This window comes from Chelativorans sp. M5D2P16, from assembly GCF_034427935.1.
Taxonomy (GTDB): Bacteria; Pseudomonadota; Alphaproteobacteria; order Rhizobiales; family Rhizobiaceae; genus Chelativorans.
Genome location: NZ_JAXQNM010000037.1, coordinates 1 through 54,964 on the forward strand (window position 1 = coordinate 1; position 54,964 = coordinate 54,964).

Sequence of the window (54,964 nt, forward strand, 5' to 3'; positions counted from 1 at the left end):
TCCAACGACAAGGAACAGACGGTGGGACAGACGATATTTGTTGGTCGAGAGCGGGCTGCTGGCGAGGGACGTGTTTCGGCTTCGCCGGACACGGTGAAGCGGCTTGTCGGTCTTGGCTTTTCGGTTGTGGTCGAGAAGGGTGCGGGGGTTGCCTCGCGCATTTCCGATGCCGAGTACGAGAAGGCCGGGGCGAAGGTTGGCGCGGCTTCCGATGCCGGCAAGGCCGACGTGGTCTTGAAGGTGCGGCGGCCGGAGGCGGCCGAGGTCAAGGGCTATAAAAAAGGCGCGGTGGTGATCGCCGCCATGGACCCTTACGGCCACGAGGGCGAGGTTGCGGCGCTGGCGAAGGCCGGGCTGACGGCGTTCGCCATGGAGTTCATGCCGCGCATCACGCGGGCGCAGTCGATGGACGTCTTGTCCTCGCAGGCGAACCTTGCCGGCTACCGGGCGGTGATCGATGCGGCGGCGGAATATGACCGGGCGCTGCCGATGATGATGACGGCGGCGGGCACGGTGCCGGCGGCGAAGGTGTTCGTGATGGGCGCCGGCGTGGCCGGCCTGCAGGCGATCGCCACGGCGCGGCGTCTGGGCGCGGTGGTCTCGGCGACCGACGTGCGGGCGGCGGCGGGCGAGCAGGTCGCCTCGCTCGGGGCCAAGTTCGTCATGACCGAGGCCTTGAAGGACGCCTCCGGCGAGGGCGGCTATGCGCGCGAATTGACGGACGAGGAGAAAAAGGCTCAAGGAGAGCTCGTTTCCGGGCACATCGCCAAGCAGGACATCGTGATCACCACGGCGCTGATCCCCGGCCGGCCGGCGCCGAAGCTGGTATCGGCCGAGATGGTCAAGTCCATGCGGGCTGGCTCGGTGATCGTCGATCTGGCGGTCGAGCGCGGCGGCAATGTGGAGGGCGCCAAGCCCGGCGAGGTGGTGACGACGGCGGGCGGGGTGAAGATCCTCGGCCATCTGAACGTGCCGGGCCGGGTGGCGGCCTCGGCCTCGCTTCTTTATGCGCGCAACCTCTATGCCTTCCTGGAGACGCTGGTCGACAAGGAGAAGGGGGCGCTTGCCATCGACTTCGACGACGAGCTGGTCAAGGCGACGCTTCTGACCCATGCGGGCAAGGTGGTGCATCCGAACCTTGCCGAGGCGGCCCCGGCGGCCGGCGGGGCGAAGGGCGGCGCGGCGAAGAAGCCGGCGGGCGCCCAGAGAAGCGCATCCAAGAGAGGCGCAGCCAGGACCGGCACGGCCAGGAGCACGGGCGCCAAGACCGGCACGGCCAAGACCACTACGGCCAAGTCGGGTGCCGCCAAGACGGGGGCATCCGGATCTGGCGCGGCCAAGTCGGACGCCACCAAGTCGGACGCGGCCAAGTCGGACGCGGCCAAGTCGGACGCCGCCAAGCCGAAGCAGACCGCGGCCGGCGCCGCCGCACCCGCCGGGACGGCCGGCAGCACGAACACAACGGGGGGAGAGAACTGATGGAACCCACCGCAGTCGAACGGGCGCTCGAGCAGCTCGAGCGCGCCACGGCGGGCGTGCGCGCCGCCGTCGAGAACTTCGAGGCGGCCGATGCCGCCGGCGCCCTGGCGCACGGCGCCACCGGCGGGGCGGTCGACCCCTTTGTCTTCCGCTTCGCCATCTTCGTTCTGGCGATCTTCGTCGGCTACTACGTGGTGTGGTCGGTCACGCCGGCCCTGCACACGCCTTTGATGAGCGTCACCAACGCCATCTCCTCGGTGATCGTCGTCGGCGCGCTGCTGGCCGTCGGCATCTCGGCCTCGGGGCTGGCGACCGGCTTCGGCTTCGTTGCCCTGGTGCTCGCCTCGGTCAACATCTTCGGCGGCTTCCTGGTGACCAGCCGCATGCTTTCCATGTACAAGAAGAAGGACAAGTGACGTGAACGCCGAGCTTGCTTCCTTCCTCTATCTCGTTTCCGGCATCCTGTTCATCCTGGCGCTCAGGGGCCTGTCGCACCCGACGACCAGCCGGCAGGGCAATTATTTCGGCATGGCGGGCATGGGGATCGCCATCCTGACGACGCTCGCCATCGCCACGCCGTCTGCCGGCGGGCTGGGGCTGATCGTCCTCGGGCTGGCCGCCGGCGGCGGCGCCGGCGCGGTGATCGCCCGGCGCATCCAGATGACCAAGATGCCGCAGCTCGTCGCCGCCTTCCACTCGCTCGTCGGCCTTGCCGCCGTCATGGTGGCGGCGGCCGCGCTCTATTCCCCGGAAAGCTTCGGCATCGGCACGCTGGGCGCCATCCACGCCCAGGCGCTGGTCGAGATGTCGCTCGGCGTGGCGATCGGCGCCATCACCTTCACCGGCTCCATCATCGCCTTTCTGAAGCTCGACGGGCGCATGTCGGGCAAGCCGATCCTCCTGCCGGCCCGCCATGTGGTCAATGCCGGGCTCGGCCTCGCGCTGATCGTGCTGATCGCCCTGCTGGTGACGACCCAGAGCACGACGGTGTTCTGGCTGATCGTCCTGCTGTCGCTGGCCTTGGGTGTCCTGATGATCATCCCGATCGGCGGCGCCGACATGCCGGTGGTGGTCTCGATGCTCAACTCCTATTCGGGCTGGGCGGCGGCCGGCATCGGCTTCACGCTCGGCAATCTGGCGCTGATCATCACCGGGGCGCTGGTCGGCTCGTCGGGCGCGATCCTGTCCTACATCATGTGCAAGGGCATGAACCGCTCCTTCATCTCCGTCATCCTCGGCGGCTTCGGCGGCGAGACTTCCGCCGCGGCGGACGACGGCATCGAGCGCACGGTCAAGCAGGGCTCGGCGGACGATGCGGCCTATCTGATGCAGAATGCCCAGAAGGTGATCATCGTGCCGGGCTACGGCATGGCGGTGGCCCAGGCCCAGCATGCGCTGAGAGAAATGGCCGACAAGCTGAAGGCGGCGGGCGTCGAGGTGAAATACGCCATCCATCCGGTCGCCGGCCGCATGCCCGGGCACATGAACGTGCTTCTGGCCGAGGCCCAGGTTCCTTACGACGAGGTGTTCGAGCTCGAAGACATCAACGCCGAGTTCACCCAGGCCGACATCGCCTACGTGATCGGCGCCAACGACGTCACCAACCCGGCCGCCCGCGACGACAAGGCCTCGCCCATCTACGGCATGCCGATCCTCGACGTCGACAAGGCCCGCACCTGCCTGTTCGTCAAGCGCTCCCTCGGCTCCGGCTACGCCGGCATCGACAACACCCTGTTCTACAAGGACGGAACCATGATGCTGCTCGGCGACGCAAAGAAAATGACCGAGGACATCGTCAAGGCACTCGAACAGTAGGTGCTCGTTTCAAGCAATCCGAAGCCCGGCCCTCGCGCCGGGCTTTTTCGTTGGTGGTCCCCGAGAGCCGACCGCCCTAGATATCCCGGAACGACGGACCGTGCGAACGGAGACCAGGGACATGGTTGCTCTCATCTGGCTCGGGGCACTGCTGGTCATCCTGGGCCTCATCCACATGGCCTATGTGACTCTCTGGAGCCGGCGGCTGAGCGATCCGCCGCGATCGCAGCATGGCACCGACGATACGACGCTGGAGCCTCCCAGGCAGGGGCTGCGCTTCCTCGGCTTCGGGCGCAACTGGCTGGGCGCGCTCCTGTTCGTTCTGGGCCTCCTGCTTCTGTTGTGGGGCGCGGCTTTTTAGAGCCTGTCACGCCCGGCTACAGCGTGGTGCGAAAGCAATTCCGATTTTCAGGGGGTGTCGGCGCGGGAGCCTGGGCCGCACCGTAATGCTGCTGCCCGGCACTGACATTCCCGCTTTGCTCCGGATTCCGGCCGACCTGTCTTCATCAAGCTTACGGGGCCGAGCGCAGCTGAAAGGCACTGACGCCGACGGCGATATTGAGACCTGTCTGGGCCTGCAGGCTGACCGGCTGGAGGACCAGGTTGCGGTCACCCTCGCTTACCAGGATGTTGGCGCCGCCGCCGACCCCGGCGGTCACTTCCGCGCTGGGGCCGACATAATTGCCTTCCAGCGCGCCGGGGGCGTTCGGTTCCGCCGTCGTCGGGGCCAGTACGAGCCACCGCATCACGCGTTCGCTCGTCGCTCCGATCTCGAGCCCGAAGCGGTTGACCACGCCGACATAGCTTTCCGGCGGGCGTGTGTCGTCGGCCGGCTGGAAGGTGCAGGAAAACTCCTTCGAGGAGATGACCGCCAGTTCCATCCCGCCTTCGATGATACAATCGAGGAAGCCCACTTCCGTGCGCTCCTGTGCGGCGGCGGGGAGGGCGGAGGTGGCGGCTGTAAACGCCGCGGCGGCCATGAGAACTGTGCCTTTGCGCATGATCGAGAACTCCCGTTTTTCCTGCCGGGCAAACGGAAGGAGGCGGTGTTCGTTCCAAACGGCCTTCGAGAGGCCGCGGGCCGCAGGGTGATCAGACGCTCGAGCCTTTGGTGCGCGCGAGTCCCTCGCGGGCCGGTGCGTACTCGGGGTCGAGCTGCAGCGCGCGGGCGTAGGAGCGCGCCGCACGGTCGTTCTCGCCGCGCCCTTCATAGACAAGCGCCTGGTTGGCCCAACTCTCGGCCAGGTCTTCGTTGAGGCGTATCGCGGTGTTGAAATCGCTAAAGGCGTTTTCCTCGTCGCCGATGGCGAGATAGGACAGCCCACGCCCGTTATAGGCATAAGGCTGGCTGGGCGCCAGCGAGATGGCGGAGGCGAAGTCCTCGATGGCGAACTGGTGCTGGTTGCTCGCCTGGTAAAGCAGCCCACGCCGGTAGTAGGCGCGCGGGTCGGTGGTATCGAGCTGGATCGCCTGCTCGAAATCGCTAAAGGCATCGCTCGTGCGGCCGGCCAGGCGGTAGATCTCGCCGCGGCCGATATAGGCGGCGTCGTAGCGGGGATTGAGTTCGATGGCCTTGTTGTAGTCGGCCAGCGCTTTCTGCTGGTCGCCCATATAGCGGTGGATGAGCGCCCGGTTTGCATAGGCACGGAAGGAACGCGGGTCGAGCGCGATCGCCTGATCGAAGTCCCGCAAGGCCTCGCGGTACTGGCCGGCCCGGCCGTAGGCGCTGCCACGGATGTTATAGCCTTCCGGATCGTTGGGCGTGCGCTCGATCACCGCCGTGAGCGAGGCGATGTTCTCCTCCGAGCCCTGCGCGGCATCGATCGGTGCCAGGCTGCTCAACGGTTCGGTGGTGCTGCAGGCGGCCAGCGACAGCATCGCCGTCAGGGCGAGGGCGGTTCGCCCGGCACGGAAATACCGGTTCGCGGCGGTCATCGCATCAGACATCGCAGTTCCTGTCTTTCCCTGTTGTCCCCCGCCCCCGGGCCAAAGCCGTTCAATAAAAAAGGTGGCGGCGATGAGACTCGTCGCGCCACCTTGCGCACCAAAACCGCGGAAAGAGACGAAATCTGGGCGTTCAGCGCGCCGCGGCCCGTCCGCCGATGATGCCTTCCCGCTGGGCGCGCTTGCGCGCCAGCTTGCGCGCGCGGCGGACCGCCTCGGCCTTTTCGCGGGCGCGCTTTTCGGAAGGCTTCTCGTAATGCCCGCGCATCTTCATCTCGCGGAAGATGCCTTCGCGCTGCATCTTTTTCTTGAGCGCGCGAAGCGCCTGATCAACATTGTTGTCGCGGACGAGTACCTGCACTCTCTCGTTTCCTGTCGAAGCGTTGATATCCGGTGGTCCGACCCCAGCTCGAGCGGGTTCAACACCACCATCCCGCGGCAGGATTCCACCGCAGGCTAATCGCAGATAGCAAAGTCCCGGGCTTTTGTCGAGCCCGAAAAAGGGGAACAGTACTCCGGCTTTTCGGTTAGGCCTCGCAGCGGAGAACGCGCCGAAAGGGTCTTCTTGAGGACGTCCATCTGGATAGCCATCGGCATTTTCGTCGCCGTTGCGGCATGGCTTGCAAGCGGGCTCTTGATCGACGGCCGCGGGCAGGACGAGGCGACGGAGACCCCGGCGCCGCAGCCCACCCTGGTGGCGGTCCGCCCGTCGACGGCCGAAGAAGTTCCCCAATACATCTACGCCCAGGGCGTGGCCGAGCCCTATCGCACGACGGAGGTCATCTCCACGGTCGGCGGCACGCTCGCCGCGGTGGAGGCACAGCAGGGCGACACCGTCGAGGCGGGCACGGTGCTGGCGCGGGTGCGGCTGGATGCGCGCCAGAGCCGTCTCGTCAGCACCGAGGCGCGAGTGGAAAGCCTCGAGGCGGATCTCGAGGCGCTGTTGGAACTCGAGGCGCAGGGTTTTGCAACACCGGCGCGCGTACGCGAACTGCGCTCGCAGCTCGAAGAAGCCCGCGCCGAGCTCGAGCGTGTGCGCGAGGAGATACGCGATACCACCATCGAGGCGCCGATCTCCGGCATCGTCAGCGACGTCTTCGTCAACAGCGGCGAGGCCGCGCCGGTCGGAACCTCGATCGCGCGCATCGTCGACAACGCTCCCCTGCGCGTCGCGCTCCACATTTCGCAGCGCGACATCGGCAGCGTCGATGTCGGCCGTGCGGCCGTGGTGAGCTTCGCCACCGGCGATCTCGCCAAGGGCCGGGTGTGCTTCGTGGCGCCGGCGGCCGACCCGCAGACCCGCACCTTCCGCGTCGAAATACGCGTGCCCAATGCCGAGCGACGGATCCCCTCCGTCGTCAGCACGGAGGTGCGGTTCCAGACCGGGCAGGCCGCTGCCCATTTCATCTCCCCGGCCATTCTGGCGCTGAGCGATGCGGGTGATCTCGGCGTGAAGGCGGTCAACGAAGACGGCCGGGTGCGCTTTTATCCGGTCGAGATCGTGCGCGCGCAGGGCGACGGCATCTGGGTCGGCGGCCTTCCGCAACGGCTGCGCCTGATCACCATCGGGCAAGGGTTCGTGCGTGAAGGGGAGAGCGTACGCATCCGCGAGGGGGATGGCGGGGCGGAAACCGCCGCGCGCGGGGCGGCCGGCGGCGCGCGACTGCCGACGGCCACTGTCGAATCTCCGGAATTCGAAGGCGCGGAGGCGCTCGCCGATCCACCGCCGGCGGAAGAGCTGTGCCGGGGCACGGCGGCGAATTCGATGCTAACCGGCGCAGTGCAGTCCGGTTCCCGTGGCGCGGCGGAGGTGCAGGAGGCGCAGCCGGGCTCTAGAAGCGGGAGCACGGAGGGCTTGGAACAGCCGGCGCCGAGATCGACGGCGATGCCCGATGCGGGAACTTCGCAAACGGGCATCATGCCCCGGGCGCCTTCGGTCGAGCCGAGTTCACCGGTCATACCGACGCCTTCACTGCAGCGGTCTTCGCCCCAGGGCACCGACGGTGGTCCCGAAGGTGCGAGCGGAAGCGGTGCCGCGAGCGATGCACCGCCATCTCCGTCGGGCGACACGATCGGAGGCGGCGCGCAATGAGGGCGATCATCGACGCGGCTTTCAGCCGGAACCGGGTGGTGGCCATTCTCTTCGGGCTGATCCTGGTCGCGGGTGCCTTTGCCTATACGGTCATTCCCAAGGAATCGGCGCCGGACGTTCCCATCCCCGTCATCTACGTATCGGTTGCCCAGCAGGGCATTTCGCCCGAGGACGCGGTGCGGCTTCTTTTGCGCCCGCTCGAGACGGAACTGCAGTCCATAGAAGGGCTCGACGAAATGTCTTCCGTCGCCGCCCAGGGCTACGCCGCGGTCACGCTCGAATTCATCGCCGGGTTCGACGCCGATCAGGCCGAGCAGGACGTGCGCCAGGCCGTAGACCGGGCGAGCGCGGAGCTTCCACAGGGTGCGGAAGAGCCGGTCGTGCGCGAGGTCAACGTCGCGCTGTTTCCGGTTCTCACGGTCATGCTCTCCGGCCCGATCTCGGAACGCGCGCTGATCGATCTGGCCGAAGAGTTCCAGGACCGCTTCGAAGCGCTCACCGATGTCTTGGAGGTGGATATCGGGGGTGCCCGTGACCAGGTTCTGGAAGTATTGATCGATCCGACGGCGCTCGAAAGCTACGACGTGCCCTTCGAGCAACTGCTTGCCGGTATCGAGCGCAACAATCAGCTTGTCACTGCGGGCGCCATCGACACAGGTGCGGGCAAGCTGTCGCTCAAGGTGCCCGGCGTCATCGAGAACATCGACGACGTGCGCAATATCCCGCTGAAGGTTTCCGGGGACGCGGTCGTCACGGCGGGCGATGTCGCCGTCGTGCGCCGCGGCTTCGAGGATCCGAGCGGCTTTGCCCGTATCAACGGCCAACCGGCCGTGGCACTCGAGGTCAAGAAGCGCATCGGCGCGAACATCATCGAGACGGTCGAGGCGGTGAAGGCGATCGTCGAGGACGGCCGGGACATGATCCCGCAGAGCGTGTCGGTCACCTATCTGCAGGACCAGTCGACCGAGGTGCGCGAGACGCTGAGCGATCTGCAGAACAACGTGATGGCGGCGGTCCTGCTGGTGATGATCGTCATCGTGGCCGCGCTCGGCTGGCGCAACGGGCTTCTGGTGGGACTTTCCATTCCCGGCTCCTTCCTCGCCGGCATCCTGATCATCTGGTGGATGGGGTTCACGCTCAACATCATCGTCCTTTTCAGCCTCATCCTCGTTCTCGGCATGGTGATCGATGCGGCGGTGGTCTCGACCGAACTGGCCGACCGCCGCACGGCCGGAGGTCTGGCGCCCAACGATGCATACCGGGCGGCGGCCAAGCGCATGTCCTGGCCGATTTTCGCCTCCGTGCTGACGACGCTGGTGGTGTTCTTCCCGCTTCTGTTCTGGACCGGCGTGGTCGGCGAGTTCATGAAGTTTCTCCCCATGACGGTCATCCTCGTCCTGTCCGCCTCGCTCGTCATGGGTCTGGTTTTCATCCCCGTTCTGGGTGGACTGATCGGCCGCCGCAATCCACGTGCCGCGCAGGAGGAGAAATCGCTGGCGGCCGCCGAGGAAGGCGATCTGGAGGATCTGGGCGGCTTCACCCGGGGCTATGTGGGCATCCTGCGGCGGACGTTGCGCTGGCCCGGCACCATCCTGCTTGCGACCGCGCTCCTCCTAGTTGCGGCCGTGACGGCCTACGGGTTTTTCGGCCGCGGCGTCGAGTTTTTCCCGCAGATCGAACCACGTTTCATCCAGGCGACGGTGAAGGCGCGCGACAATCTTTCCGTGCACGAGAAGGATGCGCTGGTGCGCCAGGTGGAAGATGCCGTGCTCGGCACGGAGGGGCTGGAAAATATCTATGCGCGCACGGTCGACGAAGGTGCCGGCGCCGAGAACGTCTCTGCCGATACGATCGGGATCCTGCAACTCGACCTTCTTGACTGGGACGAGCGGCCACGTGCGGCTGATATCATAGACGAGGTGCGGGCGCGCACGGCGGAGATTCCCGGGATCGATATTCTCGTGGCCGAACAGGAGGCGGGACCGGGCCAGGCCAAGCCGGTGGAACTGCGCCTTTCAGGCGGCGACGGCGAAGCCATGGAAGCGGCGGCGGAAGAGGTTCGCGCCTTGATGGAGGAATTGGGCGGCTTCACCGATGTCGCGGATGACAGGCCGGTGCCAGGTGTCGAATGGCGTCTTCTTGTCGACCGTGAGAGCGCTGCCCGTTTCGGCGCGGATGTGACGATGCTCGGGCAGGCCGTGCAGCTTCTCACCCAGGGGCTGCAGCTTGCCGAATACCGGCCGCCGGACGTGGAGGACGCGGTCGACATCCGCGTGCGCTTTCCCGCCCGCGAGCGCACGCTGGACGGTCTTTCGCGTCTGACCGTGCCCACCGAGCGCGGCCAGACGCCGATCACCAATTTCGTGACGATAGAGCCCGCGCCGCGCACGGGCATCATCCATCGCGTCGGCTCTCGGCGCGTGGTGACGGTCGAAGCCGATGTCGCGGAAGGTCTGCTTCCGGCCGAAAAGACCGCCGAGCTTCAAAGCGCTATCCAGGAGGCCGGTCTTCCGGCGGGCGTGACGGCCGAATTCGTTGGACAGCAGGAGGAAATCCGCGACGCCCAGAATTTTCTTTTGAGCGCTTTCCTCGCTGCCATCGCGCTCATGTTCCTGGTGATCGTCACCCAGCTCAACAGCATCTACCAGGCGCTGGTCGTGATGAGCGCGATCGTCTTTTCCATCGCCGGCGTGATGATCGGGCTCCTGATCACAGGACGGCCTTTCGGCGTCGTCATGGGCGGGATCGGCGTGATCGCGCTGGGTGGCATCGTCGTCAACAACAACATCGTCCTGATCGACACTTACAACGAGATGCGCGCCAAGGGCTATGAGATGCGCGAGGCAGCGGTTCGCACCGGTGCCCAGCGCCTGCGACCGGTGCTTCTCACTTCCGTCACCGACATTCTGGCGTTGATGCCGATGGTGCTGGCGCTCAATATCGATCTGCTCAATCGCCAGATCAAGTATCGCGCGCCGTCCACCCAGTACTGGACGGAACTTTCGACCACGGTGGCCGGTGGATTGGCCTTCGCTACCTTCCTGACGTTGATCCTGACCCCTTGCATGCTCCTGCTGGGCCACCGCGTGCACGAGCGGGTCGCACGCCTCCGGCAGCGCTGGTCCGGCCGGAGGGAAGCCGAAGCGGCGGAATGAAGACGGCTGCAGCCCCTCGTGGTTCGACAGGCTCACCATGAGGGCGAAGGCCAAAATTATCCTGCACAGGTTTAGGTACGATTGATCGACACGCCGCCATCGGCGAGCATGGCCGATCCGGTTACGAAACTGGCCGCATCGGAGGCGAGGAAGAGCGCGGCGCGGGCGATCTCCTCCGGTTTCGCCACCCGCTTGAGTCCGTGCAGTCCTTCGACGAACGCTCTTTGCTCCGCCGTCTTGAAGGTGGCGGCCGGCGTGTCCGTGCCGCCCGGCAGGAGGGCGTTCACGCGAATGCCCTTCGGCCCGTATTCGGCGGCCAACACCTGGCTGAGCCCCACGAGGCCCGCTTTCGACGCCGCATAGGCGCTCATCCCCGGCATGCCGACCGTGTGCCCGACGAAGCTGGAGGTGAAGACGAGGGCGCCGCCGCCACGCTCCAGCATGGCCGGAATCTGGTGCTTGGCGGCGAGGAAGGCAGCCGTGAGGTTTACCGTCAGCGTCTCTTCCCATTGCGCGCGCTCCAGCTCCGTCACCGGGGCCAGCGCCCCGACGATGCCCGCATTGTTGAAGGCGATGTCGAGGCCGCCGAAGTGCTCCCGCGCATGGGCCACGAGCGCTTCGGCGTGCGCTTCGTCGGCCACGTCGCCGGCGAGTGCGGTGGCTTCTCCGCCCGCCGCGCGAATTTCCGCCGTCAGAGCCTCCAGCTCGGATTTGCGCCGCGCGCTGACAATGAGCCGTGCGCCGGCTTCGGCAAAGAGTTTCGCCGCCGCCCGCCCGATGCCGGAGCTGGCTCCGGTGACGATGGCGACCTTGTTTTCCAGTGAAGACATTTTTGCATCCTTTCGCTATTGCACCGGCCGTTTGCCTGCACATCGCCTTGCTCGCAGACGCAGGGTGGGGCGGGCCACCCGAAAACCGGCCCGCGCGACCTGGCGCAGAACGGCAGTACCGTTGCAATCAGCGGTTCGGGAACCTGGAACCTTGCTCCTGCGTTGCCGTGAAAAAGGAACCCGTCTCATGCCTCGACCCGACAAGCGCAATGACCGTGATGCTCCCGACTCCCAGGAACGCGAAGAAGAGTTGGAAGAAGGCCTGGAAGAGACCTTCCCCGCCAGCGATCCCGTGTCGGTGACGCGCGCCACGAGGACCGGCGCTCCCGGTGAGCTCGCGAAGAAGCGAAAACGCGCCGTGCAGCACGACGCGGAAGATGAGAATCTTGAAATAGGCCTGGAGGACACCTTTCCGGCCAGCGACCCCGTGTCAGCGACCACGAGCACCCATGCTGGGCCGCCGGGAAAGAAGAAATAGCCACCGCGAGGGCATGTTTCGGCCTCTTTTGTCCTTCCTGGCATTTCCTCCGAGACGAGTTCTTGCCGAGCGCTGCTCACCCGCTTTGCGCGTGCGCCCACGCGTTGCACGGCAAGACGAGGGCGGTCGCTTCCCGATGGTGGCCGTCGACCAGATTTTCTTGCAATATGCGTTGAACTGTTATTGAATTTTTGAAGGCGATGATCGCCGATCAGAACACCCGCTGGCGTATTCGCCGCTTTTAGTCAGGATATCGACGGATGTACGATCCCGCCGCTAGGCAGGCCAGCTATCTGGTCGGTGCAAAGGAGCTTTTGCAGGGCCTCCGTCACGGCGGAGTGGGGGTCTGGCGGTGGCGGGTTGATGGCGACGAACTGTTGTGGACCGACAATCTCGAATCCGTGCACGAGGATGACAATGTCGCCTATGACGGCACGCTCGAGAGCTTTCGCCGCGATCTTCATCCCGAAGATTTCGACCGCGTGTGGAAGGCGGTTTCCGAGGCCGTGGCCGATCGCGCCGATTACAACGTCGTCTACCGTACCCGTCCCAAGGCCGACGGCACCTTCCGCTGGATCGAGGCCCGCGGCGGACTGGTGTCGGAGGACGGTGTCACCTGGCTCACCGGCATCTGCCTGGACGTCACGGATCGCGTTGAAGCGGAGCACGAGCTGCAGCGCCGGCTGAGGCAGCAGAAGGCGATTGAGGAATTCGGCAGCTTTGCCATCGGCGAGTCGAGCCTTGAGGCCGTGACGGACAGGGCGGTGAGGATCGCCGCCGAGGTGCTCGAAGTGCCATTGTCGGAGATTCTGCAGTTCGAAGACCAGGGCCACCAACTGCGGCTGATCGCCGGTGTGGGCTGGAACGAAGGTCTGGTGGGACGCGGCACCATCGGCGTCGACCGGGACTCCCAGGCAGGGTTCACCCTTTTGGAGAACCGTCCGGTCGTGGTGGACGATCTGCGCACGGAGACCCGTTTCAGCGGGCCGGAAGACCTGCATGTTCACGGTGTGGTCAGCGGGATGAGCACTGTGATCGCCGGCGCGGCCGGCAGGCCCTTCGGCATATTCGGGGTGCATACGCGGGAGCTGCGGCGTTTCGACCGTGCCGACACGGAGTTTCTGACCGCGCTCGCCAACATCGTTGCCAACAGTGTACGGCAGATCGCCGCCGTCGATCATCGTCTGCTGCTGGTGCGCGAAATGGCGCACCGGGCAGGCAATCTGTTGCAACTCGTCGATACGCTGGCGCATCGGACCTTTTCTCCCGACCGCGATCTCGACGAAGCCCACCGCATATTCTCCAGCAGGCTGAGTTCCCTTTCACGCGCCAACTACCTGATTGCCAAGGGCGGCTGGTCGCTGACGCGCTTTTCGGCCCTGGCGAAAGAAACGCTGGAGCCCTTTCGCGAGCGTGTGCGCCTCGACGGGGAAGACGTGCTGCTGCCGCCGGAGTTGTGCTTCGATCTCGGTCTCGTGCTGCACGAACTGTCCACAAATGCCGTCAAGTATGGCTGCCTCGCTTCGGAAGAGGGTATGGTCGACCTGCGCTGGTCAGTGGTCGACGATGCCGAAGGGGAGAAATGCTTCAGGCTGGAATGGCGCGATGAAACGGCAGCCGGCCACGCGCACGGACACGGAACCGGGTTCGGTTCCAAGCTTATGCAACTTATCATCGAGCGTAAATGGAGCGGGACGATCGAATCGCCCGCCACGAGCGGCTATCGCTTCGCATTCCTGATTCCGCTGTCGGCCGGAGCAAGGTGCCTGCCGGAAGACCAATAGCCGCCACCGTCTTCGACGGCCCTGCGCCGCCATGTTCGCGGTGCGCGGTGGGGCTTGCCGAATCGTCCGTTCGTGTGCATCCATAGTAAGGGGCGCAGCAGTCGGATCGGCGTTTTCGTGAACTATTTTGCTGCAGCGCTTGCCCGCCGCGATCAGGAAGTGGGCGAAGGTTTCGTCCTCGAGTCGGCCAGACGCTCGCTGCTCGAGCACTACGGGCATTTCGCTCTTGCCTATTCCGTGGCGTTTCAGCCGGGGTTGCTGCGCTTTGGCGATGAGACCGGCTTCATCGCCTATCGGATGGTGGGCCGCACGGCCTTTGCACTTGCCGATCCGCTGGCGCCGCGCGCGCAATGGGAGCGCCTCGTTGACGCCTTCGTGGCGCAGAAGGAGGATGTGACGTTCTGGCAGGTCTCGCACGGGATGGCCGCGATCCTCGCCGGGCGCGGTTTCAGCGTCAACGAATTGGGCCTGGAGAACTGGATCGATCTCGACGGATATGATTTTTCGGGGCCGAGGAAGCGCAGTTTCCGCACCGCCGAAAACCGGCTCACCCGAAGCGGGCACCGCGTCGCGGAGATGCCGCTGGGTGTGTTCGATCCTGCCCGGCTGGAAGCCATATCGCTCGGCTGGCGCCGCACGCGGACGACCAAGCGGCGCGAGCTTTCCTTTCTCGTGCGCCCCGTCGTGCTTCATGACGAGCCGGGCGTGCGCAAGTTCTTCCTGCTCGATCGTGACGACAAGCCGGTCGCGTTCGCATTCTTCGACCCGCTCTATGAAGAAGGCAGGATTGTCGGCTATCTCTCGGCGACACGCCGCTGGCTTCCGGATGCCGACCCCCTGTCGGCCTATTTCCTGGTGCGTCGGGCAATCGAGACGTTCCAGCATGAAGGCGTTCCCCGCCTTTATTTCGGGCTCATGCCCTTCCATCGGATTGAAGACAAGGAGTTCACCAAGGACTGGCTGACGCGGCGGGCCTTTCGCTTCATCTACACGAATCCGATCGCCCAGCGCCTGGTCTATCCCACCCAGACGCTGGCCAGGCACAAGGAAGGCTACGGCGGCGAAAGCCGCCAGACCTACTGTGCCATGAACAAGATTCCGTCCCTGCCGCGGCTTTTGAAGCTCATCCGCGCCTGCGGGGTCGTGTAGGCGAGGTTCACCTGCCTTCGTGGGCAGCCTCCAGGCCGGCGATGTCGAACTTCACCATCTTCAACATCGCCTCGGTGAGGCACCTTCGCCTGCGGCGCCCAGGCCGGGGGCGCTGCATCGAGGGCGTTTCCGTCACACCGCCGTGATGCCGCCGTCGGCGGCCAGTGCCTGGCCGGTCATGAAGCTGTTGGCCGGGTCGGCGGCGAACAGGATGACGTTCAGCACCTCGTCGACCTCCGCCAGCCGCTTCATGGGCACGCCGCGCGTCAGGCCGGCCTCTGCCCTGGTGCTTGCGACAGGAGACATCTTCAGCGTTTCCGTCACCATCTCCGTGCGCGAAAAGGAGGGGCACACGGCGTTGATGCGGATGCCCCTGGTGGCGTATTCGGCGGCGGCAGCGCGCGTCAGGCCGATGACCCCGTGCTTTGCAGCGGTATAGGCGGCAAGGCGCGGCGCGCCGGCGAGCCCGGCCACCGATGCGACGTTGACGATGGCACCCTTGCGTCCGCTGGCGCGGTGCTGCCGTTCCATCACCGGCAACTGGTGCTTCATCGCATAGAAGACACCCATCAGGTCGACGTCGATGACGCGGCGGGCCTCCTCCGAGGGGATGAGATGGAGCTTCACGAAGGTCTGGGCGATTCCGGCATTGTTGATGGCGATGTCGAGCCCGCCGAAGCGCTCGCGGGCCAGGTTGACCAGCCCTTCCGAGAGGCTTTCGTCGACCACGTCGCCGGGCAGCACCGCCGTCTCCGCATCCAGCGAAGCCGCGAGAGCTTCGAGGCTCGCCTTGTCGAGGTCCGACAGGACGAGACGCGCGCCCGCTGCGGCGAGCTTTTTTGCCAGAGGCCGGCCGAAGCCCCCGGTTGCTCCCGTCAAGAGAACCGTCAGCCCGTCAAAGCACGCCATTCAGCGCCCCTTTTTCCCGGTTGCGCGGCAGGCTCGTGGCGGTATTGCGTTCACCCGCTCCAGATTGCATCGACCGGTTTCCTCATCGATTTGTTGGGCGAAAAGGCGCTCGACAGCGGTTCACCGGCCTTTTCCCGGTTTGCGGCTGCGGCGTCAAGCATGCTTTCACGAAAGGCGACGGCGGGCCGGAGTGGGCGCTCACGCCGCATCTTCCCCTGTCCGGTCCGGCATGGCCAATGTCAGCCATCGCGCGGTGAGGGCGGGCTTGGGACTGTTCTCGATTTCCACCGTCACGTCGTAATGGGATTCGACGATGCCCGACGGTCGCACCTTCATCTCGGCCAGCGCGAAGCGGGCGCGAATACGAGCGCCCGATTTCACCGGGTTCAGGAACCGGACGCGGTCAAAGCCGAAATTCACGCCCATCTGCGCGCCCTCGAGCCGCGGGACCGCCTCGAAAATCATAGTGGAAAGCAGGGACAAGGAAAGGAAGCCGTGGGCGATGGTGCCGCCATAGGGCGTTTCGCGGGCGGCCCGCTCGGGGTCGGTGTGAATGAACTGGTAGTCGTCGGTCGCGGCGGCGAACTGGTCGATCATCTTCTGCGACACCGTGCGCCAGTTGGAAATGCCCACCTCCTGGCCCACCATCGCCTTGGCTTCGTCAATCCCTATCGTTTCCATCCCTAACCAATCACTCTCCATTTGCCACCGCGCCCGCCGATTCGCCCGACGGGCACCAATCCCATGCTGCACCGGTGACGCGCCGTCAATCAGCATGGGGAGCGCGCATGGTCGCCTGCCGCCCAGCGCACAGATACCGTGCTGTGCCGGCGATGTCATGAGGGTGCTTGAGAGCGGTGTTCGTATGGTGCGGCGCCGTGCCGCGCGCCGGTGCCTATCGGGACTGCGACGCCGCGTGCTTCAGCTCGCGTTCGAGGCGGGCCTCCTCCTCCACCTTCGGCGTTATGAAGCGGCCGAGAAGGAGATAGGCGACGGGAGTGAGATAGAGGGTGGAGAGCGCCGAGAGGCCCAGCCCGCCGACGATCACCCAGCCGAGTGCGATGCGCGCCTCGGCCCCTGCGCCACTCGCCAGCACCAGCGGCACGCCGCCGACCACGGTGCAGATCATCGTCATGGCGACGGGGCGCAGACGAATGAGCGAGGCCTGCTCGATCGCCTCGCGCACCTTCAGTCCGCGGTCGCGCAGCTGGTTGGCGAATTCGACGATCAGGATTCCGTTCTTGGCCATGATGCCGACGAGCAGCACCAGCCCGATCTGGCTGTAGACGTTCAGGCTCGTGCCGGTCAGAAGCAGGGCGAAAACCGCGCAGGCGAGCCCGAGCGGTACGGTGGCCATGATGATGAGTGCGCTGACGAAGCTTTCGAACTGTGCGGCGAGCACCAGAAGGATGATGACCACGGCAAAGCCGAAGATCGTCAGCATGCTGTTGCCGGTCTCGCCGAGCGTCGCCGCCTCGGCCAGCGGGATGATGCGCGCGCCGGGGGGCAGGTGGGGCTCGGCGATTTCCTTTGCCCGTGCAAGCGCCGCGCCGAGGGCGAATTCGTCGCCGAGCCCGGATGTGATCTCCACCACGCGCATCTGCGACTCGCGGTCGAGCGAAGGCGGCACCGGCTCCTCGCGCAGCGTCGTGATGGTGGAGAGCGGCACGAAGCGTCCGTCGCCGGTCCTGACGAAGATGTTCTCGAGGTCGGTCGGATCGTTGACCGGGTTGGTGGACGAGAGAAGCTTCACGTCGAAGCTCTTGTCGTCGATGAAGATCGAAGCGACCTGCCTGCCGTCGAGCAGCGCCTGGATGGCTTCGCCCATGCCGTCGATGCTGATTCCCAGGTCGGTGGCGCGCTGGCGGTCGATATCGATCTTGAGCTGCGGCTGCGTGGCGTCTTCGGAAAGGCGCGGGCGGTCGAAGCGCGGATCCTTCTCCATCTCCGCGACGATGGTCATGGCCACGTCCGTCAGCTTTTCGTAATTGCTTCCGGCGACGGCGAAACGAAGGCCGCTGCCGGAGCCGCGGATGCCCAGGCTGTTCGGCTGAAAGGCGAAGGCGCGCACACCGGGCACGCGGGCGGCCAGCACGTTCACCTCGTCCAGGATCTCCTGCTGGCTGCGTTCGCGCTCTTCCCATGGGGCTAGGCCCAGGACGAGGAAGGCGCTGTTGGTGCTGCCGCGTCCGGTGATGGAGAAGGTGCTGCGGATTTCGCCGCGCTCGCGCAAGGGCTCGATCAACCCCTCGATCTGCCGCATCTTGCCGGCAAGATAGTCGAGGCTGACGCCCTGCGGAGCGGAAACGCGCATGAAGGCGACCGAACGGTCCTCATTCGGCGTGAGCTCCGATTTCACCGTGCCGAACAGCCCGTAGGCCGTGGCCGCGAAGAGCGCGGAGACGAGCAGCACCACGGCGGGGGCGTTGAGGCAGAAGCGCAGCGTCCTCTCGTAAAGACGCGCAAGGACACCGCCGAAACGTTCGATCACTCCGGGCCGTCTCTCCTCCGCCTCAACGTCACCGGTGGCGAGGAGGCGCGAGGCCAGCATCGGGCACAGCGACAGCGCGACGATCGAGGACAGGAACACGGCGATCGCCAGAACGAAGCCGAACTCGCGGAACAGGCCTCCGGCCTGGCCGGGGAGAAAGGAAAGGGGCACGAACACCGCAACCAGCGTGGCCGTGGTGGCGATGACGGCGAAGAAGACTTCCTCGGTGCCGAGGGTTGCGGCGGCCCGCGGCCCGATGCCCTGGTTGCGCCGCCGGACGATGTTTTCCAGCACCACGATGGCGTCGTCCACCACGAGACCGGTTGCCAGGACCAGCGCCAGCAGGGTGAGGATGTTGATCGAGAACCCCGCCAGGTAGATGGCCGCGACCGTGCCGATGAGCGCGACGGGGATCGCCACGCCCGGAATGATGGTCGCCCGCACATCGCGCAGGAACAGATAGATGACGAGCAGCACGATCGTCACCGAAATGCCGAGGGCGATTTCCACTTCGTGGATGGCGCCGCGGATGAAGGTGGCGTCGTCGCTGGTGACGGCTATGCTTATACCCTCGGGCAGGATGGGCCTCAACTCCTCCACCGCCGCGCGCACGCCGGTCGAGATGTCGAGGGTGTTCGACTGCGCCTGGCGCACGATGCCGAGGCCGATGCCGGGCTTGCCGTTGGAGCGAAGGCGGCTTTCGCCGATATCGGGCCCGAGCGTCACCGTCGCCACGTCGCCCAATCGCACGTTGCGCGTCAGTTGGATGGCTTCCAGGTCCTCCGGCGTGGTGATCGAAGCCGTCGCGCGCACGACGAGGTCCTGCGTGTTGTTGGTCAGGGATCCCGCGGGGCTGTCGAAGGCGACGCTGGACAGCGCGTTGCCGATGTCGCCGACCGTCATGCCGAGGCTTGCGAGCCGGGCCTGGTCGATGTCGACGCGGAAGATCTTGTCCCGATCGCCGTAGACCTGGACGCTCGCGACCCCGGGGACGGCGGCGAACCTGTCGACGATCTCGTCCTCCACATAGACGGTCATGTCCTCCACGCTCATCGTCTCGGAGGTGACCGCCAGGCGCAGGACAGGTTGCGCATCGTCGTCGGCCTTGACGATGGTCGGCGTGTCGGCATCGTCGGGCAACTGGCTCTGAATCTGCCCGACCGCGTCGCGCACGTCCGAGGCGGCGGTATCCAGGTTCACGCTCTCGCGGAACTCGATCGTTATCCGGCTCCTGCCGAACGAGGATGAGGAGGAGATGGCGGAAACGCCGGCGATGCGCGAGACCGCGCCCTCGATGACGGCGGTGATCTCCCGGTCGATGGTTTCGGCGGCCGCGCCGTCGAAGCGCGTGGTGACGGAAATGACCGGGCGGTCGACATCGGGCAGCTCGCGCACCTCGACCCCGAACAGCGCGGCCAGGCCGGCCACCGCGATCAGCGTGTTCACCACGAAAGCGAAGACGGGACGGCGGATGAAGAGCGCCGTGATGCCCCGGCTGGCCTGATCGGTGTTCCCCGCGGTCATCGGCGCATCCCTCACGAGCCGCGCACGGCGAGGTCGTTGTCCCCGCCGCCGGCGATCGGCACACCCTCGCGCACGGCATGCACCCCTTCGACCACGACCTGGTCTCCTTCGGCGAACTCACCCTCGACGAGAATCGCGTCGGCGTTGCGCTGGACGATCTCCACCGGCGTGCGCTGCGCTATGCCCTCGCGTACCACCCAGACATAGGCACCGTCGGTGCCCCACTGGACGGACAGCGGATCGACCGCGGGAAAGGTCTCACCTTCGAAGCGCATGCTGATCCGGAAGGCCATGCCCGAGCGCAGCGTATCGGCCGGATTCTCGATCAGCGCCTGGATGCGGATCGTCCGGCTTTCCGGGTCGACCTGGTTGTCGATCGCGCGGACGGTGCCGCGATAGGACTCGTTCGGCCGCGCGACGGAGGACGCCGTCAGCGCCGCACCGATCGTTATCGCCGGCGCGTACCGTTCCGGTGCCCAGAAATCGACGAGGATCTGCGAACGGTCGGCAATGGTGGCGATCTCGTCGGAGGAGGTGACATAGTCACCCGGAGAAACCGGCAATATGCCCACCACGCCGTTGATCGGCGCCACGATCCGGCGCCGCTCCAGCGCCAGGCGCGCCGTGCGCAGCTCGAGCTCGGCATTGCGCACCGCCAACTCCGCGTCGGTCTGCTGGACGGCGGTCACGGTATTGCTCGAGCGCAGCTCGATGACACGCTCCAGGCGTGCGCGCGCGTCGTCGAGGGCGAGTTCGGCGCGGTCGACCGCGATGCTTTCGACTTCCCAGTCCAGACGGGCGATCTCATCGCCGGCCGCGACGTCCGCGCCCGATTCGACGAGGATCTCCGTCAGCCTTCCCGCCGTGAAGGGCCGCACCGCCACCGTATGGAGCGCGCTGCCCGTGCCGATGGCGGTCAGGCGGTCGTTGATGGTGGCGCTGGTCACCGGCTTGGCGATGACGGGGCTCTGTATGCCGCCGGGCCCGCCAATGCCTCCGCTCCCGCCGTGCCGTCTTTCCTCCTGTGAAATGGCCGCTTCGGCCGGACCCTCCGCAAGTCCCCAATGGCTGGCGATTTCCGCCGCGCCGGGAAAGAAGCGATACCAAAGGGCGGCCGCGACCATGAGGATCAGGAGGCTCAAAAGGGCCTGCTTCCACCAGGACATTCAGTTCTCCAATGCACGGTCTCGGGAGCAACGGAGGGTTGAAAATGACCCCGTAGCCCAAACCGATGCGTACACCATATGTACGGCAAGATTGGGTCTGATTTCATCCATTATATCATTAAATTACCGTAAGGGTTGCCGCCCCTTGCCCAGGCTTTTCCGTCACCGCCGCGAAACCATTGCCCCCCTTCGGCGTTCGGGTGAATGGTGGGGGGAAGGCGGGCACGACATGTGGAACTGGATCAGCCAACAGAACGAACCGCTCAATGTCGTTCTCAACTCGCTCATGCTCGTGGTGTGGGTGCTCTACTTCCAATTGCTGCTCAACGGGTACCGGCGCGCGCGGCACGCGAAGATTCTCATCAACCGCGCCAACGGCCACAGCCTTGGCACGCAATGCGTCGTGACGAACATGAGCACGGAGGCGATCTATATCGAAGGCGTGATCGCGGAACTGAAGAGCGACGGCCCCGACGATACGATCGTCTGTTCCATCACCGACTGGGGCGGACGGGTGGAGCCGGAAGGTCAGTCCGAAGTGGACGGCTATCAGGGGCCGTTGAACAGCGGCCGATCCGTTGAACTCGGTCCCTATCACAAGATCATCGAGCACAGCCTTGGCCAGACGGGCAGGGATATCGCCTCCGTCCGCGCGCTGACGCTGACGATCGTGGCGACCTACGGATCGGAGGACAGGCCCGTCGCCGCCCAGCGCGACTACGAGATCGTGGAAAGGATGGGGCAGCGTATATTGCGGTCGGAAAGCGTCACCACGCACCAGGTTCGCTCCAAGGCGGAGCGCCGGCGGATCGAGAGGCAGATGCGCGACCAGGTGGGCGCCTGCGTGGCGGCAGGCGACGAATCACCAATGAAAACAGCCGCGGAATGAGGCGGCTGGCGGAACAACTTAGCGGTTTTCTGGTTCAGGCGACATGATGGAAGCTGCCGGCTTTTTAACCGAGCACATGATTGCGCATATCCTGGCGATGAATATCGGGGCGCCGCTGGCGGTGGTCGCGTGGCGCCTGTGGAGAGGCGGAGGGCCCGCGCCAGGCTATGCCTGCTGGGTCGGACCGGCGGCGCTCGTTCAGATAACGCTTCTTTGGGCATGGCATCTCCCTGCGCCAATGGCGTTTGCGCTCGGCACGCCGGGCGGCACTATGTTGATGCACGGCACGCTGGTCCTTTCCGCACTCTGGTTCTGGCGCGCCGTCCTCGAGGAAGCGGAGGAGGCGCGCTGGCGGGCCTTGGGGGCGCTGGCCATCACGGGCAAGCTGTTCTGCCTGTTTGGTGCGCTGCTTACCTTCGCACCGCGCGTCCTTTATTCGCGGGCCGCCGAGATCCACATGGGCGGGCCGGTTTCCGCCGCCGCGTTGCTGTCCGACCAGCAGCTTGCCGGACTTTTGATGCTGATCGCCTGTCCGCTCACCTATGTCCTTGCGGGCGTGGTGATCGCCGCACGCTGGATCCGCGACATCGAACGCCGGCCGCCGACCTATTTGCCGGAAGAAAGCCGCTGACATGCGCTGGATCTCGCTGCCAGGCTGGGAAGCGCTGCTTTTCGGCGTCATTATTGCTGTCGTCGGCGGTCTCCTCCTGGGCGGGATCTTTGTCCTTTCGGGTGTCTACAATGTCGGCGCGACGGTGCGCCATTTCGATGCCACCAATGCCCTGATCCGGCTCACGCTGCGCCGGTCGGTGGAGACCCACAGCTTCGGCGTCGGCGAACCGCCCGATCTCTCCGAGGAAGCTCTGGCGCGGCTCGGTGGGCGGCATTTCGCCCTGGGCTGTGCGCCGTGCCACGCCTCGCCGGCCGCAACGCAGAATCCGGTTGCCGCGGAGATGTATCCAGCTCCTCCACCCTTGTCGCGGGCGGTCGAGCACTGGGAAACCAAGGAGCTCTTCTGGATCGTCGACAACGGGCTGAAATTCACCGGCATGCCTGCCTGGCCGGGGCGAGAGCGCGTCGAGGAGGTCTGGGCGCTGGTCGCGTTCCTGGAGCGTCTGCCGGAAATGGATGCCGAGACCTATGCGGAAATGACGGGCCTGGATACGCAAGAGATTGCCGGCGCCACCCGTTTGGAGTTCGGCCAGGATCTCGAGACGGCGGATGTGACCGCCATGTGCGACACCTGCCACGGCGCACCGGGTGCGGCGCCGGTCCACCCGCTTGCAGCGCCGCTCTCGGGACAAAAGCCCGACTACATGGAGCGTGCGCTCGTTGAATATTCGCAAAACCGGCGCCAGAGCGGAATCATGGAAACCGTGGCATCCGAGCTCGGAGAAGGACAGATGGAAGCGCTGGCCCGCCGCTACGCCGAGCGTGAGAGCGAACCAATACTGTCACCCGGTGCATTGGATCCGGAGGCGGTGCGCCGCGGCCAGACAATAGCGTTGCGCGGCGCGCCAGAGGGCAACGTTCCCGCGTGCCTCTCCTGTCACAGCACCGCGACCTCCGGGCAGTTTCCGCGGCTCGACGGCCTCCCGGCGGAATATATCGCGACGCAGCTTTCACTTTTCAGCAGCGGAGTCCGTTCGGGCACGGTCTATGCGGACATCATGGCGCCCGTCGCTGACAGATTGAGCCAACAGCAGATTGAGGACGTCGCCGCCTATTTCGCATCCCTCGGTACATCGGGCGGCGCGGCGGAAACGTCGGCCAGGGAGGCGGCGCGATGAGGCGGGCCGCACGTTTGCTCCTTCGCATCATGATTCATGCGCCCGTTGCGGCGACAGCCGGATGCGCCGGTGTACAGTCCGTGCTGTCGCCGAGCGGCGTGGAGGCCTTGCAAATCGATCCGCTGTTGTGGACCGCTACCTGGGTTGGCGTCGTCGTGACCTTCATCGTCCTCGCGCTGGTAGCGATCGCCCTTTACGGACCGGCACGCTGGCGCTCGCGCCTGGCGAGCGACTGGGTGGTGATCGGCGGCGGCATCGTCTTTCCGGTGACAGTGCTCACCGGCCTTTTCGTCTATGGACTCGTCGTCATGCAGGCGGGAATGGTGCGCAGCCAGGCAGCGGACGCGGACATGGTGACCATCGTTGGCAAACGCTGGTGGTGGGAAGTCACCTACGCCACGGCCGACGGCGAAGAAGTGGTGAGCGCCAATGAATTGCGCCTGCCGGTCGGGCGCCCGGTGCGCCTGCAGCTTGAATCCGACAACGTCATCCACAGCTTCTGGGCGCCGAAGCTCGCCGGCAAGCTCGACATGATCCCCGGGCGCACCAACGAACTCGTGGTGGAGGCGAGCGAGCCCGGGGTCAGCCGCGCCCAGTGCGCCGAATATTGCGGCGGGGCACACGCGCTCATGGCGCTCTACGTGGTGGCGATGCCGGAAGATGAATACGATGCCTGGCTGACACAAGAGGCGGAGCCGGCGCGCGAACCGCAGACGGAACAGCAAGAGCGTGGGCGCACGCTTTTCCTCGAGAACGGCTGCGGTGCCTGCCATCGCGTTAGGGGCGTCGGGGCCCGGGGTGAGATCGGTCCGGATCTCACCCATGTCGGCGGCCGCCTCTCGCTGGCGGCGGCGGTGTTGCCGAACGACCGCGAGGCCTTCGCGCGCTGGATCGCCGACAACCAGCAAATCAAGCCGGACAACTTGATGCCGCCCTTCGAGCAGTTTTCGCAGGAGGAGTTGTCGGCGCTCGCAGCCTATCTGGAAAGCCTGGAGTAGGTGCATGGAGCAGGAAGCCAAGCTGCCGAACGAGGCGCCCCGGCCCGAGAGCGAAACGGAGGAGCTCGAGCGCATCTGGGCGACGCCCACGGGCTTCCGCATCGTCACGGCGGTCAACAATACGGTGGTCGGCATCGCCTATGTCGGCGGCGCCTTCGTCTTTTTCCTGGCCGCCGGCGTCCTGGCGCTTCTCATGCGCACGCAGCTTGCCGTGCCGGAGAACGACTTTCTGAGCCAGGACCTCTACAACCAGATCTTCACCGTCCACGGCACCACCATGATGTTCCTCTTTGCGGTGCCGGCTGTGGAGGCGCTGGGCGTCCTCCTCCTGCCGCAGATGCTGGCGGCGCGCGACCTTCCCTTCCCGCGGCTTTCGGCCTTCGCCATCTGGGCCTATTTCGTCGGCGGCACGGTGTTCTTCCTCACGGTCTTCTTCGACCTTGCCCCGAAGGGCGGCTGGTTCATGTATCCGCCGCTGACGCTGCTCGAATTCTCGCCTGAAAACAACGCCGATTTCTGGCTGCTCGGCATCGGCTTCATCGAGATTTCCGCCATCGCCGGGGCGATCGAGATCATCGTCGGGGCGCTGCGCACCCGCCCGCCGGGCATGTCGCTGGCCAGAATGCCCATCTTCGCATGGTCGATGCTGGTCTTCGCGGGGATGATCATCGTCGCCTTCCCGGCCGTCATCCTCGCCACCATGCTTCTGGAGATCGAGCGCGCATTCGGCTGGCCGTTCTTCACCGCCGACAAGGGCGGCGACCCGCTCCTGTGGCAGCATCTCTTCTGGTTCTTCGGCCATCCGGAGGTCTACATCATCTTCCTGCCGGCGGCGGGACTTGTCTCGATGATCGTGCCGACCATGGCACGGCATCCGCTGGTCGGCTACCGGCTGATCGTGGTCGCCCTCATTGGGACGGCCTTCTTCTCCTTCGGGCTGTGGGTGCATCACATGTTCGCCACGGGCATTCCCTCCCTCAGTCTGGGATTCTTTTCGGCCGCCAGCATGGCCGTGGCCATTCCCTCGGGCATCCAGGTCTTTTCCTGGATCGCCACCATTGCCGCCGGCAAGGAGCGTTTCCGCATCAACACGCCGTCGCTCTTCGTGCTCGGCTTCCTCTTCATTTTCACCGTCGGCGGGCTGACGGGCGTGATGGTGGCGCTGGTGCCCGTCGACTGGCAGGTACACGACACCTATTTCGTGGTCGCGCACTTCCACTATGTCCTCGTCGGCGGCATGGTTTTCCCGCTCTTTGCGACCTTCTACTACTGGGCACCGATGGCAAGCAGCACCATGCTGTCCGAGCGGCTGGGGCGCTGGGTCTTCTGGCTGATGTTTCTCGGCTTCAACGTCTCCTTCTTCCCCATGCACCTGACCGGTCTGATCGGCATGCCGCGCCGCGTCTGGACCTATCCGGACGATCTCGGCTGGAACGGGCTCAACATGATCTCGACCGTGGGAGCCTATATGCTGGCGGTGGGGGTCCTCGTGTTCGTGATCGACCTCGCCCTGCACTTCCGGCCGTCCGCTGCCGGGGGGAAGGGCAATCCGTGGGATGCGGGCACGCTCGAATGGCTGCCGGGCGGCGTTTATTCCACGCGCAGCATCCCTTACGTCACCAGCCGGGAGCCGCTGTGGGACCAGCCGAACCTCACCCGCGAGGTCGAGGAGGGACGGCACTTTCTGCCGGGGGCGCCCACGGGCGGGCGGGAGACAATCGTCACCAGCCCGATCGACGCCCGGCCGCAATACATCATCCGCATGCCGGGGCCCGGCTGGCCGCAGGTGGTGGCGGCGGTTTTCATGGCCGGCTTCTTCCTGCTTCTGACGGTCAAGCTGGTGGTGCCGGCCCTCATATGCGGCGTCATTTCGGTCGCTTCCTGCATCGTCTGGGCATGGGGGCTTGATCACGGACCGGGCACGGGGCCGGTGGATATCGGCGCCGGCGTCAAGGTGCCGACCTATATGACCGGTCCGACGTCACATTCCTGGTGGGCGATGTTCGTCCTCATCATCGTCGCTTCCTCGCTCTACATCGCCTATGTCTTCTCCTATTTCTATCTCTGGGTCGTTTCGCCCGATGTCTGGGCCCCTGAGGGCTCTCCCGCTTTGCCGGATCCCGTCCTGCCGCTTGCGTCAGCGCTGCTGGTCGTCGGCGGCGCGGCTTCGATGTTCGCGGGCGGGCGCCTTCTGCCGGCCCCGGGCACCCGGCGGGTACTGGCGCCGGTGTTCATCGCCATCGGCGCCGTATGCCTCGCTTCCGCCGTGGCGCTGGAAGCCTGGGGGCACTGGTCGACGGGGCTGCGCCCCACGGCGAACGCCTATGGGGCGATGGTCTATATGGCGAGCTTCCTCAATCTGCAGGTCGGCCTCGCATGCGTCGTTTTGGCCGGGTTCGCCATCGCCCGTTACGTTGCCGGCAAGCTCGACAATGTGCGCCGCCTCAGCTTCGACAACGCGGCGCTGCTCTACTATTACGCGGTGGCGCAAATTTTGCTCGGGCTCGTGGTCATCCACGGCTTCCCGCGGATCGCATATTGAGGAGGCAGGGATGGCGGAACTGCACCATGCCGAACGCGAGCCTTCCGTGGTCGCGATGCTCGCCTATTTGATGCTGGGGCCGCTGGTATGGGGGCTGCACCTTCTCGTCGTCTATGGCGCGCACACGCTCGTCTGCGCGCTCGGCGGTGCGCCATCGGTCTCCACAACGATCCTTCTGGCCGCAACGGCTGTGGCCTTCGTGCCGCTGGCGCTCTCCGTCCTCCTGCAGCGCCGCACCGGCCGCTTGTTCGGGATCGGCGACGAGGCGGACGACCATCGGGTCTATGATGCAATCTCCCGGACCCTCTGCCTCCTGTCGCTTTTCGGCATTGCGTGGTCGGGGATCGCCATGGTGGCCCTGTCTTCCTGCGCGCAAGGGCGATGAAAGACCGGTCCGGCAGGGAACCTCGGCGGGCCTTGGCGATTGGGTGCGGGAATGACGGCCATGGCCGTCCTCCGGTACCAAAGAGTTACGATGATGTCGAAGCGGGAAAGCAAGATCGACCGATTGTCACGGGAACAGACGAGAGAGTTTCTGCGCCGGTCGTCGCTTACCTATCTGGAGTGTTGCATCAGCCTCATGCTGACGCATCTGACGCGTGAGGAAGTGGCCGCTGTCCTGGAACGGGAAGCGGAGATGGTGCGTGAGTTGGGTTAGAGACCGTCGGCGACCTCAGGACGGGCTGGCCACGCGCCGGATGTCCTCGGGCAAGGCCTGCCATACCTTCTGCGCCTGGCCGCCTTCGATGTGGCGGTCGAGCATGCGGCAGACGACACGGAACGCGTCTTCGGCGCCCACGGGCCGCGTCGTTGAAAGCTCGTCGGCGATCCCGGACAGGAACTCGTCGAGCGAACGCACCTTTTCCGGTGTTTTCGACGGCTGATAGCGGTCGTAATAGGTGCCACGCACGAGGAGCGGCAGTTGGGCGCCGAGGTGAGCGGCGAGCTCCGGCGAAAGCCGGTCGCGAAGGCCGCGCAACACGGCGCCCAGCACATGCCAGGCGAACTGACGGTCGGGGCCCAGTTCGTCCATGATCTCATCCAGCCAGATATTCGTGGTCTGCAGCGTCCTGTCGATGACGTCTAGCCCGGTCGCGGTCATGGTTTCGTTCCTCTCGCGGGTTTGGTGAAAGCCGTTTTCTTCTGCCAATCCAACCGGAGGCCGGCGCCGATTGTTCCAAGCCCGGTAGGCGACAGAAACACGGGAAAATCCGTGCACCCCCGGAACATTCGGCGGCGAGGCCCCGTTTGATTTGGTGAGCTTGCACACATCGAGCCAGGAAAAATCCGGCAAAGGAGTTCAGCCATGAAAGTCAGCGAGGAGATGACGCGCGACGTGCGCGTGGCCAATCCCGACGAGACGATCCAGGAAGCCGCCAGGGTCATGGCCGAAATGGACGTGGGCGCACTTCCGGTGGGCGACAACGATCGGCTGGTCGGCATGATCACCGACCGCGATATCGCTATCCGCGCCGTGGCCCAGGGCCAGGGGTCGAACGCGCTTGTCGGCGACGTGATGACACGCGACGTCAAATACTGCTTCGAGGACGAGGACACCGATCACATCGCCCGCAACATGGCGGACCAGCAGATCCGGCGCATCCCCGTCGTCAACCGCGACAAGCGCCTGGTGGGAATCCTGTCGCTCGGCGACATGGCCATCACCGAAGGACTGCGTCCGTCCGGCGAAGCGCTGACGGGTATCTCGCGTCCCGGCGGGCGTCACACCCAGACGGGCGACAGCGAGGCGCGGCCGTGAGCGCGGCCTCGCCTTGCCAACACAAGGGAGCATCGGGATGAGCAAAGAGAAGAACAAGAAGCATCCGCCCGAGGACGTCTCCGAGGAGGCGCCTGAACGGGCGGAGCAGGACTGGGACGCGGTGAAAGGTGTCGAGTTCACGCCCGAAGACGCCGAAGGCGAGACGGTTCCCTTCGACCGTGCCGGCAGGGTGCGTACCGACGAGCACTACGGCGAGGGCAAGGACAATCCCTATCAGCAAAGCGACGAAGCCTTGCCGGACGAGAAGGAGGAAGAGGTCTTCCGGCGCAACAATGCGCGCGAGGGTGGACGCTTCGACGAGGTCTGAAAGGCGTCAGCTCTCGCGCAGTTCCGAAAACCGCGCCCGAACCTCTTCGAGGATCAGCCGAAATTCGCGCGTCGAGCCGCCTTCGATGGCAAACGCCGTGCCGGTCGGAACGGCGCCGGGGTCCTCCTGGTGATCCTGGAACTGCACGTGCTCCTCGAGCGTCTCGATGATCCCGGTTGCCGAGTGCCGCCAGCAGGTCTCCAGATAGGCGATATGGGCGGCGATGATGGCTAGCGTCTCGCGCTGGGCGTTGAGCCGGCCTTCAAGTTCGTCGGTGGGCAGATGGGACATGGGTGAGCCTCCCTTGCGCTCAGCTTTCCTGTGGGCTTCTCCCGTAGATGCGGTCGAGTATCTCCGCCACTGTAGCAAACTGTTCGGCCTGCGGGTCGTAGCGGTTGTTCGTGGCGAGGCGTGTAGCCCATGCAACCGCGGCGCGGCCTCCCCAGTCGTCCGGCGGCGCGGCCAGCCGCGTGCGCGCGGTTCCGTCGAAGCGCTCGGCCACGAAATCATAGAACGAACCGTCGACATTGCTGAGCGCCGCCCCGCCCTCGGTGCCGTAGAAAGCTGCCGAGATCATGGCGTCCTGGCCGGCGTGCAGCCGCCAGGAGCAGGTGAGACGGACGACCGTACCGGTTTCGAGCGTCAGCGTGGCGACGGCGAAGTCCTCGACGATATCGGGATTTGGCGGCAGGGGCTCGCCGGCGTTGAAGAGATGGCTTTCGACCCTTGTGACCGCGGGGAAGCCGAGGGTCCAGAGCGCCAAATCCACCAGGTGCACGCCAAGATCGATCACACAGCCGCCGCCGGAGAGGGCGGGGTCGTAGAACCAGGGCTTGTCGGGGCCGTAGGCGTTGTGAAAGACGAGATCGACGGCATGGATGCGGCCGATGCCGCCTTCGGCGACGATCGGCCGGATCCGCCGCATTGCCTCGGTATGCCGATAGGACAGGTCGAGGCCGAGGAGCCTGTCCGCGGCCCTGGCCGCCGCAATGACCGCGTTCGCTTCTTCTGAACTCCGGCCGAGCGGCTTCTGGCAGAAGACCGGAATCCCGTGACCAAGAGCGGCGATCGCCTGCTCGGCATGGTTCGCGCTGGGCGTGGCGATGACGATCCCGTCCACCTCGGCGGCGAGCAGGTCCTCCAGCGTTTCCATGCGCTGCGCCGCCGGTGCGAGCTTGGCGGCTTCGTCTTGGCATTCGGGCGAGGGTTCGGCGATCACCGCGGCCTCGGCGATCCCGGAGTCCAGAAGGGCCTTCATGCGGTGCCGTCCGATCCAGCCGACGCCGAGGAAACCGAGGCGCGGCCGCTTACAGGCGGTTGTGCGTGCCTGGTCGCCAAGCGGGATGGTCATGGCATCCTCACCACTGCTTTGAGAAAGCCGTCCGGGCGGTCGCGGGTGGCGTCCAGCGCCTCGTCGGTTCGAACGAGCGGATAGGCGTGGGTAATCAGCGGCATGGGCTCGAGGCGACCGGACAGGACCGCGTCGATCGCCTCGTGCATGCCGCTGGTATAGGCCATGGGATCGCGCTCATGGGCGTTGATCACATCGAAGCCGCGCCAGTTCCAAAGCTGCATGTTGATCTCGCGCGGGCCGTCCTGGTGATAGCCGGCGATCACGAGCCGGCCGCCTTCGCCGGTCAGTTCGCCGGCGAGCGCCAGCGGCCATGCCTTGCCGGTCGCCTCCACAACGCGTTCGCAAAAGCGCCCGCCGGTGAGCGCTTCGACCTTTTCGACGATCCTTGTATGGTCGTCCATCGTGATCGTGCGCGCCGCGCCCATGCGGCGGGCCAGTTCCAGCGCGAACGGGCGCCTTGAGATGGCGACCACACGGGCGCCGGTCTCGCTTGCAAGGCGGGTGAGGAGGGCGCCCAGGAAGCCGATGCCGACGATGGCGACGGTCTGCCCCGCCCGAATGCCGGCACGGCGGAATATGTTCATCGCGCAGCCAAGCGGCTCGCCGGGAAAGGGCATGTCCTCCAGCGCCGGTGGGAGCGGGACGACATTCTCGGCCGGCCCCACGTCGAACTCGGCATAGCTGTTGTAGAAAAGGGTTGTGACGGGCTGCCCCGGTGCCAGGCTGGTCACGCCGGGGCCGAGCGCGTCGACGACGCCCCACCCCTCATGTCCCAAGCCGCCGGGGCGCGTGGGAAACGCCATCCAGTCCGGCCCGCTCCACGGCTCCAGATTGGAGGCGCACACGCCACAGCCCCTCAGGCGTACGCGGACCTCTCCCGGCTTCGGCTCCGGCACGGGCACCTCGCGGAGTTCCAGTTCTCCGGGACCGGTCAGGACGGCGGCTTGCATGGAGTTGCGTGTGGAGAGGGAGGGAGGGGAGGATGCTGCGCGATGAAGCGTTTGTGACATTCCTGGCGCCCGATGTTCGACCGTTTGGAAGAAGAACAGGAGGAGGCGGAATTGGTTCCTTTCTGCCTGACATTCGGCAGAGGGGGCTCAGCTTGCGAGGATCGCGAGTAACAGCAGGGCGAGAAGCAGGAGGGCTCCCGCGCTCAGGATGGCGCGCCGGCTCGGCCTGGCGAGATTGACGCGGCCCAGCCGTACATACCGGGCGGGATAGGCCGGGCCGGGGCCGCTTCCACCGTCTTCGCGCCTCTTCTCGTCGTCTGCCACCGAACGTCTCCTCGCCTTTATCCGTCAACACGTTCGCGGGCGCGTGCGTTCCACACGGGAACATTCGCCTCGCCCTCCGGTTTGAGCAGAAGCCACAGGTCTCGGGGAGCGCTTATGCCTAATAGAGCGAAAAGGAACGTCCGCCGGAAGCAGAAGCGCGGCACGCCGACGGAAAGCGACCGCCAGGTGCTCGAGCGCACCGAACAGCCGACCGCGGCCGACGTGCCGGAGGTCGCTAATGTCGGCGGCGGCGAGAAGATCGAGCCCGTCGACCTCTCGCTTCACGGCGACGGAGTCAACCACTGGCAGGACGAACTGCCCTCGCGGCGTAACGAGCGCCGGGTGCGCGAGGGAAAGATCCCCTCGCGCAAGAAGGACTGACCGGCGTCAGGCTGTCTCGCCGCGGCGGCGCCCCACGCGGGTCGCGATTTCGGTATAGGCCGCGCTTGTTCCCGGCGCTTCGCGGCGATTGGCTTCGCGCAGAAAACGCAGCGGAAAGAGCACCGCCTCGACATTGGCATGCGAGATCTTCTCGGGACGTAGCCTGTCCGCCGCGAGCACCGCCTCTGCCTCGGCCAGAGCGGTATCGATCTCTTCGCTACTGGCGATCTCCTTTTCGCGCATGATGCGGCACAGCGCCGACATGGCCATCAAGACGCCTTCCATCTGCAGATTGGCGGTGTTCATTGCGAGCCTCCCTCTCGGTTAAATTGCCGGCGGGCGGCCGAGACCCGGCCTGAGGGTTTGCCGCCCTCGGTCTCGGCGCGCACGCGCGGCAGCGCCTGCGGATAATTCTGAACGAGAAATGCGACCAGAAGTTCACGGATGTTGCAGCGCAGTTCGAAAGCGTTGCCCGAATTCGCGGCACTCGCCAGGATGCGCACTTCCATGGACGTTTCGCGCAGGTCCGTTACCTGCAGGGCGAAGACCTCGCCGTCCCAAAGCGGCGAGGCCTCGACGATCTCCCGCGCCTTTTCACGCAGCATGTCGAGCGGCACGGAAAAGTCCAGATAGAGCACGACGATGCCGGTGAGCGCCGTCTCGTCGCGCGTCCAGTTCTGAAACGGCTGCTCGATGAAGTAGTTGAGCGGGATGATGAGGCGCCGGCGGTCCCAGGCGCGCACCACGACATAGGTCGAGGTGATCTCCTCCACATTGCCGAACTCGCCCTCGACGATCAGTGCGTCGTTGATGCGGATCGGCTGCGTGATGGCGAGCTGGATGCCGGCGAAAAGGTTTTTCAGCATCGGCTGTAACGCCAGGCCGACGATGATGCCCGCCGCACCGGCGGAGGCGAGCAGGCTGATGCCGTACTGGCGCACCGTATCGAAGGTCATCAGCATCGCACCGGTGCCGACCACGACGATTAGCGTACCGGCGATCCGTTGCAGAATGCGCGACTGGGTGATGTGCCTGCGCGCCAGGAACGGGTCGTCGGTCTGATGCTCGAAGCGCTGCAGATGCAGCGCCATGAAGGTGTTGAGCGCCAGTTGCGCGAGCCACATCAGGACGGCGATGAAGCCGATTAGCAATATGTGGTGAATCAGCGCCTGGCCTTCTTCCCTCAGCGGCGCCCAAGTCGCTCCGAGGGCGAGCCCGCCGAGGACGAAGGCAAGCCGCAGCGGGCGTCTGGTGCGCGCAACGAGCTGGTGCCAGAAGAGCTCGTACGGCCGCACCAGGCGCAGGAGCATCCGGTGGAGGACCTGGTGCAGCACCAGCGCGACGGCAATCGCGACAAGCAGGATAACGAACGAGACCAGCCAGTCCGGCGCCGCTTCGGTCAGAGCCGCAAGTTGTTCGGTCCCGTCGTTCAGCAGTTGGTCCATGCCTTTTCATAGCATAACACGCTGATTCTCGTCGCGTCGGGGGTTAGATGTGCCCGGGGGCGGCGATCTGGCGCGGCCATGTCTCCAGCGAGGAGACGTCGGCGCGCTGCCTTGTGAAGATCGTCGACCGGCCGAGGCTTGCATAACGCAGTCCGTGACGGGCGACCGTGCGTGGTTCGAAGAGGTTTCGGTAATCAAAGAGGAAGTCGCCCGAGAGCGTCTTGGCGAGCCGCCCGAGATCGAGTGCCCGATATTCCTCCCATTCGGTGAGGAAGACGACAGCGGCCGCATCCTTGCAGGCCTTGTAGGGACAATCGGACCACGTCACATCGCTCAGATGCGCGCGTGCGTTGAACGCGGCCTTGGGATCGTGGACGGTGACGTGCATGCCCGCTTCGCGCAGAAAGGGGATGATGGAGAGGGCGGCGGCTTCGCGCACGTCGTCGGTGTTGGCCTTGAAAGCTAGGCCGAGGACCGTCACCTTGCTGCCCGGCGCCAGCCGCGCCTCCTTGACGATACGCCGGGCGAGCGCCGTCTTGCGCTGGTCGTTGCGGGCGATCAGCGTCTCGATCAGCTTCTGCGGCGCGCCATACTGCCGCCCCGTGGCCGCGAAAGCGCGCGTGTCCTTGGGAAAGCACGAACCACCGAAGCCTGGGCCGGGCTGCAGGAAGCTGTCGCCGATGCGATGGTCCAGACCGATGCCGCGCGTCACGTCCGCGATGTCACCGCCGGCCTTTTCGCAAAGATCGGCGACGTCGTTGATGAAGCCGATTTTCATGGCCAGGAAAGCGTTGGCGGCATATTTGATGAGCTCGGCGTTGCCCGTGCTGGTCACCACCATTGGGATCCCGATTTTCTCGAACGTACCGTAGATGGAACGCAGAAGCCGCCTGGAACGGGCATCGTCGGCCCCCAGAACGATCCGGTCGGGCTCGGCGAAGTCCCGCATGGCCGAGCCTTCGCGCAGGAATTCCGGATTCGAGGCCACCCGGATGTCGAAGGCGCCGCGTTCACGGGCGATCATCTCCCGGACGCGCTGCGCCGTGCCGACCACCACGGTGGACTTGATGACGATGACGGCGCCGCGCTTCAGATGCGGTGCGATCTGTCGGGCCGCCGAAAAGACATGGGTCAAGTCGATGCCGCCGGTCGGAGCCGACGGCGTGCCGACGGCGATGAATACGGCGTCGGCCTCGCTGACGCTGGTTCGGATTTTCGAGGAGAAACGCAGGTGGCCGACTTCCACGGCCCGCCGCATCGCGTTCTCGAGACCCGGTTCGTAGATGGGAAGGTCAAACCGTTCCAGACGCGTGATGCGCCGGGAATCGATGTCATAGCAACACACATCATGGCCCATATTGGCCAGGCAGGTGCCGGTGGTCAGGCCCACATAGCCAGCGCCGATCATCGTGATTTGCATGCCGTTCTCCTGTGACGGTTACGGCCGCCCAACCACGGACCGGAGGCGTTGTTCCCGCTGAAGAAGCTGAAGAAGAACGGAAGAGTTTGAATCCTAAGGAGATATCGTGGCGGCGCGGCAAGCCGCGCCGTCTCGCAACGCAGTTCGTGCGCTATTCAGAAGCTTGCCGGTCGACGAATTTGTTGAAGCGGCTGGTCTCTCCGCTATCCGTTTTGTCCTGATAGAGGAAGGCAAGCTTCCGATCCTCGAAGACACGGAAGAACTCGTCCCAGTCGATTTCCTCGAGGCTTTCTTCCGGCTCGCCGAAATCAATGCGCAGAATGCCGCCGGGCTCGGTGGTCTTCACGCGCGCAGGGCGGCCGTTCCGCATCTCGGCCCATTTGCGGATGGTGTCATGGTCGGTGGTGGTGCTGGCCTGGCTCATCGCTTTGGTTCCCGTATGTCGATGCGCGGCGCTCTGCACCGGCAGGCGCCGGCTGTACGTTCAGCGAACACGATGCGGCCGGAAATTGTTCCTGCCGGCGAGGGGTGTGCGCTTCGCCGGCTCATCGTGCAGCGGGAACAAAAACCCCGTTTCGGTGTTTGAAAACCGACACATACCTTCTTCATTGGTTTTCGGGAGCAACCGTGAGCAAGAAAGTCCTGGTTACCGGAGGCTGCGGCTTCATCGGCCGGCAGGTTGCGGAAGAGCTTTTGGATAACGGGTATTCGGTTGTCGTTCTCGACAGCCTCGTCGAGCAGGTACACGGAGAGGCAAGAGCAGCCACACAGCAGAAGGTGGAGTATCGCTTCGGCGACGTACGCGACCCGCAGGCGGTGCGCGCCGCCCTTAACGGTGTCGACATGGTGGTCCATCTCGCCGCGGAAGTGGGGGTGGGCCAGTCCATGTACGAGATTTCCCGCTACGTGGGCGCCAACGATCTAGGCACGGCCGTCCTGCTGGAATGTCTGATCGACCGGCCCGTCGAGCGCATCGTCGTTGCTTCCTCGATGAGCGTTTACGGCGAGGGGCTCTACCGGAGCGAGGACGGCGCCCGCTTCGATGCGGCGCGTCGGCGCAAGGAGCAGGTCCAGGCCGGCCGGTGGGAGCCGCTCCATGCGGATGGCCGGCCCATATCGCCGGTCGCCACCGATGAGGAGAAGCCGGTGGACCTGGCGTCCATCTATGCGCTGACGAAATATGCCCAGGAGCGCGCCGTGCTGATCTTCGGCGAGGCCTATCCCGTCGAAGCGGTGGCGCTACGGCTGTTCAACGTCTTCGGGCCGGGGCAGGCGCTTTCCAATCCCTATACGGGAGTGCTGGCCAATTTCGCCTCGCGGCTTGCCAACGGCGAACGGCCGCTTGTCTTCGAGGACGGGAACCAGAAGCGCGATTTCGTTCACGTGCGCGATGTTGCGCGCGCCTTCCGCTTGGCGCTCGAACAGAAGCGTGCCGATGGCCAGGTGATCAACATCGGCAGCGGCAACGCCTATTCGATCCGCCAGGTGGCCGAGATCGTCGCCGAGGCGATGGAGGCCCCCGAGCTGGAGCCGGAGATCCTCGGCAAGGCGCGTGCGGGCGACATCCGCAACTGCTTCGCCGATATCTCCAAGGCGCGGGAATTGCTTGGCTTCAGGCCGCAGTACCGGCTGGAGGACACGGTCGGCGCGTTCGCCCGTTGGGTGCGTGACGTCGGCGCCGTGGACAACGCGGCCAAGATGCGACGGCAACTGGAGGAAAGAGGGCTGGTGTCATGACCGCCCTTTCCGGAAAGGCAAGGCCGATCGTCATTTCCGGAGGCAGCGGCTTCATCGGTTGCAATCTGGCGCAAAGCTATCTCGCCGCCGGCGAGGACGTCGTCATCCTCGACAATCTGAGCCGGCCGGGCGTGGATCGGAACCTGACATGGCTGCGGGAGGCGTACGGGCCCCGTGTCCATCCGCTCGTGGCGGATATACGCGACCTGCGGGCCATCGAGCCGGCCCTTGCAGATGCCAAGGCCGTTTTCCACCTTGCGGCGCAGACGGCGGTCACGACCAGCCTGCGTCAGCCTTTCGAGGACTTCGAGGTCAATGCTCGCGGTACGCTGAACGTGCTCGAGGCGGTGCGGCGCGGCGGCCGGCGGGTGCCGGTCATTTTCGCCAGCACCAACAAGGTCTACGGCGCGCTCGAGGATCTGGAGATGGTGGCGCTGGAAGACCGCTACGTCCCGGCGGCGGAGGACGTCCGCCGGCACGGAATCGGTGAGGGGCGCCCGCTTTCGTTCTGCACGCCCTACGGTTGCTCGAAAGGCGTGGCCGACCAGTATGTGCTCGACTATGCGGCCTCCTACGGCATTCCCACCGCCGTTTTGCGCATGAGCTGCATTTACGGCCCGCGCCAGTTCGGCACGGAGGATCAGGGCTGGGTCGCCCATTTCTTGATCCGGGCCTTGTCCGGCGCGCCCATTTCCATCTTCGGCGACGGCAAGCAGGTGCGCGACGTTCTGCACGTAGCCGATGCGGTGGCGGCCTACCGGGCACTTCTGGACCGAATCCCGCAGGTGAACGGACAGACCTTCAATCTTGGCGGCGGGATCGAAAACGCCGTCAGCCTGCGCATGGTTCTCGAGGAGATCCGCGACATTACCGGACGGGACCCGGCTGTGGAATGGAACGACTGGCGGCCGGGCGATCAGCACTATTTCGTTGCCGACACGCGTCGGTTGCAGCGCCAGCTCGGGTGGAAGGCGAAGACCGGCTGGCGTGACGGCTTGAGGCAACTTGCGGAATGGTTGCGGGGAGAACGTGTACCGGGGCGGGCAACCCAGAAGGAAAGGCTGACGGCATGAACATGCTGCGAATGACAGGCGTGGCGAACAGTGGAGCTCTGGACTTCCTGAGCCGCTACGGCGACGGGGAGCGGCGGCGCGTGTTGATGACGGTCGATGCCGTCGGCGGGGTCTGGCGCTACGCCATCGAACTGGCGCGTGGCCTGCGGCCGCATGGCGTGGAGGTTGTGTTCGCTGGTCTCGGTCCGCGGCCGACCCGCGAGAAGATCGAGGAGGTCAAACCCCTGGGCGACGTTCTGTGGCTCGACGCGCCGCTCGACTGGATGGCGCGGGACGAGGCAGCTCTGGCGCAGATCCCGGCAACCCTGGCACAGTTGGCGGAAGAGGAGGGGGCGGATCTCCTGCACCTCAACCTGCCCACGCAGGCCGCCGGCCTCGATACGCGCCGTCCCGTGGTCGTGGTGTCCCATTCCTGCATGGTGACGTGGTGGAATGCGGTCCACGGCACGCCGCTGCCTGGAGAATGGGATTGGATCAAGCGGCTGAACGCCGCCGGCATGGCGCGTGCCGATGCCGTCGTGTCACCCAGCGGCAGCTATGCCCAGGCGCTCGTGCGCTGCTATGGCGAGCAGCCGCTTCTCCACGTCGTGCACAACGGGATCAGCGCCTTTCTCCAGGGCGGCGAGAAGGAGCATTTCGTCTTTGGCGCCGGGCGCTGGTGGGATGAGGGCAAGAATGCGCGTGCGCTGGACCGTGCCGCGGCGAAGATCTCCTGGCCGATCATTCTCGCCGGCGCCGACGTCAGTCCCTCGGGCCAGAAAACCCGGCTTTCCCGTGTTCGCCTTCTCGGCGAGATACCGCACCGCAAGGTGTTGGCGCAGGTGCGGCAGGCGGCCATCGTCGTCTCTCCCTCGCTCTACGAGCCCTTCGGCCTGGCCGCACTCGAAGGTGCGCGCGCCGGGGCGGCGCTGGTCCTGTCGGATATCCCCACCTATCGCGAACTGTGGAGCGAGGCTGCCCTCTTCTTCGATCCGCACGACCCGGATTCCCTGGCGGAGGCCGTCAACCGGCTCGTTGCGGACGAATCCCTGCGCCTCGAGATGGGCGCGCGGGCGCTTGCCCGCTCGCGCCGCTTCACGCCCGATGTGCAGGCGCGACGCATGGCCGAACTCTACCGGGAACTGACGGACGCGCCGGTGGCGAGGGCCTGAGATGAAACTCGTCTTCTACACCCATTCACTGGTTTCCGACTGGAACCACGGCAACGCTCATTTCCTGCGCGGCGTCATGCGTGAGTTGGTGCGGGAGGGCCACGATGTGCTGGCGCTGGAGCCGTGTGACGGCTGGAGCCGCAGCAATCTTGTCGGCGAGCAGGGCGAGGCGGCGCTGGAGCGCTTCGAGAGGGATTTCCCCAGCTTGGTCTCTTGCGTCTATGACGCGGATTTCCCGCATGAAGCGGTGCTGGACGACGCCGATGTCGTGATCGTGCACGAATGGACGGATCCGGCGCTCATAGCCCGGATCGGCCGGGCACGGCGGGCCGGTGGCGATTTCACGCTCGCCTTCCACGACACCCATCACCGGGCGGTCTCGGCACGGCCGGAGATCGCTGGGCTGGATCTTGCCGACTACGACCTGATCCTCGCCTTCGGTGAAGCGCTCAGCGAGCGCTATCGCCGGGCCGGATGGGGCCGGCAGGTGGTCACATGGCACGAGGCGGCCGACACTCGTCTTTTCCGCCCGCTTGCCGGGGAGGAAAAGGAATGTGACCTGATCTGGATCGGCAACTGGGGCGATGACGAACGAACGGCGGAGATCCGCACCTTCCTCGTGGGGCCGGCGGCGAGGCTGGGGCTGAAGGGTACCGTGCGCGGCGTGCGTTATCCGGCGGAAGCGCGCGCGGCACTCGCCGAAGCGGGACTTGCCTACGGCGGCTGGATCGCCAATGCCGATGTGCCGGCCGCCTTCGCGCGCCACCGCATGACGGTTCATATCCCGCGCCGACCATACGTGGAGGCGTTGCCGGGTATTCCCACCATCCGCGTTTTCGAGGCGCTGGCCTGCGGAATCCCGCTTGTTTCCGCACCATGGGACGACGCGGAGGAGTTGTTCCGCCCGGGCGAAGACTTCTTGTTCGCCCGCGACGGCGCGGAGATGGCCGCTCAGATGCGGCGGCTCATGGCCGATCCGGAACTGGCGGCCAGCCTGTCGGCGCACGGGCTCGAGACCATAGCCGAGCGGCATAGCTGCGCCCACCGGGTGGACGAACTCTTACAGCACCTTGTGCGCCACGGCACGCAGAAGGTGCGTTCGCAACTTGCGCCGAGGGAGGCCGCGGAATGACGAAGATCGCCTTTTACGGTTCGAGCCTGCTTTCTTCCTACTGGAACGGCGCGGCCACCTACTACCGGGGCCTCATCCGGCAGCTCGCCAAGCTCGGCTATCAGGTCACCTTCTACGAGCCCAACGTCTACGACCGGCAGAAGCATCGCGACATGGTTCCGCCCACCTGGTGCGAGGTGGTCGTCTACGAAGGCACGCGCGAGGCGCTGAAGGAGGCCGCGGCCGAGGCGCGCGAAGCCGATGTCGTCGTCAAGGCGAGCGGGGTCGGCTTCGAGGACGAGGCGTTGATGGACCACGTCCTGGCGGCGGCGCGGCCGGATGCGCTGAAGATCTATTGGGACGTCGACGCGCCGGCCACGCTGGCGCAATTGGGGCAGGAGGCGGACCACCCGCTGCACGGCCAACTGCAAAAGGTCGACCTGGTGCTCACCTATGGCGGGGGTGATCCCGTCGTCTACGGCTACCGCACCTTCGGCGCGCGGGCCTGCGTGCCCATCTATAATGCGCTCGATCCCGATACCCATCGTCCGGCGCGCCCTGACGACCGCTTCGCGGCCGACCTCGCCTTCCTGGGCAACCGCCTGCCGGATCGCGAGGCGCGGGTCGAGACCTTTTTCCTCGATGCTGCCGCGAAGCTGCCCGAAGCGGCATTCCTGCTCGGCGGGTCGGGCTGGTGCGACAAGCCGATGCCGGCCAACGTGCGCTATATCGGCCATGTCTCCACGCGCGACCACAATTGCTTCAACGTCACGCCCAAGGCGGTGCTGAACATCAGCCGCGCCAGCATGGCGGCCAACGGCTATTCGCCGGCCACCCGGGTCTTCGAGGCGGCGGGGGCAGGCGCCTGCCTGATCACCGACGCCTGGACAGGCCTCGAGCTTTTCCTGAAGGAGGGCGAAGAGGTGCTTTCGGCGCGCGATGGCCAGGACGTGGCGGACGCCGTCGCCTCCTTGACGCCGGCGCAGGCGGCGGAAATCGGCCGGCGCGCGCGGGCGCGCATCATGCGCGACCACACCTATGCCCATCGGGCCGCCGAGGTGCATCGCATCATCACCAGCCACATCTCACCGCGCCAGGTGGAGGCGGCTGAATGAGCAAGCCGCTCTCCATCGTCATTCTCGGCCTGTCATTATCGTCCTCATGGGGCAACGGACATGCCACGACCTACCGGGCCCTGCTGCGGGGGCTGAAGGAGGAAGGGCATCAGGTCTTGTTCCTGGAGCGCGACGTGCCGTGGTACGCCCAGCACCGGGACATGCCCGACCCGGATTTCTGTCGCCTGGCCTACTACGACAGCCTTGCCGATCTGGACCGCTTCACACCGGCGATCCGCAATGCAGACGCGGTTGTCGTCGGCTCATTCGTGCCGGAAGGCCGAGAAGTCATCGAACGGGTGGAGGAGATGCGGCCGCGGCTTCTTGCCTTCTACGATATCGATACGCCGGTCACGCTCGCCGCGCTCGCGCGCGGAGAGGAGGAATTTCTGGCCCGCCGGCAGGTGCCGGGCTTCGACGTCTACTTCTCCTTTTCCGGCGGCAAAGTCCTCGACCGGCTGCGCTCGGAGGCGGGTGCCCGGCGGCCCGAGGCGCTCTACTGCTCGGTGGATCCGGAGCGCTACCGGCCCACCGGCGAGCCGCCGCGCTGGGATCTCGGCTATATCGGCACCTACAGTCCGGATCGCCAACCGGTGCTGGAACGGCTCCTGATCGCCCCGGCGCGCCGCCTGCCGGACAAGCGCTTCGTGGTGGCCGGGGCGCAGTATCCGGACGATATCGACTGGCCCGCCAATGTCGAGCGCATCGAGCATCTGCCGCCGGAAGCGCACGCATCCTTCTACAGCCGGCAGCGTTTCACCCTCAACGCAACCCGCGCCGACATGGTGGCCGCGGGATGGTCGCCGAGCGTGCGGTTGTTCGAGGCCGGGGCTTGCATGGCGCCGATCATCAGCGATCGCTGGCCGGGACTCGAAGAGATCTTTTCCGACGGCGAAGCCATCCTGATCGCCGATGAGGCCGACGCGGTCGTCGATGCCCTCATGCACATGCGGGAAGACGAGCGGCTGGCCATGGCGAAGGCGGGTCGGGCGCTGGTTCTGAAAAGCCATACGGGGCGCGCGCGTGCGCGGGGCATGGTTCAGGCGCTGAAGGAAGCGGGGGCCGGCCAAGGCAGGCTCGCCAGAACGGGCTGAGGCGAGCCGACGAGAAAGGGATCGTTGCATGGATGCGGTGAATGTCGGAAAGGTGCGCAAGCGGGTGCTCGTCGCCGGGGGGGCGGGGTTCATAGGTTCGCATCTGTGCGACGCGCTCCTGGCCGACGGCCATGAGGTCGTCTGTGTCGACAGCTTCGTTACCGGCGTGCGTGCCAATATCGCGCCCCTCGGCAACCATCCCGCCTTTCGGCTCGTGCGGCAGGATATTTGCGAACCGCTCGCGATCGATGAGCCCCTCGACGAGATCTACAATCTCGCCTGCGCGGCCTCGCCGCCGCGCTATCAGGCCGATCCGATCCACACCATGATGACCAGCGTCGTGGGCGCCGGCAATCTCCTGGCACTGGCCGTACGCCACGGGGCGCGGTTTCTCCAGGCTTCCACCAGCGAGATCTACGGCGATCCGGAGGTGCATCCCCAGCCGGAGGACTATCGCGGAAACGTGAATGCGACCGGGCCGCGCGCCTGCTACGACGAGGGCAAGAGGGCCGCCGAAGCCTTGTGTTTCGACTATCTGCGGCTCGGCCGGGCGGATGTGCGCGTGGCGCGTATCTTCAACACCTATGGGCCGCGCATGCGTGCCGATGACGGGCGCATCATCTCGAATTTCATCAACCAGGCGCTGCGCGGCGAGCCGCTTACTATCTATGGCACGGGAAAGCAGACGCGCTCCTTCTGCCATGTGAGCGACATGGTGGCCGGGCTCCAGGCGCTCATGTGTGTCGAGCCGAACCCGAAGGCGCCGGTCAATCTCGGCAATCCCGGCGAGTTCACTGTCGGGGAACTGGCTGAAATGATTCGCAAGAGAGTGCCCGGGGCGGGGGCGGTGGTGTACCGGCCCCTGCCCGAGGACGACCCGCGCCGCCGGCGCCCGGACATATCACGGGCCCGCAATCTGCTGGGCTGGCAGCCCCGTATTCCCCTGTCGCAGGGGCTGGAGGAAACAATCGCCTGGTTCCGCCTGAAAAGTGAAGGCCGGCGGAGGCGCCGCGGCGACACCGACAGCACCTATCGGCAGACTGCCTGACCGGTGCGACCGGGAATCCTCACCTTTGGCCGGCTTGCCTGGCATGGCGCTCCGAGGGCTCTTCCTCTTCGGCGCGCTTGCGTGCCAGCGCGTCCTGCAACTGCCTGGCAAGCTCGAGCAGTCTTTCGGGAACGGGTTCCTTCTCGATTTCCGACAAAAGCACCCGCACCTCAGGCGGAAAATCGCGAGCCGGCTTGCGCGCGGAGCCCGAGCGCGGATCGTTCTTGCCCTTCATAAAGTAACCCCGTTCTTGCCCTTTTCGCCCAGGTTTGCCGCTTCGTCGGGCTTTTGGCAACCGCCATCGCCGTAGCAGGTGCCCTTTCGCGCATGGGCACCGTCCGGCCCGTCATAGCGCATCGCAACGCGGCAGGCCAACGGGGAAGTTTCACGGAACGGACGATTCCGGCCGTTGGTGTGGAACCAGCCGTGGCCGCATTTCATTTCCGACACCGCGCCGCTTGTGCTGGAGAAGGAGCACGGACCTGAACAAGATCGATATTCCGGCTCCTTGCAACGGGAACCCGGCCGCCGACGCGCAGCGAGCGCATCTCGTCTATGTCAGCGACACGGAGCCCGGCATCCGCCGCCGGCGGGCGGGCAAGGGCTTCAGCTATCATGCGCCCGACGGAACACGCATCTCGGACCGAGAGACACTGGCGCGCATCCGCAAGCTCGCCATACCTCCCGCCTGGATCGACGTCTGGATCTCGCCAGAGCCAGACGGCCACATCCAGGCGACAGGCCGCGATCAGCGCGGGCGAAAGCAATACCGGTACCATGCCGACTGGCAGGCGCTGCGCGACGAGGCCAAGTTCTCCAGCCTGCTCGCTTTCGCCTATGGGCTGCCGCGGCTCAGGGAGCAGGTGGATGCGGACCTCTCCAGAAGGGGAATCCCGCGCGAGCGGGCCATCGCCTCTGTCGTGTGGCTCCTCGACCGGACGATGATCCGCATAGGGAACGAGACCTACCGGCGGGAGAACATGAGTTTCGGCCTGACCACGCTGGAAAACCATCACGTTGCGGTGGAGGGAGGCCAGTTGCGGTTCTCCTTTGTCGGCAAGTCGGGCCAGGAATGGAGGCTGAAGCTGTCCGACCGGCGCATCGCCCGGGTCGTACGTGCCATTCAGGAACTGCCCGGCCAGCATCTCTTCCAGTACATCGACGAGGCGGGGGAGCGCCGGCCGGTGCATTCGCACGACGTCAACGCCTATATCCACGCGCACGCGGGAGAGGCGTTCACATCCAAGCACTTCCGCACATGGGGGGCGACACGGGCGGCGGCCGTACTATTGGCGGAAACCCCGATGCCGGGCAGCAAGCGTGCTGCAACGCGGGAACTTAACACGATAATCGACCGCGTCGCGCGCAGGCTGCGCAACACCCGCGCCGTGTGCCGGCGGTGCTATATTCATCCGACTGTAGTGGAGGCGTGGCAGGAGGGGCGGCTTGCCGCCGAGCTTGCCGACATACGCCGCCGCAACCGCCGCGCCCTGAAGAGGCTCGATGCAGAGGAATCCCTCGTGCTCCGATGGCTGCGCGCCCAGGAAGCGTGAGCGGGCCGGAACAAGCCGCCGCTTCGCGGGTTGACCGGAAATGGCAAGCAAGACCCGTACATTTCTGCGCAGCCTCCTGGCGGAAATCCTGCCGGGCTGGTTCAGGCGCGTGCGCAGTGCCCGCCATGGGACGTCGGGGCCGCCGCCGCGTGGAACCAAGCCGCGGGGGTCCCGTTCCTCCCAGGACAGGCGCCGTCCTTTCGGACGGTGACGATCGGCAAACCGTTTGGAGACCTCATGGCGGACTATCTGTGGTTCTTTGCCGTCGGGATCGCCCCGTTCCTCGTCGCTCTCGTCGTCATATACGCATTGTTGAAGCGTAGGCGGCTGAGCGCGGAAGAGAAAGCCGAGCGCAACTCCAAAACGCGGGAGCTTTACGGCAACGACGACCGGCAGCGCTAGATCAGTTCCAACGGCTCGCGGGCAAGGGGAATGCTTGATTCACGCAGTTGCGGACGGAAAGCCGGTGTCCGGCCTTCTCGGCATTGTTTTGTCCGCGCGCCGCGGCGGTTCGTCGTTCTCGTCCGGGTTGGGCAGCGGCGTCTCGTCCGGAAGCTGATCGGGATCGGGCTCGCGCACCGGCTCCGGCTCGCGGGAAGGATCGAACGGCGGCACGGGTGGAGGCGTGGGATCGGGAATCGGCACCGGGCGCGGCGGTATGGGCATCGCGTCCTCCTTATCAGGCCCGCAGAAGCAGCACGGCACCGAGGACCACAAGCAGCACCCCGCCGATAAGCAGGGCATAGAGGACGAGCACTCCCGGTTCGCTGCGGCGGGCCGGCTCGCCGCGTGGCTTTTCCGTGACCGCCTGACGACGCCGGCGGGCGGTCGGCGGTGCTCCCGCTGCCTCGTCATCGGCCCCGAGCGGCGCGGCGGCCGGGTCGGGATAGGGGACCTTCTCACCGGTCTTGCCGCTGTCGATATCGTGGCGCAGGCGGTCGACCGTGGGCGGATCCTCGTGCTCTGGCTTCTGCCTGGGCGGGTTCATTGGCTTACCGGTCGCGTTTAGGGAACGTGCGGGCGGTGCAGCAGGTCCTCCTCGGGCGTGACCTCGATGCGCACCTTCGCGGGATCGAAGGCTCCGTGTTCGCGGACGGCGCTGGCTTGCGGGAGCGGCTCCTCATAGGCCCACATGACGTCGTCTTCGGCCTCGCCCACCGCCTCGATGTTCCAGTAATGCGCCAGCCCCTTGCGCGGACAGCGGTATTCGGTGTCGGAGCGCCAGAGGAAGTCGAAATAGATGTCCCGAAACGGAATGTAGAAGACCGGATCGTGTCCCGACTCCTTCAACAAGAGCGCATCCCGCGTCGAGGCGATTATGGCGTCGGAGAAATTTACGGTGACCGATCCGCGGAACGGCTCGACCGTCACTTTCGGTTTCTCGTTCACGATACTTCTCCCTGGTTCACAAAGACTAACGCACCTTGGCTTGCCGGGGTTCCGGTCCGTGGCCAAACGGAACAAGTCATTTGCGCGGGCGTTAAGGCGACGATTACTCGGGCCAGCCCCGACGTCTCATACGAGGATCAGAATGGACATCCCCCTGCAGATCGCATTTCACAGAGCCGAGAAATCCGATTGGGCGGAGGAGGAAATCCGCGCCCGCGTCGCCAAGCTGCAGACTTTCTACGACCGTATTGTCGGATGCCGCGTGACCGTGGATCAGCGCGCTCGGAACGTCGAAGGCACGCTGCCGCCGGTCGTGCGCATCGAGATAAGCCTGCCGGGAATCGCGCCTCTCGTGGTCGCCTATGAACCCGACCGCCTTCAGCACAAATACCAGTCGCCGGATCTCGGCAACGCGATCAACGACGCCTTCGGGATCGCCGAAAGGCGGCTCTCGCTGTTGAAGGAATCGCGTGAGGGGCGCGGCAAGGGTGCCGATCACGATTCTCAGAACCAGTTTCTCGGCCAGGTCGCGCAGATCTACCCGGAGGAGGATCACGGCTTCCTGCTGACGAAGGAGGGCGGCAGCCTCTACTTCCATCGCAACGCGATGTTGCAGGGCGATTTCGACAAGCTCAGGGTGGGCGACGAGGTCCACTATGTCGAGGAGGTCGGCGACACGGGACCGCTGGCCACCAAGGTGCGCGTGGCCGCCACTCGTTAGTGCCGCGACATCGCCGCATGGACGGGACGGACAGCGCCACCCCTTTCCCACAGGGGCGCTATGCTCGAATTCACGCATTTTCCGCTTCCGCTCAACCTGGCGCTCTTCGCCGTAGCGGCGTTGGCGGTACTTATCGCCGGCGCGCGCCTGTCGCGCTATGCCGACGCCATCAGTTCGATGACGGGCTTCGGCCATGCCGCGATCGGAATGCTGCTGCTTGCCGGGGTTACCTCGCTGCCCGAGATTGGTGTTACGGCGACCGCCTCTCTGGCTGGGAATGCTCCGCTGGCCATCAACAATCTCTTCGGCAGTATCGCCATGCAGGTCGCATTGCTGGCCGGTGTCGACTTCATCATCGGCCGTCGGGCGCTCACGGCAGTGGTGCCGGAGCCGACGGTCATGCTGCAGGGCATCATGTGCGTGCTGCTCCTGGCCATAGCCGCCAGTGGCATGGTGGTGGGCGACGTCGCCGTTCTGGGCGTCGGCCTTTGGTCGTGGGGATGTCTTTTTTCCTATGTGGGCTGCGTCTGGATCCTGTCGCGCGAAGAAGGGCGTAAGCCCTGGCTGGCCGCACGGCGGGGGAAACCCGACCGCGCCCTGATGCGTGAACTCGAGCGATATCAGGAAGACGAGGCGCACGAATCCAGGCTGAGACCGGTTCTCTACAAGACATTTGCGGCCGCCGCGGTGATCCTGTTCGCCGGCTTCGTCGTCGCCCGTTCTGGAGAAGCGATCGCCCTGACCGCGCTCTTCCTGGCGGGGCTTGCGGAGCGGCGGGACACGTCCGTGCTGCGGTTCGGTTACGATTCCATCGCCGTCCTGATCACCTATTTCGGCGGCCTGGTGCTGCTTTACGCGTTGCGGTGAGGCGGGCGCGGAACCGGTATGCCCGCCGGCGGGTTTGTCTCGACAAGCGATGGATCCGGACATGACCAGCGACCCGCCAAGCAGTTCCCCGCACACCGGCGCCTTGCATGCGCGCGCCGCGCCCGTAATCGACAGCGCGGAGGCGGAGGCCTTCTACGCGGACGCGATCCGCGCGCTGGACGAAGCCGGCATCCCGTTCCTCGTGGCGGGAACCTTCGCGGTGAGCGCCTATACCGGGATATCGCGTGCGACCAAGGATCTGGACATCTTCTGCAAGGCCGGGGACTGGCCACGTATCCTTACCCATTTCAAAGAGTTGGGAGACAGGGTGCACATCGAGGACGAGCGCTGGCTGGGCAAGGTGGAGCGCGGCGCGGCCTTCTTCGACGTCATCTTCGCCTCCTCCAACGGCACCTCGCCGGTCACCGACACCTGGTTCGAAAATGCCCGCGAAAGTGACGTTCTGGGCCATTCCGTGCGGCTGGTGGGGCCGACGGAACTCGTCTGGTCCAAATGCTTCATCCAGAACCGCGAACGCTATGACGGGGCTGATGTGGCACATCTCATCCTGCGGTCGCACGGCGAGATCGACTGGGCGCGGCTTCTCCAGCACATGGAGATGCATTGGGAGGTGCTTCTCATCCACCTCCTGAATTTCCGGTGGATCTATCCCAGCGAGCGCGACCATGTGCCGGAATGGCTGCTGGACGAGCTCCTGGACCGGCTTCGGCACCAGCGCAAGCTGCCACCGCCCTCTGCCAGGATCTGCCGCGGGCGCATGTTCTCCAGCGCGGACTACGAGATCGATGTGCGCGAATGGAATTTCGCCGATATCGACGGAAAGGACGGAAAACAGGAATGACGGAAACGAACAAGCCAGTCAGGGTCGCCGCCATCGCCGACCTGCACATGAAGGAGGACGCGGCCGTCTCCTATCGTGAACTGTTCAATGAAATCGCCCGCGAGGCCGACGTGCTGGCGATCGCCGGCGATCTGACCGACCTCGGCAAGCCGCGCGAGGCCGAGCTCCTGGCGGAGGACCTGCGCGGGTGCGGCGTGCCGGTCGTCGCCGTGCTCGGCAATCACGACCATGAATGCGACCAGGTGGACCACATCTCGCACCTGTTGAGGGACGCGGGCGTGCATCTGCTGGATGGCCAGACGGTCGAGCTCAAAGGGGTGCATTTCACCGGCGTGAAAGGGTTTGCCGGCGGTTTCGGGCGCCGCATGTTGGCCTCCTTCGGCGAGGCGGCGATCAAGGCCATGGTCGCCGAGACGGTCGCCGAAGCCATGAAGCTGGAGAATGCCCTGCACCAGCTCGACACCGAGCGCTCGGTGGTCCTGGTCCACTATGCGCCCATCGCCGAAACGGTGAAGGGCGAGCCGCTGGAGATCTATCCCTTTCTGGGGTCCTCGCGGCTGGGCGAGACCATCGACCGCTTCCGTATCAGCGCGGTCGTGCACGGCCATGCGCATCACGGAACCCATGAAGGCAGGACAGCCGGCGGCACGCGCGTCTACAACGTCGCCTACCCGATCGAGAAACCGACCGGACGGCCCTATGCAGTGCTGGAGATTTGAAGCCGGATGACCGGACTTGCGGTTCCGGGGCCTCGCCCCCTTCTGCTAGCGTCAGCCTCGTGACGCCGAAGGCAGGATGTTGTGGTTCAGGCGGAACAGGTTCGCGGGATCGTAACGTCGCTTGATCTCGGCCAGGCGCCGGCGATGGGCATCGCAACCTGGCGGCCCCACATCGATGTCGGGCTCGAAATTGAGGTAGGAAACGCCATCGGAGAAGCGCTCCATGCGGGCGCAGGCCTCGCGCGTCCAGGACCTGTTGCGTTCGTCCGCCTGCGGATCGTCCCAGTTCGATTCGACCCCGAGCAGCCAGGGCGCGCTGCGCTCGCCGAAGGCCGTGGCATCCGGTGCCACCCGCCCCATCGCGCCGCCGAGCTGCCAGACATCGACCGTCGAAAGCGGCGACGGCCGTTCCTGCGTCAGCTTCACCACCATGTCGATGGCGTCGTCATCGAAGCGTTCGAGGTAGAGCGATTTCCAGTAGTAGCGCAGCCCGTCCGGGTAGTCGTCGTCGAAGTTCGACTGCACCTCGAGATAGGGCGCCGGACCGGAAAAGTCGCACAGGGGGGTGCCGAGCTCCCGCAACGGCTGCACGACGCGCTCGCCCTCCGCGACGGGCCCGGCATAGAGCGTGGCAAGGGCAACGAACTGGCGCCCGTGGATCCCGGCGGGAAACGGCTCCTCGCCGGGCACTGTTCCGCACAGCACGATCGAGCAGGCTTCGTCGGGTGCGTGCTCGCAGAAATCGCGCCACCCCTTCAGGACCGAGCGGCCGTCTTCGAGCGGGTAGAGCACGAAGCAGAACATAACCTCCGGGCCGACCGGATGAATGCGGTAATAGAAACGCGTGACGACTCCGAAATTGCCGCCCCCGCCGCGCACGCCCCAGAAGAGCTCCGGGTTCTCGGCCTCGCTTGCGGTGCGGATTTCGCCGTCGGCGGTTACGATCTCGACCGACACCAGACTATCGCAGCTCAGCCCGTGCTTGCGCCGCAGCCAGCCGAGTCCGCCGCCCAGCGTCAGCCCGGCGATGCCGGTCTTGGAGACCAGCCCGCCCGGCGCGGCGAGACCGTGCGGCTGGGTCGCGGCGTCGACGTCCGCCCATGTGGCGCCACCGCCGGCACACGCCAGATGCGCCTCGGGATCGACCGTCACATCGCTCATGCGCGACAGGTCGATCATCAGCCCGCCGTTGCAGGTCGCGGTACCGGCGACGTTGTGCCCGCCACCCCTGACCGCAACAAGTACGTCGTTTTCGGCGGCGAAGCGCACGGCCGCCGCAACATCACGGGCCGACACGCAGCGTGCGATGAGCGCCGGTTGCTTTTCCACGGTGCCGTTCCAGACCGTCGCGGCGTCATTGAAGCCGGCGTCGCCCGGACGCAGCAACGTGCCGCCGAAGTTCGGGGAAAGTGCGGCCACGCCGTCGCGCCCGATGAGCTCGGCGTTGTCATAGCCGCTTTTCAATACATCCGTGTGCATCGTCTCATCCTCCATTGGCTTGGTTTTGGGGAATGCGGAAGCGGGCCTTCACCCCGCCATGGGTGTGGAAGCCCAGGAAGGTCTGGCGGATCGCCCCGGAAACTTCCGAGTAGTCGCCGGTCGCGCCCGTGATCGGACGCCAGTAGGGCTCGCCGACATCGGCATATTCCGGGCCCTGGGAAACCAGCAGGCCGCGGCCGTCGTCGAATCGTAGACCTGCCGGCTGATCAGCCACACACCCTGCTCGGTATGGGCGCCGTCGGCGACGAACCAGCCGTCGCAGGTCCACGTGCCCAGCACCTTGTCCGGAAAGGCCGGATCGCCGTTCTCCTTCACGCCGTCGGCGTCGTCGAGCGTGCCGGCGGGGTAGATATAACCGCGGGTCACGAAGCGGTTGCCATAGGCGGGCATGCCGTCCTCGTGCACACGGCCGTCGGAAAAGGCGAAGCGGGTGTGGTCCTCGGCCACGTCGAAGCGCATGACAGGGCTGTCCATGGACCCGGCGAGCGCCGGCCAGGCGCATAGGCTGACAAGCGCCGCGACAGTCGATAGGCTGTGTCCCACGATCGTCTCCTCGTTTCGCGTCCGCAAACAGGGGGCGAACGTGCTACGACTGCCGCAACGTCTCCAGTGGACTTGCGGTGCAGTCCGAGGGAGCGCGAATTGTCAAGCCAGAACAGTAGGATGGGGGGGGTATCGTTACAGGGTGCGCGCGGCGTTGGACGTCGACGGCGCCGTCAACTGGACTCAAGGTGCAGTAAATGGAGCGGTCCGACAGACTCACCGGCAGCGAGATGCGCGAAAGGCTTCTGCAAATCGCGGAAGGAGCCGTGCTGGCCAAGGGCTTCGGCGCGACCTCGATCGAGGAACTGATCGCGGAGGCCGGCATCACGAAGAACGGCTTCTTCTACCATTTCCGGGATAAGAATGCACTCGCACTGGCTCTGCTCGAGCGCTATATGGAGCGCGACGAGGCGCTGCTCGACGCCGTCTTTTCGCGCGGGCGCGAGTTGTCGGACGATCCGCTGCAAGCCTTCCTGATCGGTCTCAAGCTGCTGGCCGAAAAGATGGCCGATCTGCCGCAGGACTTTCCAGGCTGTCTGGTCGCCACCTTCTGCTATCAGGAGCGGCTTTTCGACCGCGACGTTCACGCATTGAACCATGAGATCGTGCTCAAATGGCGTGCGCGGTTCCGCAGGAACCTGGATGCGATCGCCGCCGAATACACGCCCGCCGAAGCCGTCGATCTCGACGCACTTGCCGACATGGTCTCGACCGCCATCGAGGGCGGACTGGTGCTGGGCCGCGCGACGGGCAGCACGAAGATCCTGCCCGAGCAGATCATGTTGACCCGCAACTACATCAAGCTGCTTTTTGCGACGCCCTCGAGCGGTGGCTAACGGATCGTTCGCTGTGAAGCATCTCCTTGAAGACCGCTTTTGACGCCGTCACGCAGAGATCGCCAATGCGTGTCGGTACCGCCGGTTGCGAGTCCGCGCATCACCGATACACTCTTGTGAGTTCAGCTTCGGTAGCCTGACGCTGCTCACACCTGCGCGTCTGCTGCGTACCTGTGACCCGCTTTAGCGCGCTCGGCGGCGACACCAGCATAGCGTTCGGCCCAAGGAACGCGAGCGTATAGCTGGACAGCTCCTCCACCCATATGAGAGGTGTGCGATAGCGCATGACCTTCCTAAGGAGAAAACGGCGGGAGTGCACTATGCACTTATCCAGTCGGAGGGAGGGTGGGAAAGTTTCGTGTCGGATCGAGAGAACGCAAAGCCAGCCCGGCCGACAGGTTTCAAGCCGAAGCGATCTCGCCATTGGACTGAGTGGTTCGGAACCGGATTTCTCGTGGTCACGGCATAGCGTGCTAGAATGGCAATGGCCACAGCCGCAGCGCCGGGGTTTCGGCACACCTTGCTAAATCCGCCATCGAAATGTCGTGGGCATGGCGCAGGTGCACTCGCTACGGTCGCGCAGAATCTTCCCGATGGCTTTCCGCAGAGAATCCATGAAAGCGTCAGAGTTGCCGCAATTCCACGGGTCATGGCGCTTGACGTGTGGCCGAACAGGCGGACGGATAGCCAGATGCGAAAGGAACAGCCATGCCGAAAACCAAACAGAAGACCGCGTCCTACGGCTCCTGGAAGTCGCCAATCACCTCCGACCTTATCGTTGAGCAAGCTGTCGGCCTTACAGAAGTTCGGCTCGACCAAGGTATCGTCTACTGGCTGGAGGGGCGTCCGCAGGAGCGAGGGCGCTCTGTGGTTGTGCGTCCCTGCGCTGCGGGCGGAGACGCCGTCGATGTCACGCCCGCGTCGTTCAATGTCCGAACGCGGGTCCACGAATATGGAGGTGGCGCCTGGAGCGTGGAAGATGGAGTGCTGTACTTTTCCAACTTTGCCGACGGTCGGTTGTATTTGGATAGCGGCGGTGCCGGGCCGCAGCCGCTGACGCCCGATCCCTCCGGGCAGAGAGGCCGCTGGCATTTTGCCGACGGAATTATCGATAAGAACCGAAGCCGCTGGATCGGCGTGCGCGAAGACCACACGCGCGAGGGCGAACCGGTCAACACGATCGTCACCGTGGATTTGAAGAGTTCCCGCGCCGAGGCGGGAAGCGTCCTGGCGGAAGGAAATGACTTTTATTCCTCCCCGCGCCTTTCTCCGGACGGACGCCGGCTTGTTTGGCTCGCATGGGACCATCCGAATATGCCGTGGAACGGCACTACCCTCTATCTCGCCGAACTGGACGAGGCCGGCACCATCGCCGGTAAGCCCGAGGTTATCGCAGGCGGTATGGAGGAATCCGTTTTCCAGCCCGAGTGGACTCCCGACGGCAACGCCGTCACGTTCGTATCCGACCGCTCCGGCTGGTGGAACCTGCACCGCTTCGAGCTTGCAACGCAAGCCTTGCGGCCGATCGCGCCGATGGCGGCCGAGTTCGGGCAGCCGCAATGGGTCTTCGGAATGTCGACGTATGCATTCGCCGGACCCGACAGGATCGTCTGCACCTATTCGGAAGCGGGACTCGGGAGACTTGCCGTGGTCGACCTTGCGACAGGCATGTTGCGAACGCTCGATACACCGTTTACGCGCTTCGCCTCGGTCCGCGCCGACGGCGGACGGGTCGTGGCCGTCGCCGGAGCACCTTCTCATCCACTGAGCGTCGTCGAGTTCGATCTGGACACCGACCAATACCGGATTCTTAAGAAGGCGACGGATATCCTCGACCAAGCGGAGCCGGGTATTGCCAGCTATCTAACCTCGGTCGAGACGATCGAATTTCCCACGACCGGCGGGAACACCGCGTTCGGTCTCTATTATCGGCCGCACAATCCCGACTTTGCGGGTCCCGCGGACGAAAAGCCGCCGCTTCTCGTCAAGTGCCACGGTGGCCCGACGTCGGCGGCGTCCAGCACGCTCAATCTCGGCATCCAATATTGGACGAGCCGCGGCATTGCCGTTCTCGACGTAAACTATGGCGGAAGCACGGGCTTCGGCCGCGCCTACCGTGAGCGCCTCCACCGCAGTTGGGGCGTCGTCGACGTCGACGACTGTGTGAACGGGGCCAGGTTCCTGATCGCGCAAGGACTGGTCGATCCGAAGCGCATCGTGATCAGCGGCGGCAGCGCCGGCGGCTATACGACCCTTGCCGCCCTTACGTTTCGCGATTTCTTTGCCGGCGGGGCCAGTCACTACGGCGTGAGCGATGCGGCGGCGCTGGCGCGGGACACGCACAAGTTTGAATCGCGCTACCTCGACTGGCTGATCGGGCCTTATCCCGAGGAAGAGGCGCTCTATCGTGAACGATCGCCACTGTTGCATGCCGAGCGTCTGACCAGGCCCGTGATTTTCTTCCAGGGTGAGGAGGATGCCATCGTCCCGCCGAACCAGACCGAAGCCATGGTTGCCACGCTCCGGCAGAGCGGCACACCCGTCGGCTACATCCTCTTTTCCGGCGAGCAGCACGGTTTTCGCCAGGCCGGCAACATCAAGCGAGCCCTCGATGCCGAGCTATACTTCTACGCGATCGAGGTCTTTGGA

The 54,964-nt window shown here is 65.5% G+C and carries 56 protein-coding genes and 1 pseudogene (1 of these 57 cut by a window edge); 34 read left to right on the top strand and 23 right to left on the bottom strand.

Annotated elements, in window-relative coordinates; all coding sequences use genetic code 11:
• Window positions 1-21 precede the first annotated feature (21 nt).
• The 4 genes from SIN08_RS17360 (at window position 22) to SIN08_RS17375 (ending at window position 3,655) form a co-directional block, all read left to right on the top strand.
• Window positions 22-1,479 (top strand): Re/Si-specific NAD(P)(+) transhydrogenase subunit alpha, encoded by a 1,458-nt coding sequence (locus tag SIN08_RS17360; protein ID WP_322449552.1) that lies wholly within the window; start codon window positions 22-24, stop codon window positions 1,477-1,479.
• Window positions 1,479-1,895 carry an NAD(P) transhydrogenase subunit alpha gene (locus SIN08_RS17365; RefSeq protein WP_322449553.1) on the top strand — a complete coding sequence of 139 codons (417 nt, stop codon included), beginning with the start codon at window positions 1,479-1,481 and terminating at the stop codon, window positions 1,893-1,895. The genes SIN08_RS17360 and SIN08_RS17365 overlap by 1 nt, the downstream gene beginning before the upstream one ends.
• Before the next feature lies 1 nt (window position 1,896).
• Window positions 1,897-3,294 carry an NAD(P)(+) transhydrogenase (Re/Si-specific) subunit beta gene (locus SIN08_RS17370; protein WP_322449554.1) on the top strand — a complete coding sequence of 466 codons (1,398 nt, stop codon included), beginning with the start codon at window positions 1,897-1,899 and terminating at the stop codon, window positions 3,292-3,294.
• A gap of 121 nt (window positions 3,295-3,415) precedes the next feature.
• On the top strand, window positions 3,416-3,655 hold the full coding sequence (locus SIN08_RS17375) for a hypothetical protein (RefSeq protein WP_322452863.1): 240 nt from the start codon (window positions 3,416-3,418) through the stop codon (window positions 3,653-3,655).
• Between the two features lie 151 nt (window positions 3,656-3,806).
• Here the strand turns inward: SIN08_RS17375 and SIN08_RS17380 are convergent, their stop codons facing one another.
• From SIN08_RS17380 to rpsU, 3 genes are all read right to left on the bottom strand, one after another.
• Window positions 3,807-4,295 (bottom strand): DUF992 domain-containing protein, encoded by a 489-nt coding sequence (locus SIN08_RS17380; RefSeq protein WP_322452864.1) that lies wholly within the window; start codon window positions 4,293-4,295, stop codon window positions 3,807-3,809.
• 91 nt (window positions 4,296-4,386) lie between these two features.
• Window positions 4,387-5,241, bottom strand: a complete 855-nt coding sequence (locus tag SIN08_RS17385; RefSeq protein ID WP_322452865.1) for a tetratricopeptide repeat protein — start codon at window positions 5,239-5,241, stop codon at window positions 4,387-4,389.
• 130 nt (window positions 5,242-5,371) lie between these two features.
• The gene (gene rpsU / locus SIN08_RS17390; RefSeq protein ID WP_322452866.1) at window positions 5,372-5,599 is read right to left on the bottom strand and encodes a 30S ribosomal protein S21; all 228 of its coding nucleotides are present in this window, start codon (window positions 5,597-5,599) and stop codon (window positions 5,372-5,374) included.
• Between the two features lie 204 nt (window positions 5,600-5,803).
• Here rpsU and SIN08_RS17395 point away from each other — a divergent pair, with 204 nt between their 5' ends.
• Window positions 5,804-7,330, top strand: coding sequence for an efflux RND transporter periplasmic adaptor subunit (locus SIN08_RS17395; RefSeq protein ID WP_322452867.1), 1,527 nt, complete (start codon window positions 5,804-5,806; stop codon window positions 7,328-7,330).
• Window positions 7,327-10,485, top strand: coding sequence for an efflux RND transporter permease subunit (locus tag SIN08_RS17400; protein WP_322452868.1), 3,159 nt, complete (start codon window positions 7,327-7,329; stop codon window positions 10,483-10,485). The genes SIN08_RS17395 and SIN08_RS17400 overlap by 4 nt, the downstream gene beginning before the upstream one ends.
• A gap of 71 nt (window positions 10,486-10,556) precedes the next feature.
• On the opposite strand, the gene SIN08_RS17405 is transcribed toward SIN08_RS17400, so the two are convergent.
• Entirely contained in the window at window positions 10,557-11,315 is a 759-nt protein-coding gene (locus SIN08_RS17405; RefSeq protein WP_322452869.1) for an SDR family oxidoreductase, read from the bottom strand.
• 187 nt (window positions 11,316-11,502) lie between these two features.
• Between SIN08_RS17405 and SIN08_RS17410 the strand changes: the two genes are divergently transcribed.
• The 3 genes from SIN08_RS17410 to SIN08_RS17420 all read left to right on the top strand — a co-directional run bounded on the left by SIN08_RS17410 (window position 11,503) and on the right by SIN08_RS17420 (window position 14,726).
• Window positions 11,503-11,793, top strand: a complete 291-nt coding sequence (locus SIN08_RS17410; protein WP_322452870.1) for a hypothetical protein — start codon at window positions 11,503-11,505, stop codon at window positions 11,791-11,793.
• A gap of 260 nt (window positions 11,794-12,053) precedes the next feature.
• Window positions 12,054-13,577 carry a sensor histidine kinase gene (locus tag SIN08_RS17415; RefSeq protein ID WP_322452871.1) on the top strand — a complete coding sequence of 508 codons (1,524 nt, stop codon included), beginning with the start codon at window positions 12,054-12,056 and terminating at the stop codon, window positions 13,575-13,577.
• A gap of 117 nt (window positions 13,578-13,694) precedes the next feature.
• Window positions 13,695-14,726, top strand: coding sequence for a DUF2156 domain-containing protein (locus SIN08_RS17420; protein ID WP_322452872.1), 1,032 nt, complete (start codon window positions 13,695-13,697; stop codon window positions 14,724-14,726).
• A gap of 132 nt (window positions 14,727-14,858) precedes the next feature.
• Here SIN08_RS17420 and SIN08_RS17425 read toward each other — a convergent pair whose 3' ends face one another.
• The 4 genes from SIN08_RS17425 to SIN08_RS17440 form a co-directional block, all read right to left on the bottom strand.
• On the bottom strand, window positions 14,859-15,635 hold the full coding sequence (locus SIN08_RS17425; RefSeq protein ID WP_322452873.1) for an SDR family NAD(P)-dependent oxidoreductase: 777 nt from the start codon (window positions 15,633-15,635) through the stop codon (window positions 14,859-14,861).
• A gap of 198 nt (window positions 15,636-15,833) precedes the next feature.
• Window positions 15,834-16,316, bottom strand: coding sequence for a MaoC family dehydratase (locus tag SIN08_RS17430; protein WP_322452875.1), 483 nt, complete (start codon window positions 16,314-16,316; stop codon window positions 15,834-15,836).
• Window positions 16,317-16,530: 214 nt separating this feature from the next.
• Entirely contained in the window at window positions 16,531-19,650 is a 3,120-nt protein-coding gene (locus tag SIN08_RS17435; protein WP_322452876.1) for an efflux RND transporter permease subunit, read from the bottom strand.
• 11 nt (window positions 19,651-19,661) lie between these two features.
• Window positions 19,662-20,816: an efflux RND transporter periplasmic adaptor subunit gene (locus SIN08_RS17440; protein ID WP_322452877.1), complete on the bottom strand. Its 1,155-nt coding sequence runs from the start codon at window positions 20,814-20,816 to the stop codon at window positions 19,662-19,664.
• A 229-nt stretch (window positions 20,817-21,045) separates the two neighbouring features.
• Here SIN08_RS17440 and SIN08_RS17445 point away from each other — a divergent pair, with 229 nt between their 5' ends.
• The 7 genes from SIN08_RS17445 (at window position 21,046) to SIN08_RS17475 (ending at window position 27,693) form a co-directional block, all read left to right on the top strand.
• Window positions 21,046-21,705 (top strand): hypothetical protein, encoded by a 660-nt coding sequence (locus SIN08_RS17445; RefSeq protein WP_322452878.1) that lies wholly within the window; start codon window positions 21,046-21,048, stop codon window positions 21,703-21,705.
• Window positions 21,706-21,748: 43 nt separating this feature from the next.
• Window positions 21,749-22,336: a cytochrome c oxidase assembly protein gene (locus SIN08_RS17450; RefSeq protein WP_322452879.1), complete on the top strand. Its 588-nt coding sequence runs from the start codon at window positions 21,749-21,751 to the stop codon at window positions 22,334-22,336.
• A gap of 1 nt (window position 22,337) precedes the next feature.
• Complete coding sequence (locus SIN08_RS17455; RefSeq protein ID WP_322452880.1) at window positions 22,338-23,495, top strand: c-type cytochrome; 1,158 nt, start codon at window positions 22,338-22,340, stop codon at window positions 23,493-23,495.
• Window positions 23,492-24,493 carry a cytochrome c oxidase subunit II gene (gene coxB / locus SIN08_RS17460; protein ID WP_416208099.1) on the top strand — a complete coding sequence of 334 codons (1,002 nt, stop codon included), beginning with the start codon at window positions 23,492-23,494 and terminating at the stop codon, window positions 24,491-24,493. Before SIN08_RS17455 ends, coxB begins: the two co-directional genes overlap by 4 nt.
• A gap of 4 nt (window positions 24,494-24,497) precedes the next feature.
• Window positions 24,498-27,035 (top strand): cytochrome c oxidase subunit I, encoded by a 2,538-nt coding sequence (gene ctaD, locus SIN08_RS17465; RefSeq protein WP_322452881.1) that lies wholly within the window; start codon window positions 24,498-24,500, stop codon window positions 27,033-27,035.
• A 10-nt stretch (window positions 27,036-27,045) separates the two neighbouring features.
• On the top strand, window positions 27,046-27,420 hold the full coding sequence (locus SIN08_RS17470) for a hypothetical protein (RefSeq protein ID WP_322452882.1): 375 nt from the start codon (window positions 27,046-27,048) through the stop codon (window positions 27,418-27,420).
• 90 nt (window positions 27,421-27,510) lie between these two features.
• Window positions 27,511-27,693 (top strand): hypothetical protein, encoded by a 183-nt coding sequence (locus SIN08_RS17475; protein ID WP_322452883.1) that lies wholly within the window; start codon window positions 27,511-27,513, stop codon window positions 27,691-27,693.
• A 15-nt stretch (window positions 27,694-27,708) separates the two neighbouring features.
• Here SIN08_RS17475 and SIN08_RS17480 read toward each other — a convergent pair whose 3' ends face one another.
• On the bottom strand, window positions 27,709-28,137 hold the full coding sequence (locus SIN08_RS17480; RefSeq protein WP_322452884.1) for a DUF2267 domain-containing protein: 429 nt from the start codon (window positions 28,135-28,137) through the stop codon (window positions 27,709-27,711).
• Window positions 28,138-28,341: 204 nt separating this feature from the next.
• Between SIN08_RS17480 and SIN08_RS17485 the strand changes: the two genes are divergently transcribed.
• Both SIN08_RS17485 and SIN08_RS17490 read left to right on the top strand, forming a co-directional pair.
• Entirely contained in the window at window positions 28,342-28,794 is a 453-nt protein-coding gene (locus SIN08_RS17485; protein ID WP_322452885.1) for a CBS domain-containing protein, read from the top strand.
• 37 nt (window positions 28,795-28,831) lie between these two features.
• The gene (locus SIN08_RS17490; protein ID WP_322452886.1) at window positions 28,832-29,122 is read left to right on the top strand and encodes a hypothetical protein; all 291 of its coding nucleotides are present in this window, start codon (window positions 28,832-28,834) and stop codon (window positions 29,120-29,122) included.
• A gap of 6 nt (window positions 29,123-29,128) precedes the next feature.
• Here SIN08_RS17490 and SIN08_RS17495 read toward each other — a convergent pair whose 3' ends face one another.
• The 4 genes from SIN08_RS17495 to SIN08_RS17510 all read right to left on the bottom strand — a co-directional run bounded on the left by SIN08_RS17495 (window position 29,129) and on the right by SIN08_RS17510 (window position 31,750).
• Window positions 29,129-29,413 (bottom strand): hypothetical protein, encoded by a 285-nt coding sequence (locus SIN08_RS17495; protein WP_322452887.1) that lies wholly within the window; start codon window positions 29,411-29,413, stop codon window positions 29,129-29,131.
• A gap of 19 nt (window positions 29,414-29,432) precedes the next feature.
• On the bottom strand, window positions 29,433-30,473 hold the full coding sequence (locus SIN08_RS17500) for a Gfo/Idh/MocA family oxidoreductase (protein ID WP_322452888.1): 1,041 nt from the start codon (window positions 30,471-30,473) through the stop codon (window positions 29,433-29,435).
• Window positions 30,470-31,426: an MDR/zinc-dependent alcohol dehydrogenase-like family protein gene (locus SIN08_RS17505; RefSeq protein ID WP_322452889.1), complete on the bottom strand. Its 957-nt coding sequence runs from the start codon at window positions 31,424-31,426 to the stop codon at window positions 30,470-30,472. The genes SIN08_RS17500 and SIN08_RS17505 overlap by 4 nt, the downstream gene beginning before the upstream one ends.
• Window positions 31,427-31,573: 147 nt before the next feature.
• Window positions 31,574-31,750, bottom strand: a complete 177-nt coding sequence (locus tag SIN08_RS17510; RefSeq protein WP_322452890.1) for a hypothetical protein — start codon at window positions 31,748-31,750, stop codon at window positions 31,574-31,576.
• A 114-nt stretch (window positions 31,751-31,864) separates the two neighbouring features.
• On the opposite strand from SIN08_RS17510, the gene SIN08_RS17515 reads away from it, so the two are divergent.
• Complete coding sequence (locus SIN08_RS17515) at window positions 31,865-32,131, top strand: hypothetical protein (RefSeq protein ID WP_322452891.1); 267 nt, start codon at window positions 31,865-31,867, stop codon at window positions 32,129-32,131.
• A gap of 6 nt (window positions 32,132-32,137) precedes the next feature.
• On the opposite strand, the gene SIN08_RS17520 is transcribed toward SIN08_RS17515, so the two are convergent.
• The 4 genes from SIN08_RS17520 to SIN08_RS17535 form a co-directional block, all read right to left on the bottom strand.
• Entirely contained in the window at window positions 32,138-32,437 is a 300-nt protein-coding gene (locus SIN08_RS17520) for a hypothetical protein (protein WP_322452892.1), read from the bottom strand.
• Window positions 32,434-33,576 carry a mechanosensitive ion channel family protein gene (locus SIN08_RS17525; protein WP_322452893.1) on the bottom strand — a complete coding sequence of 381 codons (1,143 nt, stop codon included), beginning with the start codon at window positions 33,574-33,576 and terminating at the stop codon, window positions 32,434-32,436. Before SIN08_RS17525 ends, SIN08_RS17520 begins: the two co-directional genes overlap by 4 nt.
• 43 nt (window positions 33,577-33,619) lie before the next feature.
• On the bottom strand, window positions 33,620-34,996 hold the full coding sequence (locus SIN08_RS17530) for a UDP-glucose/GDP-mannose dehydrogenase family protein (RefSeq protein ID WP_322452894.1): 1,377 nt from the start codon (window positions 34,994-34,996) through the stop codon (window positions 33,620-33,622).
• A gap of 151 nt (window positions 34,997-35,147) precedes the next feature.
• Window positions 35,148-35,420 (bottom strand): hypothetical protein, encoded by a 273-nt coding sequence (locus SIN08_RS17535; protein WP_322452926.1) that lies wholly within the window; start codon window positions 35,418-35,420, stop codon window positions 35,148-35,150.
• Between the two features lie 203 nt (window positions 35,421-35,623).
• On the opposite strand from SIN08_RS17535, the gene SIN08_RS17540 reads away from it, so the two are divergent.
• The 7 genes and pseudogenes from SIN08_RS17540 to SIN08_RS17570 all read left to right on the top strand — a co-directional run bounded on the left by SIN08_RS17540 (window position 35,624) and on the right by SIN08_RS17570 (window position 43,325).
• Entirely contained in the window at window positions 35,624-36,733 is a 1,110-nt protein-coding gene (locus SIN08_RS17540; protein ID WP_322452895.1) for an NAD-dependent epimerase/dehydratase family protein, read from the top strand.
• A 17-nt stretch (window positions 36,734-36,750) separates the two neighbouring features.
• Window positions 36,751-37,806: pseudogene (locus tag SIN08_RS17545) on the top strand (NAD-dependent epimerase/dehydratase family protein); the annotation flags it as partial.
• On the top strand, window positions 37,803-38,957 hold the full coding sequence (locus SIN08_RS17550) for a glycosyltransferase family 4 protein (RefSeq protein ID WP_322452896.1): 1,155 nt from the start codon (window positions 37,803-37,805) through the stop codon (window positions 38,955-38,957). The pseudogene SIN08_RS17545 and the gene SIN08_RS17550, both read left to right, overlap by 4 nt.
• A 1-nt stretch (window position 38,958) precedes the next feature.
• Window positions 38,959-40,089, top strand: a complete 1,131-nt coding sequence (locus SIN08_RS17555; RefSeq protein ID WP_322452897.1) for a CgeB family protein — start codon at window positions 38,959-38,961, stop codon at window positions 40,087-40,089.
• Complete coding sequence (locus SIN08_RS17560) at window positions 40,086-41,183, top strand: CgeB family protein (RefSeq protein ID WP_322452898.1); 1,098 nt, start codon at window positions 40,086-40,088, stop codon at window positions 41,181-41,183. The genes SIN08_RS17555 and SIN08_RS17560 overlap by 4 nt, the downstream gene beginning before the upstream one ends.
• Window positions 41,180-42,277 carry a CgeB family protein gene (locus SIN08_RS17565; protein ID WP_322452899.1) on the top strand — a complete coding sequence of 366 codons (1,098 nt, stop codon included), beginning with the start codon at window positions 41,180-41,182 and terminating at the stop codon, window positions 42,275-42,277. Before SIN08_RS17560 ends, SIN08_RS17565 begins: the two co-directional genes overlap by 4 nt.
• A 28-nt stretch (window positions 42,278-42,305) precedes the next feature.
• Window positions 42,306-43,325 (top strand): UDP-glucuronic acid decarboxylase family protein, encoded by a 1,020-nt coding sequence (locus SIN08_RS17570; protein ID WP_322452900.1) that lies wholly within the window; start codon window positions 42,306-42,308, stop codon window positions 43,323-43,325.
• 19 nt (window positions 43,326-43,344) lie between these two features.
• Here SIN08_RS17570 and SIN08_RS17575 read toward each other — a convergent pair whose 3' ends face one another.
• Entirely contained in the window at window positions 43,345-43,560 is a 216-nt protein-coding gene (locus tag SIN08_RS17575) for a hypothetical protein (protein WP_322452901.1), read from the bottom strand.
• A 223-nt stretch (window positions 43,561-43,783) separates the two neighbouring features.
• Here SIN08_RS17575 and SIN08_RS17580 point away from each other — a divergent pair, with 223 nt between their 5' ends.
• Together SIN08_RS17580 and SIN08_RS17585 are read left to right on the top strand one after the other, a co-directional pair.
• A complete protein-coding gene (locus tag SIN08_RS17580) occupies window positions 43,784-44,878 on the top strand; it encodes a DNA topoisomerase IB (RefSeq protein WP_416208100.1) in 1,095 nt (364 codons plus the stop codon).
• A gap of 237 nt (window positions 44,879-45,115) precedes the next feature.
• A complete protein-coding gene (locus SIN08_RS17585) occupies window positions 45,116-45,280 on the top strand; it encodes a hypothetical protein (protein ID WP_322452902.1) in 165 nt (54 codons plus the stop codon).
• A gap of 39 nt (window positions 45,281-45,319) precedes the next feature.
• Here SIN08_RS17585 and SIN08_RS17590 read toward each other — a convergent pair whose 3' ends face one another.
• The 3 genes from SIN08_RS17590 to SIN08_RS17600 are packed head-to-tail and all read right to left on the bottom strand — an operon-like array spanning window position 45,320 to window position 46,267.
• Window positions 45,320-45,544: a hypothetical protein gene (locus SIN08_RS17590; protein ID WP_322452903.1), complete on the bottom strand. Its 225-nt coding sequence runs from the start codon at window positions 45,542-45,544 to the stop codon at window positions 45,320-45,322.
• A 13-nt stretch (window positions 45,545-45,557) separates the two neighbouring features.
• A complete protein-coding gene (locus tag SIN08_RS17595; RefSeq protein ID WP_322452904.1) occupies window positions 45,558-45,866 on the bottom strand; it encodes a hypothetical protein in 309 nt (102 codons plus the stop codon).
• A 17-nt stretch (window positions 45,867-45,883) separates the two neighbouring features.
• Window positions 45,884-46,267: a DUF427 domain-containing protein gene (locus SIN08_RS17600; protein WP_322452905.1), complete on the bottom strand. Its 384-nt coding sequence runs from the start codon at window positions 46,265-46,267 to the stop codon at window positions 45,884-45,886.
• Window positions 46,268-46,409: 142 nt separating this feature from the next.
• Here SIN08_RS17600 and SIN08_RS17605 point away from each other — a divergent pair, with 142 nt between their 5' ends.
• From SIN08_RS17605 to SIN08_RS17620, 4 genes are all read left to right on the top strand, one after another.
• The gene (locus tag SIN08_RS17605; protein ID WP_322452906.1) at window positions 46,410-46,988 is read left to right on the top strand and encodes an HPF/RaiA family ribosome-associated protein; all 579 of its coding nucleotides are present in this window, start codon (window positions 46,410-46,412) and stop codon (window positions 46,986-46,988) included.
• A 60-nt stretch (window positions 46,989-47,048) separates the two neighbouring features.
• Window positions 47,049-47,855 (top strand): sodium:calcium antiporter, encoded by an 807-nt coding sequence (locus SIN08_RS17610; protein WP_322452907.1) that lies wholly within the window; start codon window positions 47,049-47,051, stop codon window positions 47,853-47,855.
• Between the two features lie 61 nt (window positions 47,856-47,916).
• Window positions 47,917-48,717 (top strand): nucleotidyltransferase, encoded by an 801-nt coding sequence (locus SIN08_RS17615; protein ID WP_322452908.1) that lies wholly within the window; start codon window positions 47,917-47,919, stop codon window positions 48,715-48,717.
• Entirely contained in the window at window positions 48,714-49,436 is a 723-nt protein-coding gene (locus SIN08_RS17620; protein WP_322452909.1) for a metallophosphoesterase family protein, read from the top strand. Before SIN08_RS17615 ends, SIN08_RS17620 begins: the two co-directional genes overlap by 4 nt.
• Window positions 49,437-49,487: 51 nt before the next feature.
• Here the strand turns inward: SIN08_RS17620 and SIN08_RS17625 are convergent, their stop codons facing one another.
• Together SIN08_RS17625 and SIN08_RS17630 are read right to left on the bottom strand one after the other, a co-directional pair.
• Window positions 49,488-50,915 carry an FAD-binding oxidoreductase gene (locus tag SIN08_RS17625; protein ID WP_322452910.1) on the bottom strand — a complete coding sequence of 476 codons (1,428 nt, stop codon included), beginning with the start codon at window positions 50,913-50,915 and terminating at the stop codon, window positions 49,488-49,490.
• A gap of 48 nt (window positions 50,916-50,963) precedes the next feature.
• Window positions 50,964-51,479 (bottom strand): hypothetical protein, encoded by a 516-nt coding sequence (locus SIN08_RS17630; protein WP_322452911.1) that lies wholly within the window; start codon window positions 51,477-51,479, stop codon window positions 50,964-50,966.
• 197 nt (window positions 51,480-51,676) lie between these two features.
• Between SIN08_RS17630 and SIN08_RS17635 the strand changes: the two genes are divergently transcribed.
• Together SIN08_RS17635 and SIN08_RS17640 are read left to right on the top strand one after the other, a co-directional pair.
• Entirely contained in the window at window positions 51,677-52,315 is a 639-nt protein-coding gene (locus tag SIN08_RS17635) for a TetR/AcrR family transcriptional regulator (RefSeq protein ID WP_322452912.1), read from the top strand.
• A 708-nt stretch (window positions 52,316-53,023) separates the two neighbouring features.
• A protein-coding gene (locus SIN08_RS17640; protein ID WP_322452913.1) for a S9 family peptidase crosses the window boundary here: on the top strand, window positions 53,024-54,964 show its 5' portion. 18 nt of this gene lie beyond the right edge of the window; 1,941 of the gene's 1,959 nt are visible here — the first part of the coding sequence; its start codon is at window positions 53,024-53,026; its stop codon lies off the right edge, out of view.

What these genes read in the sequence shown, in the direction of transcription:
- SIN08_RS17435 (WP_322452876.1), bottom strand. Translation starts at nt 19,650, where the DNA reads ATGACCGCGGGGAACACCGATCAGGCCAGCCGGGGCATCACGGCGCTC.
- SIN08_RS17475 (WP_322452883.1), top strand. Translation starts at nt 27,511, where the DNA reads ATGATGTCGAAGCGGGAAAGCAAGATCGACCGATTGTCACGGGAACAG.
- SIN08_RS17425 (WP_322452873.1), bottom strand. Translation starts at nt 15,635, where the DNA reads ATGGCGTGCTTTGACGGGCTGACGGTTCTCTTGACGGGAGCAACCGGG.
- SIN08_RS17565 (WP_322452899.1), top strand. Translation starts at nt 41,180, where the DNA reads ATGAGCAAGCCGCTCTCCATCGTCATTCTCGGCCTGTCATTATCGTCC.
- SIN08_RS17385 (WP_322452865.1), bottom strand. Translation starts at nt 5,241, where the DNA reads ATGTCTGATGCGATGACCGCCGCGAACCGGTATTTCCGTGCCGGGCGA.
- SIN08_RS17470 (WP_322452882.1), top strand. Translation starts at nt 27,046, where the DNA reads ATGGCGGAACTGCACCATGCCGAACGCGAGCCTTCCGTGGTCGCGATG.
- ctaD (WP_322452881.1), top strand. Translation starts at nt 24,498, where the DNA reads ATGGAGCAGGAAGCCAAGCTGCCGAACGAGGCGCCCCGGCCCGAGAGC.
- SIN08_RS17625 (WP_322452910.1), bottom strand. Translation starts at nt 50,915, where the DNA reads ATGCACACGGATGTATTGAAAAGCGGCTATGACAACGCCGAGCTCATC.
- SIN08_RS17505 (WP_322452889.1), bottom strand. Translation starts at nt 31,426, where the DNA reads ATGCAAGCCGCCGTCCTGACCGGTCCCGGAGAACTGGAACTCCGCGAG.
- SIN08_RS17520 (WP_322452892.1), bottom strand. Translation starts at nt 32,437, where the DNA reads ATGAACACCGCCAATCTGCAGATGGAAGGCGTCTTGATGGCCATGTCG.
- SIN08_RS17615 (WP_322452908.1), top strand. Translation starts at nt 47,917, where the DNA reads ATGACCAGCGACCCGCCAAGCAGTTCCCCGCACACCGGCGCCTTGCAT.
- SIN08_RS17500 (WP_322452888.1), bottom strand. Translation starts at nt 30,473, where the DNA reads ATGACCATCCCGCTTGGCGACCAGGCACGCACAACCGCCTGTAAGCGG.
- SIN08_RS17530 (WP_322452894.1), bottom strand. Translation starts at nt 34,996, where the DNA reads ATGCAAATCACGATGATCGGCGCTGGCTATGTGGGCCTGACCACCGGC.
- coxB (WP_416208099.1), top strand. Translation starts at nt 23,492, where the DNA reads ATGAGGCGGGCCGCACGTTTGCTCCTTCGCATCATGATTCATGCGCCC.
- SIN08_RS17635 (WP_322452912.1), top strand. Translation starts at nt 51,677, where the DNA reads ATGGAGCGGTCCGACAGACTCACCGGCAGCGAGATGCGCGAAAGGCTT.
- SIN08_RS17590 (WP_322452903.1), bottom strand. Translation starts at nt 45,544, where the DNA reads ATGCCCATACCGCCGCGCCCGGTGCCGATTCCCGATCCCACGCCTCCA.
- SIN08_RS17485 (WP_322452885.1), top strand. Translation starts at nt 28,342, where the DNA reads ATGAAAGTCAGCGAGGAGATGACGCGCGACGTGCGCGTGGCCAATCCC.
- SIN08_RS17400 (WP_322452868.1), top strand. Translation starts at nt 7,327, where the DNA reads ATGAGGGCGATCATCGACGCGGCTTTCAGCCGGAACCGGGTGGTGGCC.
- SIN08_RS17610 (WP_322452907.1), top strand. Translation starts at nt 47,049, where the DNA reads ATGCTCGAATTCACGCATTTTCCGCTTCCGCTCAACCTGGCGCTCTTC.
- SIN08_RS17595 (WP_322452904.1), bottom strand. Translation starts at nt 45,866, where the DNA reads ATGAACCCGCCCAGGCAGAAGCCAGAGCACGAGGATCCGCCCACGGTC.
- SIN08_RS17570 (WP_322452900.1), top strand. Translation starts at nt 42,306, where the DNA reads ATGGATGCGGTGAATGTCGGAAAGGTGCGCAAGCGGGTGCTCGTCGCC.
- SIN08_RS17620 (WP_322452909.1), top strand. Translation starts at nt 48,714, where the DNA reads ATGACGGAAACGAACAAGCCAGTCAGGGTCGCCGCCATCGCCGACCTG.
- SIN08_RS17410 (WP_322452870.1), top strand. Translation starts at nt 11,503, where the DNA reads ATGCCTCGACCCGACAAGCGCAATGACCGTGATGCTCCCGACTCCCAG.
- SIN08_RS17445 (WP_322452878.1), top strand. Translation starts at nt 21,046, where the DNA reads ATGTGGAACTGGATCAGCCAACAGAACGAACCGCTCAATGTCGTTCTC.
- SIN08_RS17365 (WP_322449553.1), top strand. Translation starts at nt 1,479, where the DNA reads ATGGAACCCACCGCAGTCGAACGGGCGCTCGAGCAGCTCGAGCGCGCC.
- SIN08_RS17375 (WP_322452863.1), top strand. Translation starts at nt 3,416, where the DNA reads ATGGTTGCTCTCATCTGGCTCGGGGCACTGCTGGTCATCCTGGGCCTC.
- SIN08_RS17455 (WP_322452880.1), top strand. Translation starts at nt 22,338, where the DNA reads ATGCGCTGGATCTCGCTGCCAGGCTGGGAAGCGCTGCTTTTCGGCGTC.
- SIN08_RS17430 (WP_322452875.1), bottom strand. Translation starts at nt 16,316, where the DNA reads ATGGAAACGATAGGGATTGACGAAGCCAAGGCGATGGTGGGCCAGGAG.
- SIN08_RS17515 (WP_322452891.1), top strand. Translation starts at nt 31,865, where the DNA reads ATGCCTAATAGAGCGAAAAGGAACGTCCGCCGGAAGCAGAAGCGCGGC.
- SIN08_RS17480 (WP_322452884.1), bottom strand. Translation starts at nt 28,137, where the DNA reads ATGACCGCGACCGGGCTAGACGTCATCGACAGGACGCTGCAGACCACG.
- SIN08_RS17585 (WP_322452902.1), top strand. Translation starts at nt 45,116, where the DNA reads ATGGCGGACTATCTGTGGTTCTTTGCCGTCGGGATCGCCCCGTTCCTC.
- SIN08_RS17490 (WP_322452886.1), top strand. Translation starts at nt 28,832, where the DNA reads ATGAGCAAAGAGAAGAACAAGAAGCATCCGCCCGAGGACGTCTCCGAG.
- SIN08_RS17415 (WP_322452871.1), top strand. Translation starts at nt 12,054, where the DNA reads ATGTACGATCCCGCCGCTAGGCAGGCCAGCTATCTGGTCGGTGCAAAG.
- SIN08_RS17380 (WP_322452864.1), bottom strand. Translation starts at nt 4,295, where the DNA reads ATGCGCAAAGGCACAGTTCTCATGGCCGCCGCGGCGTTTACAGCCGCC.
- SIN08_RS17405 (WP_322452869.1), bottom strand. Translation starts at nt 11,315, where the DNA reads ATGTCTTCACTGGAAAACAAGGTCGCCATCGTCACCGGAGCCAGCTCC.
- SIN08_RS17555 (WP_322452897.1), top strand. Translation starts at nt 38,959, where the DNA reads ATGAAACTCGTCTTCTACACCCATTCACTGGTTTCCGACTGGAACCAC.
- SIN08_RS17605 (WP_322452906.1), top strand. Translation starts at nt 46,410, where the DNA reads ATGGACATCCCCCTGCAGATCGCATTTCACAGAGCCGAGAAATCCGAT.
- SIN08_RS17575 (WP_322452901.1), bottom strand. Translation starts at nt 43,560, where the DNA reads ATGAAGGGCAAGAACGATCCGCGCTCGGGCTCCGCGCGCAAGCCGGCT.
- SIN08_RS17440 (WP_322452877.1), bottom strand. Translation starts at nt 20,816, where the DNA reads ATGTCCTGGTGGAAGCAGGCCCTTTTGAGCCTCCTGATCCTCATGGTC.
- SIN08_RS17495 (WP_322452887.1), bottom strand. Translation starts at nt 29,413, where the DNA reads ATGTCCCATCTGCCCACCGACGAACTTGAAGGCCGGCTCAACGCCCAG.
- SIN08_RS17560 (WP_322452898.1), top strand. Translation starts at nt 40,086, where the DNA reads ATGACGAAGATCGCCTTTTACGGTTCGAGCCTGCTTTCTTCCTACTGG.
- SIN08_RS17450 (WP_322452879.1), top strand. Translation starts at nt 21,749, where the DNA reads ATGATGGAAGCTGCCGGCTTTTTAACCGAGCACATGATTGCGCATATC.
- SIN08_RS17550 (WP_322452896.1), top strand. Translation starts at nt 37,803, where the DNA reads ATGAACATGCTGCGAATGACAGGCGTGGCGAACAGTGGAGCTCTGGAC.
- SIN08_RS17525 (WP_322452893.1), bottom strand. Translation starts at nt 33,576, where the DNA reads ATGGACCAACTGCTGAACGACGGGACCGAACAACTTGCGGCTCTGACC.
- SIN08_RS17535 (WP_322452926.1), bottom strand. Translation starts at nt 35,420, where the DNA reads ATGAGCCAGGCCAGCACCACCACCGACCATGACACCATCCGCAAATGG.